General features: G+C 71.5%; 45 protein-coding genes and 1 riboswitch (2 of these 46 cut by a window edge). Of the genes, 26 read left to right on the top strand and 19 right to left on the bottom strand.

What is annotated here, in order from left to right:
- Window positions 1–1345, top strand: the 3' portion of a protein-coding gene (locus tag M2283_RS23880) for a serine/threonine-protein kinase (RefSeq protein ID WP_280878393.1). Its footprint begins 293 nt before the window's first position; 1345 of the gene's 1638 nt are visible here — the last part of the coding sequence; its start codon lies off the left edge, out of view; its stop codon occupies window positions 1343–1345.
- Window positions 1346–1369: 24 nt separating this feature from the next.
- Here M2283_RS23880 and M2283_RS23875 read toward each other — a convergent pair whose 3' ends face one another.
- The gene (locus M2283_RS23875; protein ID WP_280878726.1) at window positions 1370–2311 is read right to left on the bottom strand and encodes an AraC family transcriptional regulator; all 942 of its coding nucleotides are present in this window, start codon (window positions 2309–2311) and stop codon (window positions 1370–1372) included.
- A 104-nt stretch (window positions 2312–2415) separates the two neighbouring features.
- On the opposite strand from M2283_RS23875, the gene M2283_RS23870 reads away from it, so the two are divergent.
- From M2283_RS23870 to M2283_RS23850, 5 genes are all read left to right on the top strand, one after another.
- Entirely contained in the window at window positions 2416–3357 is a 942-nt protein-coding gene (locus M2283_RS23870) for an MBL fold metallo-hydrolase (protein ID WP_280878392.1), read from the top strand.
- 58 nt (window positions 3358–3415) lie between these two features.
- The gene (locus M2283_RS23865) at window positions 3416–5317 is read left to right on the top strand and encodes a serine/threonine-protein kinase (RefSeq protein ID WP_280878391.1); all 1902 of its coding nucleotides are present in this window, start codon (window positions 3416–3418) and stop codon (window positions 5315–5317) included.
- 136 nt (window positions 5318–5453) lie between these two features.
- Window positions 5454–7082, top strand: coding sequence for a succinic semialdehyde dehydrogenase (locus tag M2283_RS23860; protein ID WP_280878390.1), 1629 nt, complete (start codon window positions 5454–5456; stop codon window positions 7080–7082).
- A gap of 40 nt (window positions 7083–7122) precedes the next feature.
- Complete coding sequence (locus tag M2283_RS23855; RefSeq protein WP_280878389.1) at window positions 7123–8901, top strand: GMC family oxidoreductase; 1779 nt, start codon at window positions 7123–7125, stop codon at window positions 8899–8901.
- Window positions 8902–9119: 218 nt separating this feature from the next.
- A complete protein-coding gene (locus M2283_RS23850) occupies window positions 9120–10253 on the top strand; it encodes a hypothetical protein (RefSeq protein WP_280878388.1) in 1134 nt (377 codons plus the stop codon).
- A gap of 574 nt (window positions 10254–10827) precedes the next feature.
- Here the strand turns inward: M2283_RS23850 and M2283_RS23845 are convergent.
- Window positions 10828–11115 (bottom strand): chorismate mutase, encoded by a 288-nt coding sequence (locus tag M2283_RS23845; RefSeq protein ID WP_280878387.1) that lies wholly within the window; start codon window positions 11113–11115, stop codon window positions 10828–10830.
- A 278-nt stretch (window positions 11116–11393) separates the two neighbouring features.
- Between M2283_RS23845 and guaA the strand changes: the two genes are divergently transcribed.
- The gene (guaA, locus tag M2283_RS23840; protein WP_280878386.1) at window positions 11394–12974 is read left to right on the top strand and encodes a glutamine-hydrolyzing GMP synthase; all 1581 of its coding nucleotides are present in this window, start codon (window positions 11394–11396) and stop codon (window positions 12972–12974) included.
- Window positions 12975–12993: 19 nt separating this feature from the next.
- Here guaA and M2283_RS23835 read toward each other — a convergent pair whose 3' ends face one another.
- Window positions 12994–13467, bottom strand: coding sequence for a pyridoxamine 5'-phosphate oxidase family protein (locus M2283_RS23835; protein ID WP_280878385.1), 474 nt, complete (start codon window positions 13465–13467; stop codon window positions 12994–12996).
- A 139-nt stretch (window positions 13468–13606) separates the two neighbouring features.
- Here M2283_RS23835 and M2283_RS23830 point away from each other — a divergent pair, with 139 nt between their 5' ends.
- Window positions 13607–14401, top strand: coding sequence for a class II aldolase/adducin family protein (locus M2283_RS23830; protein WP_280878384.1), 795 nt, complete (start codon window positions 13607–13609; stop codon window positions 14399–14401).
- Window positions 14402–14423: 22 nt separating this feature from the next.
- Here the strand turns inward: M2283_RS23830 and M2283_RS23825 are convergent, their stop codons facing one another.
- Complete coding sequence (locus M2283_RS23825) at window positions 14424–15314, bottom strand: DUF4429 domain-containing protein (RefSeq protein ID WP_280878383.1); 891 nt, start codon at window positions 15312–15314, stop codon at window positions 14424–14426.
- A gap of 186 nt (window positions 15315–15500) precedes the next feature.
- Here M2283_RS23825 and M2283_RS23820 point away from each other — a divergent pair, with 186 nt between their 5' ends.
- Both M2283_RS23820 and M2283_RS23815 read left to right on the top strand, forming a co-directional pair.
- A complete protein-coding gene (locus tag M2283_RS23820; protein ID WP_432423115.1) occupies window positions 15501–16826 on the top strand; it encodes a hypothetical protein in 1326 nt (441 codons plus the stop codon).
- Between the two features lie 125 nt (window positions 16827–16951).
- Window positions 16952–17482, top strand: coding sequence for a DoxX family protein (locus M2283_RS23815; RefSeq protein ID WP_280878382.1), 531 nt, complete (start codon window positions 16952–16954; stop codon window positions 17480–17482).
- Window positions 17483–17692: 210 nt separating this feature from the next.
- Here the strand turns inward: M2283_RS23815 and M2283_RS23810 are convergent, their stop codons facing one another.
- A complete protein-coding gene (locus M2283_RS23810; RefSeq protein ID WP_280878381.1) occupies window positions 17693–17929 on the bottom strand; it encodes a hypothetical protein in 237 nt (78 codons plus the stop codon).
- Window positions 17916–19400, bottom strand: coding sequence for a PspC domain-containing protein (locus tag M2283_RS23805; RefSeq protein ID WP_280878380.1), 1485 nt, complete (start codon window positions 19398–19400; stop codon window positions 17916–17918). The genes M2283_RS23810 and M2283_RS23805 overlap by 14 nt, the downstream gene beginning before the upstream one ends.
- Window positions 19401–19599: 199 nt before the next feature.
- On the opposite strand from M2283_RS23805, the gene M2283_RS23800 reads away from it, so the two are divergent.
- On the top strand, window positions 19600–20892 hold the full coding sequence (locus M2283_RS23800) for an ATP-binding protein (protein WP_280878379.1): 1293 nt from the start codon (window positions 19600–19602) through the stop codon (window positions 20890–20892).
- Window positions 20889–21611, top strand: coding sequence for a response regulator transcription factor (locus M2283_RS23795; protein WP_280878378.1), 723 nt, complete (start codon window positions 20889–20891; stop codon window positions 21609–21611). The genes M2283_RS23800 and M2283_RS23795 overlap by 4 nt, the downstream gene beginning before the upstream one ends.
- Before the next feature lie 30 nt (window positions 21612–21641).
- On the opposite strand, the gene M2283_RS23790 is transcribed toward M2283_RS23795, so the two are convergent.
- Window positions 21642–22715: a C40 family peptidase gene (locus tag M2283_RS23790; protein WP_280878377.1), complete on the bottom strand. Its 1074-nt coding sequence runs from the start codon at window positions 22713–22715 to the stop codon at window positions 21642–21644.
- Between the two features lie 425 nt (window positions 22716–23140).
- Here M2283_RS23790 and M2283_RS23785 point away from each other — a divergent pair, with 425 nt between their 5' ends.
- Window positions 23141–23494 carry a hypothetical protein gene (locus M2283_RS23785; protein ID WP_280878376.1) on the top strand — a complete coding sequence of 118 codons (354 nt, stop codon included), beginning with the start codon at window positions 23141–23143 and terminating at the stop codon, window positions 23492–23494.
- On the opposite strand, the gene M2283_RS23780 is transcribed toward M2283_RS23785, so the two are convergent.
- Together M2283_RS23780 and M2283_RS23775 are read right to left on the bottom strand one after the other, a co-directional pair.
- A complete protein-coding gene (locus M2283_RS23780) occupies window positions 23472–24455 on the bottom strand; it encodes a tellurite resistance/C4-dicarboxylate transporter family protein (RefSeq protein WP_280878375.1) in 984 nt (327 codons plus the stop codon). The genes M2283_RS23785 and M2283_RS23780 overlap by 23 nt on opposite strands.
- A gap of 184 nt (window positions 24456–24639) precedes the next feature.
- The gene (locus M2283_RS23775; RefSeq protein ID WP_280878374.1) at window positions 24640–25800 is read right to left on the bottom strand and encodes an NlpC/P60 family protein; all 1161 of its coding nucleotides are present in this window, start codon (window positions 25798–25800) and stop codon (window positions 24640–24642) included.
- Between the two features lie 7 nt (window positions 25801–25807).
- A riboswitch (cyclic di-AMP (ydaO/yuaA leader) is annotated at window positions 25808–25968 on the bottom strand.
- Window positions 25969–26245: 277 nt separating this feature from the next.
- Here M2283_RS23775 and pcrA point away from each other — a divergent pair.
- Window positions 26246–28738, top strand: a complete 2493-nt coding sequence (gene pcrA, locus M2283_RS23770; RefSeq protein WP_280878373.1) for a DNA helicase PcrA — start codon at window positions 26246–26248, stop codon at window positions 28736–28738.
- A 55-nt stretch (window positions 28739–28793) separates the two neighbouring features.
- On the opposite strand, the gene M2283_RS23765 is transcribed toward pcrA, so the two are convergent.
- Together M2283_RS23765 and M2283_RS23760 are read right to left on the bottom strand one after the other, a co-directional pair.
- Window positions 28794–30290, bottom strand: a complete 1497-nt coding sequence (locus M2283_RS23765) for a M23 family metallopeptidase (protein ID WP_280878724.1) — start codon at window positions 30288–30290, stop codon at window positions 28794–28796.
- A gap of 299 nt (window positions 30291–30589) precedes the next feature.
- Window positions 30590–31456 (bottom strand): lipase family alpha/beta hydrolase, encoded by an 867-nt coding sequence (locus tag M2283_RS23760; protein WP_280878372.1) that lies wholly within the window; start codon window positions 31454–31456, stop codon window positions 30590–30592.
- Between the two features lie 378 nt (window positions 31457–31834).
- Here M2283_RS23760 and M2283_RS23755 point away from each other — a divergent pair, with 378 nt between their 5' ends.
- On the top strand, window positions 31835–32251 hold the full coding sequence (locus M2283_RS23755) for a cobalamin B12-binding domain-containing protein (protein WP_280878371.1): 417 nt from the start codon (window positions 31835–31837) through the stop codon (window positions 32249–32251).
- A 99-nt stretch (window positions 32252–32350) separates the two neighbouring features.
- On the opposite strand, the gene M2283_RS23750 is transcribed toward M2283_RS23755, so the two are convergent.
- Both M2283_RS23750 and M2283_RS23745 read right to left on the bottom strand, forming a co-directional pair.
- Window positions 32351–34087 (bottom strand): DUF5691 domain-containing protein, encoded by a 1737-nt coding sequence (locus tag M2283_RS23750; protein WP_280878370.1) that lies wholly within the window; start codon window positions 34085–34087, stop codon window positions 32351–32353.
- 94 nt (window positions 34088–34181) lie between these two features.
- Entirely contained in the window at window positions 34182–35540 is a 1359-nt protein-coding gene (locus M2283_RS23745) for an SWIM zinc finger family protein (RefSeq protein ID WP_280878368.1), read from the bottom strand.
- Window positions 35541–35673: 133 nt separating this feature from the next.
- Between M2283_RS23745 and M2283_RS23740 the strand changes: the two genes are divergently transcribed.
- From M2283_RS23740 to sucD, 6 genes are all read left to right on the top strand, one after another.
- The gene (locus tag M2283_RS23740) at window positions 35674–36891 is read left to right on the top strand and encodes an ATP-binding protein (RefSeq protein ID WP_280878367.1); all 1218 of its coding nucleotides are present in this window, start codon (window positions 35674–35676) and stop codon (window positions 36889–36891) included.
- A 355-nt stretch (window positions 36892–37246) separates the two neighbouring features.
- The gene (locus M2283_RS23735) at window positions 37247–40102 is read left to right on the top strand and encodes a DUF5682 family protein (RefSeq protein WP_280878366.1); all 2856 of its coding nucleotides are present in this window, start codon (window positions 37247–37249) and stop codon (window positions 40100–40102) included.
- Window positions 40103–40283: 181 nt separating this feature from the next.
- Complete coding sequence (locus tag M2283_RS23730) at window positions 40284–41516, top strand: VWA domain-containing protein (RefSeq protein WP_280878365.1); 1233 nt, start codon at window positions 40284–40286, stop codon at window positions 41514–41516.
- Window positions 41517–41831: 315 nt separating this feature from the next.
- Entirely contained in the window at window positions 41832–42923 is a 1092-nt protein-coding gene (locus M2283_RS23725) for a hypothetical protein (RefSeq protein ID WP_280878364.1), read from the top strand.
- Between the two features lie 562 nt (window positions 42924–43485).
- Window positions 43486–44664, top strand: coding sequence for an ADP-forming succinate--CoA ligase subunit beta (sucC, locus tag M2283_RS23720; protein ID WP_280878363.1), 1179 nt, complete (start codon window positions 43486–43488; stop codon window positions 44662–44664).
- Window positions 44665–44684: 20 nt separating this feature from the next.
- Complete coding sequence (sucD, locus tag M2283_RS23715; RefSeq protein WP_280878362.1) at window positions 44685–45569, top strand: succinate--CoA ligase subunit alpha; 885 nt, start codon at window positions 44685–44687, stop codon at window positions 45567–45569.
- Window positions 45570–45761: 192 nt separating this feature from the next.
- Here sucD and M2283_RS23710 read toward each other — a convergent pair whose 3' ends face one another.
- Window positions 45762–46928 carry a helix-turn-helix domain-containing protein gene (locus tag M2283_RS23710; protein ID WP_280878361.1) on the bottom strand — a complete coding sequence of 389 codons (1167 nt, stop codon included), beginning with the start codon at window positions 46926–46928 and terminating at the stop codon, window positions 45762–45764.
- A 96-nt stretch (window positions 46929–47024) separates the two neighbouring features.
- Between M2283_RS23710 and M2283_RS23705 the strand changes: the two genes are divergently transcribed.
- Window positions 47025–48761 (top strand): cell division protein PerM, encoded by a 1737-nt coding sequence (locus M2283_RS23705; RefSeq protein WP_280878360.1) that lies wholly within the window; start codon window positions 47025–47027, stop codon window positions 48759–48761.
- 344 nt (window positions 48762–49105) lie between these two features.
- On the opposite strand, the gene M2283_RS23700 is transcribed toward M2283_RS23705, so the two are convergent.
- Window positions 49106–49903 carry a hypothetical protein gene (locus M2283_RS23700; protein WP_280878359.1) on the bottom strand — a complete coding sequence of 266 codons (798 nt, stop codon included), beginning with the start codon at window positions 49901–49903 and terminating at the stop codon, window positions 49106–49108.
- 310 nt (window positions 49904–50213) lie between these two features.
- Here M2283_RS23700 and purN point away from each other — a divergent pair, with 310 nt between their 5' ends.
- The 3 genes from purN to M2283_RS23685 all read left to right on the top strand — a co-directional run bounded on the left by purN (window position 50214) and on the right by M2283_RS23685 (window position 53247).
- Window positions 50214–50852, top strand: a complete 639-nt coding sequence (gene purN / locus M2283_RS23695; RefSeq protein ID WP_280878358.1) for a phosphoribosylglycinamide formyltransferase — start codon at window positions 50214–50216, stop codon at window positions 50850–50852.
- The gene (gene purH, locus M2283_RS23690) at window positions 50849–52423 is read left to right on the top strand and encodes a bifunctional phosphoribosylaminoimidazolecarboxamide formyltransferase/IMP cyclohydrolase (protein WP_280878357.1); all 1575 of its coding nucleotides are present in this window, start codon (window positions 50849–50851) and stop codon (window positions 52421–52423) included. The genes purN and purH overlap by 4 nt, the downstream gene beginning before the upstream one ends.
- 83 nt (window positions 52424–52506) lie before the next feature.
- A complete protein-coding gene (locus M2283_RS23685; RefSeq protein WP_280878356.1) occupies window positions 52507–53247 on the top strand; it encodes an AAA family ATPase in 741 nt (246 codons plus the stop codon).
- Window positions 53248–53339: 92 nt separating this feature from the next.
- Here the strand turns inward: M2283_RS23685 and M2283_RS23680 are convergent, their stop codons facing one another.
- The 4 genes from M2283_RS23680 to M2283_RS23665 all read right to left on the bottom strand — a co-directional run bounded on the left by M2283_RS23680 (window position 53340) and on the right by M2283_RS23665 (window position 56957).
- Window positions 53340–53741, bottom strand: a complete 402-nt coding sequence (locus M2283_RS23680; protein ID WP_280878355.1) for a hypothetical protein — start codon at window positions 53739–53741, stop codon at window positions 53340–53342.
- 92 nt (window positions 53742–53833) lie between these two features.
- The gene (locus M2283_RS23675) at window positions 53834–55393 is read right to left on the bottom strand and encodes a protein kinase domain-containing protein (protein ID WP_280878354.1); all 1560 of its coding nucleotides are present in this window, start codon (window positions 55391–55393) and stop codon (window positions 53834–53836) included.
- Window positions 55390–56139 carry an FHA domain-containing protein gene (locus M2283_RS23670; RefSeq protein WP_280878353.1) on the bottom strand — a complete coding sequence of 250 codons (750 nt, stop codon included), beginning with the start codon at window positions 56137–56139 and terminating at the stop codon, window positions 55390–55392. Before M2283_RS23670 ends, M2283_RS23675 begins: the two co-directional genes overlap by 4 nt.
- Window positions 56140–56267: 128 nt before the next feature.
- Window positions 56268–56957: an RDD family protein gene (locus tag M2283_RS23665; protein ID WP_280878352.1), complete on the bottom strand. Its 690-nt coding sequence runs from the start codon at window positions 56955–56957 to the stop codon at window positions 56268–56270.
- Between the two features lie 254 nt (window positions 56958–57211).
- Between M2283_RS23665 and M2283_RS23660 the strand changes: the two genes are divergently transcribed.
- Window positions 57212–57671 carry the 5' portion of a bifunctional methylenetetrahydrofolate dehydrogenase/methenyltetrahydrofolate cyclohydrolase gene (locus M2283_RS23660; protein ID WP_280878351.1) on the top strand. 398 nt of this gene lie beyond the right edge of the window, so the window shows 460 of its 858 coding nt (coding positions 1–460); it begins with the start codon at window positions 57212–57214; its stop codon lies off the right edge, out of view.

Raw genomic sequence — 57671 nt, 5'->3', positions numbered from 1 at the left:
ACGCGAACGCGCCAACGCCTTCGAGCGGATGCGCCGCGAGGCCCGCGCCGCGGCACGCCTCGACCATCCGGCTGTCGTGAACGTCCATGACGTGGCCGTAGTGGACGGTCAGCCGTGGATCGTCATGGAGCTGGTGCACGGCCGTTCGCTCGGCGACGCCCTGCAGGAGGGCACGCTGGACGCGCGCGAAGCAGCCAGGGTCGGCCTGGAGGTGCTCGGCGCGCTGGAGGCCGCGCACGCGGCGGGCATCCTGCACCGCGACGTGAAACCGGACAACGTGTTGCTGGGCCGGCACGGCAGGGTCGTCCTCACCGACTTCGGCATCGCCCAGATCGAGGGCGAGACGAACCTGACGGACACCGGCGGCTTCGTCGGCTCGCCCGAATACATCGCCCCCGAGCGGGTGTTGGGCCAGCGCCCCGGCCCCTCCTCCGACCTCTGGTCCCTCGGTGTCGTCCTCTACGCGGCCACGGAGGGCGTCTCGCCGTTCCGTCGCAGCAACACCCCGGCCACGCTCCAGTCGGTCCTCAACGGCACGCCCGCACCGCCGACTTCGGCGTCGGGGCCACTGGCCAGCGTGATCACCGGCCTGCTCCACAAGGACCCGGCGCACAGACCGAACGCGGCCCAGGTCAGGGCGCTGCTGGAGGAGACGGCGAACCCGCCGACGCCGGTGCCCACGCAGGCGGTTCAGGTCGTTGCGCCGGGTGGCGGGGGCGGTCGTAGGACGTGGCTGGCGTTCGGCGCGGGGGTCGTCGTGGCCGCGGTGTTGGCGGGGGCGTCGGCGTTCGTGGTGGTCGCGGATCCGTTCGGGGGGTCGGGAGGCTTGCCGGACGGGTGGAAGACGCACCACGTGCGGGATGTCGCCGCGACACTGGCCACGCCGGCCAGCTACCGCCCGGAGGTGCCCGACCGGAAGAGCGACGAGACCCACTGGGTCAGGTACAGCGACCCGAGCGGCGCGATCCGGATCACCCTGGGCCTGGAGAAGAAGTCCGAGGACACCTCCGGCGACATCAAGGGCTCCTCGGCCGCGCAAATGTACGCCGACAACGACAAGTTCAGGGAGAGCGGCGAGTACGACCTCAACATGCCCGCCAACCCGAAGACGGACCCGAAGCCGACGACGTACAAGGGCAAGCAGGCCGGCGAGAACACGGTGGTCTACCAGACCGACGACAGCCAGGACCCGCTCCCTCGCGAGGTGCGGGTCTTCTACTACAAGACCTCGGCCGGCGACCTGTACCGGCTCACCGTCAGCTACCCGGGCAAGGGCGACTTCACCGACCGCGGCCGCGAGGTGGCGCAGGCCGCGATCACGAACCTGGACGTCGACAAGCTCTGACGCGCCCTCACCCGCCTCGCACCCTCACCCGCCCCGCACCCCCGCCCGATACCTCCCCGGCGTCACCCCGAACTCCCGGCTGAACGCGTGCGAGAGGGCGTACGGCGTGCTGTACCCGGTCTCGCGGGCGACGGACGCCAACGGGACGTCGGTGTCCCGCAGCAGCGCCGCCGTGCGGGTCAGTCGCCACCACGTCAGGTACGCCATCGGCGGCCGTCCCACCAGCGCCGTGAACCGCCGGGCCAGCGTCGCCCGGGAGACGCCCGCCTCGGCGGCAAGGCGGTCGTTGGTCCAGGGCGCCGCCGGGTCGGAGTGCAGGGCGCGCAGCGCGACCGTGGTCACCGGGTCGCTCAGAACCGCCGGCCACACACCCGTCGCCCCGCCCGCCTCCACCCCCGTCGCCGCGTCCGACATCCACGCCCGGACCATGTAGATCAGCAGCAGGTCGAGCAGGCTCGGCAGGGCCAGACAGGAACCCGGCCGGCGCTCGTCGAGTTCGCGGGCCAACAGGTCGACGGCGGCGCGGAGTTCGGGGTGGGCGCCGACCCGGTTGGGCAGGTGGACGACCTCCGGCAGCTCGGCCATCAGCGGATGCACCCGGCTGCGGTCCAGGCGGTACTTCCCGCACAGCAGCTCCACTCCACGCCCGCCCCCGACCTCACTCCCGACCCCACCTCCGGCAGGCCGCCGCATCTCCTCGAACGGCACCGCCCGCGCCGTATCCCCGGGAGCGTCCGCCAGCACATGCCCCGTCCCGTGCGGCAGCAGTACGACATCCCCGGCGCCCAGCGTCACCGCCGCACCGCCCCCGTCCGGCACCAGCCAGCAACCGCCCGCGAGCACGACATGGAACCCCGCACCCCCGTACGGCGCGAGCCGCGTGCTCCAACTGCCCTCCACCTGGAGCCGATTGGAGGAGGGCTGCCCGATACGCACGGCGGAGATCGCGTCGCTCACCACGTCCATGGTCCCCAGGTTACGCGGCAGCGGATCGCTCTTGAGGCGTTGGCGTATTCGGACGAGCAGTTCAGGCATTGGGATGCTCATTCATTCCCCGTAGCGTCGACGGCATGGCTGATGACAACGCAGAAAGCAACGTGCAGAGCAATGCACAGAGCAACGCACAGGGTTTCCTGATCGGAGACGTAGAGCTCACCCGGGTCGTCGAGTGGCAGGCGCCCTACGCCGGGACCCGGGATTTCCTGCCCGACGCGAGCCCCGAGATGTGGCAGGCCCACCGGGAGGTGCTCGTTCCGGACCACTGGGAGCCCGAGAGCGACCGGGCCGTGGTCGCGATCCAGACGTGGGTGCTGCGCAGCGGCGGGCGGACCGTGGTCGTGGACACCGGGGTGGGCAACGGGCGGGAACGCCCCGGCAATCCGCTGTTCCACCAGCGACAGGGCGGCGACCTTCCGGGACTGCTGGCGCGGGCCGGCGTGCGGCCCGAGGATGTCGACCTCGTCGTGAACACTCACATCCACGGGGATCACGTCGGCTGGAACACCCATGACCAGGAAGGGAATTGGGTGCCCACCTTCCCCGACGCGACCTATCTTCTCCCCGCCGCCGACGACCACCACTTCGGTCCCGACGGCGGATACGGCGGCGGCCTGCGCCCCGACGACCGTCTGATCTACGAGGACAGCGTCGCGCCCGTGCACAAGTCCGGGCAGGCCGTGCTGTGGGACGGCGAGTACTGCATCGACGACCAGCTCACCCTGGAGTCGGCTTCCGGCCACACCCCGGGCTCGGCGGTCCTGCGCGTCGCCTCGCGCGGCCAACGGGCGGTTCTCGTGGGCGACTTGCTGCACAGCCCGGTCCAGATCCCGCACCCCGAGTGCAACAGCCGCTTCGATCTGGACCTCGCGCGGGCGGCCACGAGTCGCCGACGGGTGCTGGAACGGGCTGCTGACCAGGGCGAGTTGGTGATCCCCGCGCACCTCGGCGGCTCGGGCGTGGCGGAGGTGCGGCGACGGGCCGGCGCGCTCACGTTCGCCCGCTGGACGCCGTAGTGGTCGTCACGTCCGGCCCGCGTCGACAACCGGGCGCCCCGCAGGGTACTGATGGGGCATGAGTGCAGGCGGCGAACGGACGCGCGAGGGACGGCTGCTGGGTGGGCGCTACCGGCTGACCGAGCGCATCGGCTCCGGCGGGATGGGCACTGTCTGGCGTGCGTACGACGAACTCGTGGGCCGGGACGTCGCCGTCAAGCAGCCCCGGCTGCCCGGTGATCCGGAGGACGAGCACCGGCAACGGGCCGCGCACCGCCTCTACCGCGAAGCACGCGCCGCCGCCCGGGTCGAGCATCCGGCCGCCGTCTCCATCCATGACGTCGTCGTGGAGGAGGACGGACTCCCCTGGATCGTCATGGAGTTGATCCGCGGCGAGTCCCTCCACGAACTCCTCCAGCGCGGCCCGGTCGAGGCCCCCGAAGCCGCCCGTATCGGCCGCGCCGTCCTCGGCGCCCTGCACGCCGCGCACGCCGTCGGCATCGTCCACCGGGACGTCAAGCCCGCCAACGTGCTCCTCGGCACGCACGGCCGCGTCGTCCTCACCGACTTCGGCATCGCCCATGTCCAGGGCGAGGAATCCCTCACCATGAGCGGGGAGTTCATCGGTTCGCTGGAGTTCGTCGCGCCCGAGCGGATGTCGGGCCGCGGCGCGGGTCCGTCCTCCGACCTGTGGGCCCTGGGCGTCCTGCTGTTCGCGGCCGTCGAGGGCTGGTCCCCGTTCCGGCGTACGACGGTGGAGTCCACCCTCGCCGCGGTCATCGCCTCCGACCCGCCCGAGCCGAAACAGGCCGGCCCGCTCGGCGCGCTGATCACCCGCCTGCTCGCGAAGGACCCCGAACAGCGGCCCGGCGCGGAGGAGGCGGGCGCGATCCTGGAGGCGGTGGCCGAGGGCTGGCCGGTGCCGGTCGGCTCCGCCGGGGAGATGACGGCCATTCAGGACCCGTCGCTGCTGCGGGAGTTCACGGACGACGCGGGGACGGTACGGCTGGGGGTGGGGCCGGCGTCACGAGCGCCGTCGAGGCCGGCGGCGGTGACCGACGAGACGGCCGCGCCCGGACATGGACGGACACCCGAGGAGGACGTACCGGACGCGATCACCGAGTCGCCCTCGGACTCCGGACCGCCCTCGGACTCCGAGGCACCCCCGACAGCCGGGCCGACCTCCGATCCCCGACCGGCAACCTCCGATCCCCGGTCGGCCGCCCCCGAATCCCGACCGGCAGGTCACGATCCCCGGCCGACCCCGGGCGCCTCCTCCGAACCGGCGACCCAGACCGTCCCGACCCCGGACGCACGCCCCCACCCCAAGCGCCGGCTCCTCCTCCGCCCCGCCCTCCTCGCCACCGCCGGCGTCCTCGTCCTGGGCGGCGCCGTGCTCACCGTGCCCCACTTCACGGCGTCCGACGACGGATCCGACCTCGAGTCCTCCGTCGCCCACAGCTCGGCCCCCGCTGCCTCCGGGAGCGCCGCCCCCGCGCCCGCCGCCAGCCCCACCCTCCCCGGCACCTCCTGGACCGCCCACCGCGAGCAGGACATGGACGCCGTTCTCTCCCTCCCCGCCGAGTACAAGGAGGCCGCCCGCGAGGGCAGTGCCGCCGACCAACCCCGGCTCGTCGTCTACGACATCGGGCTCGTCCAGGTCCGCCTCACCCTGTGGGACACGGCGCCCGGCACCGTACTGGACCGCGCGCAGAAGGTGTACAACATCTGGAACGGCTACGCGCACGACGCGAGCGGCGGGGGGACCCGTACCGTCTATCAGGGCTTGGACGCGGTTCTCTCCGACATCACCTACAACAAGGACGAGTCCCCGACCCGGGTGATCCAGCTGATCATCGCGACCGCAGACGACCGCATGTACGAGCTGCGGGTGGACATGCCCAAGGGCACGCCCAGCGAGAAGAAGGGCACCGCGGTGTTCGAGGGCGCCAAGGACCGTCTCGTGATCGCGAAGGGCTGAACAGGACCGGCCGCCCTCGAACAACAGCCTGATCAGTGGGTTCGCTGCCAGTGATCACTGGCGGTGTGTGTGCGGTCGGTGAAGCCGCGTTACCGACGGGTACCCAAAGCCTCCGCTCCGGCATACGCTGCCCGTCATGACGGACTCGCAGGCCCCGGAGAAGACCGGCACCACCGTTGCCGGCACCAACCCCCTCGCCCCCGCCCCCGAGGGCGCCCGCACCGCCGCGGACGTGGTCACCCCCGAGCTGGTCGCCCAGCTCACCAAGGGCGTGACCGGTTCCGGGCGCACCGCCAACCACAGCCCCTTCACCGGCGAGAAGCTGGCCGACCTGCCTCAGTCGACACCCGAGGACGTGGCGGAGGCCTTCGCGGCGGCCCGCGTGGCGCAGGCGCTGTGGGCGCAGACGCCGGTCCGGGAGCGCGCGGCCGTCCTGCTCCGCTTCCACGACCTGGTGCTGGCCCGCCAGGCCGAGGTCCTGGACCTCGTCCAGCTGGAGACCGGCAAGGCGCGGCTGCACGCGCACGAGGAGGTCCAGGCCGTCGCCGTCGCGGCCCGCCACTACGGCCGAAAGGCCCCCGCCTACCTCAAGCCGAAGCGGCACACCGGCGCCGTCCCGACCCTCACCAAGGTCACCGAACTGCGCCACCCCCGCGGGGTGGTCGGCCAGATCGCCCCCTGGAACTACCCGCTCGAACTCTCCGTCGGCGACGCCCTGCCCGCCTTCGTCGCGGGCAACGCGGTCGTCATGAAGCCCGACACCGAGACCTGCCTGACCGCCCTCTGGGCGCGCGACCTCCTCATCGAGGCCGGCCTGCCCGCCGACGTCTTCCAGGTCGTCATCGGCGACGGCCCGGTCATCGGCCCCGAGATCGTCAAGCACGCCGACTACGTCTCCTTCACCGGCTCCACCCGCACCGGCCGCGAGGTCGCGCAGGGCGCGGCGGCCCGTCTGGTCGGCGTCTCCCTCGAACTCGGCGGCAAGAACGCCATGGTGGTCCTGGAGGACGCGGACGTCGAGAAGGCGGCGGCGGGCGCGGTCCGCGCCTGCTTCTCCTCCGCGGGCCAACTGTGCGTCTCCATCGAGCGGTTGTACGTCCACGAGTCGATCGCCGACGCCTTCCTCGACCGCTTCGCCGCCCGCACCAAGGCCATGCGTCTGGGCACGTCCCTCTCCTACGGCGCCGACATGGGCTCGCTGGCCGGCGAACGCCAACTGGAGGCCGTCACCCGCCACGTCGAGGAGGCCGTCGCCAAGGGCGCCAGGCTCGTGGCCGGTGGACACGCCCGTCCGGACATCGGCCCGTACTTCTTCGAGCCGACCATCCTCGACGGTGTCGAGGCCCCCATGGCCGTCTGCGCCGAGGAGACCTTCGGCCCGGTCGTCTCCCTCTACCGCTTCAAGACGGACGACGAGGCCGTCGAGGCCGCCAACTCCACGCCGTACGGCCTCAATTCCTCGGTCTGGACGAAGAGCGCCGCCCGCGGCCGCACCGTCGCCGCCCGCCTGCGCACCGGCACGGTCAACGTCAACGAGGGCTACGCCTCCGCCTACGGCAGCGTCCAGTCCCCGATGGGCGGCATGAAGGACTCCGGCCTCGGCCGCCGCCACGGCTCCGAGGGCATCCTCAAGTACACCGAGGCCCAGACGATCGCCCAACAGCGACTCCTGCCGATGGCCCCGTCCCTGGGAATGAACGACGAGCAGTACGCCCAGTTCATGAGCCGCAGCCTCCGCGTGATGAAGGCACTCCGCCTCAGGTGATCAAAGACGGCCCGCAGCGAATCTCAATGAGGAGAACACGTTGTCGCAAGATCCCTATGACTACGACGTCCTAGTCGTCGGCTCCGGCTTCGGCGGTTCAGTGACCGCCCTGCGCCTGACCGAAAAGGGCTACCGCGTCGGCGTATTGGAAGCAGGCCGCCGCTTCACCAGAGAGTCCCTCCCCAAGAACTCCTGGGACCTCAAGAACTACCTCTGGGCCCCCAAGCTCAACATGTACGGAATCCAGCGCATCCACCTCCTGGGCAACGTCATGGTCCTCGCCGGCGCAGGCGTCGGCGGCGGCTCCCTCAACTACGCCAACACCCTCTACGTCCCGCCGAAGCCGTTCTTCGACGACCCCCAGTGGCGTGACATCACGGACTGGCAGGAGGAGTTGAAGCCGTACTACGACCAGGCACAGCGCATGCTCGGCGTACGCCTCAACCCGACGATGACCCCGTCCGACGTCCATCTGAAGGCAGCCGCCGACCGCATGGGCGTAGGAGACACCTTCCACATGGCCCCGGTCGGCGTCTTCTTCGGCGACGGCAAGGACGCCGAGGGGAAGTCGAAGGCGGCCCCCGGCGACCCGGTCACAGACCCCTACTTCGGCGGTGCGGGGCCCGACCGCAAGGCCTGTACCGAGTGCGGCGAGTGCATGACCGGCTGCCGGCACGGCGCGAAGAACACCCTCAACGAGAACTACCTCTACCTCGCCGAAAAAGCGGGCGCGGTCGTGCACCCGATGACGACCGTCGTGTCGGTCACCGACGACTCGCAGGGCGGCTACGCGGTCGCCACGCTCCCCACCGACGACCGCCGAAAATCCGGCGGCCGCACCTTCAAGGCCCGCCAGGTCGTCCTCGCCGCCGGCACCTACGGCACCCAGACCCTGCTGCACAGGATGAAGGCGGGCGGCCAACTGCCGTACGTCTCCGAGAAGTTGGGCGAGCTGACCCGCACCAACTCCGAGGCCCTGGTCGGCGCCCAGACCAACAACCGCCGCTACCGCAAAGCGACGGGCGAGGCGAAGGTCGACTTCACGCGCGGAGTCGCCATCACGTCCTCGGTCCACCCGGACGAGAACACCCACATCGAGCCGGTCCGCTACGGCCGGGGCTCCAACTCGATGGGCGGCCTGTCGATCCTCCAGGTCCCGTACGCCGAGGGCTCGTCGAGGGCGCTGGCCTGGCTGCGCAACGCCACCCGCCATCCCCTTCTCGTGCTGCGCTCCCTCTCCAACCGCCGCTGGTCGGAGCGGACCATCATCGGCCTGGTGATGCAGTCGCTGGACAACTCGCTGACGACGTACCTGAAACCGGACGGCGTCGGCAAGGGCCTGCTCACCGCCCGGCAGGGCCACGGCGCCCCCAACCCCAAGCAGATCAGGGCCGCTTCGGAGGGTGCGTCCGCGATCGCCGCCGAGATCAACGGCTTCGCCGGCTCGAACGTCGGCGAGCTGATGGGCACCCCGCTCACCGCCCACTTCCTCGGCGGCTGCCCGATCGGTTCCTCGCGCGAGAGCGGTGTCATCGACCCGTACCACCGCCTCTACGGCCACCCCGGCGTCTCCGTCGTCGACGGTTCCGCGGTCTCGGCCAACCTGGGTGTGAACCCTTCGCTGACGATCACCGCGCAGGCCGAGCGCGCGATGTCGTTCTGGCCGAACAAAGGCGAGGCGGATCCCCGTCCGGCGCAGGGAGCGGCGTACGAGCGACTGAAGCCGGTCGAGCCGCAGGCCCCGGCCGTCCCCACGGAGGCGTTCGGCGGGCTGCGACTGCCGTTCCTGGGGATGCCGACGGTGCCCCCGAAGAAGTAGGAGCCCAAGCCCGAACGGGAACCGAAGCAGACGAAGTGAAGGACCTGCACCCCCCTCCGAGCGCAGGTCCTTCACTTCGTCTGTGGCCTTTGGTTCTGGTGGTGTGACCGACGAGGTGCGGGAATGGTTGCCTCCGTATGCGCGGAAACTTTCCGGGATGAGTAATCGGCATGCGCATGGCTATCCTCGGCCAGTCGACCCACCCAAGAGAGAGCCCGATGTCTGACAGACGGTCCGAGGATCCAGCGGGGGACGAGCCGTCCTCCTCCATACCCGACGAGGTGTGGGAGCAGTTCATCCGTGACAGTGAGCGGGACATCCGCGGCTCCGCTCCCAAGGAGCCCTCCGCCCGGGCCCGCATGGTCAGCGAGCGGCTGAAGCGCGAGGGGGCGCCGTCCGAGGGCTGGCGCACCGGCCCGACCGGTACGGCGAAGAAGGGCCGCCGCCGCAAGATGTGGGCGATCATCGGCGTACCCGTCGCGATCGCCGTGGCCGTCGTCGCGATGAAGCCGTCGCTGCTTCCCGGCGACCCCTTCGGCGGGCAGGCGGACGTGGACGAGGCCGCCTCCCCGCTGGCCGCCGAGACCGCGCCGCCCACCGCGGCGCCCGGCGCGGCCGACCCCGCGACCCCCACGCTCGACGAGCCGTTCGCCGGTTCCCCGGCGCTGAACTGGGCCGACGGCGGGGCCGGCATCGTGCTCCCGAAGGCCACGGTCGTCGGCGCGGTCTCCAAGGACAAGGTCGAACTGGCCCTCCAGCAGACCAGGAAGCTGCTGATCGACGCGAACCTGAACCCGAAGGTGGTGGCCGGCGCCCGGCCCGTGGCCGCGCTCTCGGTGCTCGACCCGAAGCAGCCGGGCCTGATCGACGACCTGAACACCGCCCTGCGCGCGCCGAGCGAGGCTCACGACCCGCTGTCGATGTTCAGCCGCTTCGACCCGGACGAGGTGCGGCTGGTCGGTGACGTGATCAAGACGCGCGGCCGGATCACCTTCAAGAAGGGCAGGTTCGACGCGGTCACGGTGCACGCCGACTTCACCTTCGTCTACCCGGTCGTCCGCACCGACGGCTCGACCGAGGTCACCCGCACCATCGTGCGCCGGGTCATCGACACCGAACTCCCCGACCCCGCGCACTACAAGGTCACGTCCGGCCGGTTGATGGTCGTCAAGTACGACGAGGACGCCGGTAACTCCGCCTGCGACGTCAACGACGGCTATCTGCACCCCCGGTTCCCGTCCCAGGCCCCCTCCGCGAGTGCCACTCCGACCGGGCCGTCGGTCGACCCGTACGACCGCAGCCGGGACATCGGCGAGGAGAGCGGGGACTGCGGCACGGTGAGCCGCACCTGACGGACTCCGTACACGTGCGAAGGGCCCCGCGGGACGTGCGTCCGCGGGGCCCTTCTCCGTCAGCACCGACGTCAGGGCAGCGCCGGTGCCTGGGAGCGGCGCCGGGGGGTTGCGCCGCTTGTCTGTGCGCCCTGGTCGCCGCCCCGGCGCGAACCGGGCGCACGGATGGTCTCGACCTCTGGCAGTACGGAAGTACAGGGCAGTGCGAGGAGCTGGTACAGGGCAATGCCTTGAGTTGTGACGGGACTTGGGGCTTTCTACGCATCGTGCTGGATGCTCGCGGCCTCCGCAACCGTTTGACCCAGGATCGTGCATATTTGCAATTTCCGTCGGACGGCTCCGGGCGTCCCCGGAGCCGACCGTTCTCTTGGGTGACCGGGCTGCTGTCCCCTGCCGTCCGGTCACGACCCTGGAGCGAGGTCCCACGACGCACGGCACGATCCCGTACGTCTCATCGCCCCAGCGGAGCCACGCGTGGTTCTTTCGGGCCCGCCCCTGGCTGGCACGGACATCGGGACCAACGAAGCGTCTTGCGTACCGGTCACGCGCCGTACGGGTGAGAACGGGCCCGAACTCAGATGCGACCGCGGCACAGTTCGAGCAGCGTCATCGCGAGCGAGGTGCCGGGCTTGCCCAGCGCGTCCCGGTAGTGGCCGAGGATCTCCATCTCGCGCGAGAGGTTCACGCGCCGGCCGCCGGACTCGATCCGGGCGTCCTGGATGACGGCGGAGACCGCCATCCGTTCCTGGATCAGGCCGATGATCCGGTCGTCGAGCGCGTCGATGCGCTCCCGGGCGCCGGTGATCACCCCGACTGCCTCGGGGGTGTGCGCGCCGGTCTGCTCCGCTGCGGTGGCGGTCATGTCTGGGCCCCTCGTCGGATGCGGTGCGGAGCCCCGGAGCGGCAAGGTCCGGGAAAACCACAGGCGCCCCGGGCCTTGTCGGCCCGGGGCGCCTGGGAAGTCGCTTGTCAGTTGCTCAAGCAGCACGACCATGGCAGCCGGTGGGCCGGTTGCCATAGGTAAAGAGGAAGGTCGCGTGGGTGAGCATGGGTGCCAGTATGCCACGGGACGGCCTGGGGGCGGGCCTCGGTAGAATCGGCGTACACACCAGACCCCCGCCCCACCGCCGGAAGGCTCCCGTGTCACCAGCGACCCCTACTGCCGCCGCCCCCGACACCGTCCTGGTCGTCGACTTCGGCGCGCAGTACGCCCAGCTCATCGCCCGTCGCGTCCGTGAGGCACGGGTCTACAGCGAGATCGTGCCGAGCACCATGCCGGTCGCGGAGATGCTCGCCAAGGACCCGGCGGCGATCATCCTCTCCGGCGGCCCCTCTTCGGTGTACGCGGAGGGCGCCCCGCGTCTGGACTGCGCGCTCTTCGAGGCCGGCGTCCCCGTCTTCGGCATGTGCTACGGCTTCCAGCTGATGGCGACGACGCTCGGCGGCACGGTCGACAACACCGGGGCCCGCGAGTACGGCCGTACCCCGCTGCACGTCTCCAGGTCGTCCTCCACCCTCTTCGAGGGCACCCCGGACGAGCAGTCGGTGTGGATGTCGCACGGCGACGCCTGCTCCGCCGCCCCCGAGGGCTTCTCGGTCACGGCCTCCACGGACGTCGTCCCGGTCGCCGCCTTCGAGAACGACGAGAAGAAGCTCTACGGCGTCCAGTACCACCCCGAGGTCATGCACTCCACGCACGGCCAGCAGGTCCTGGAGCACTTCCTGTACCGGGGCGCGGGCCTCACGCCGAACTGGACCACCGGCAACGTGATCGACGAGCAGGTCGCCGCGATCCGCGAGCAGGTCGGCGACAAGCGCGCCATCTGCGGCCTGTCCGGCGGCGTCGACTCCGCCGTAGCCGCAGCCCTCGTCCAGAAGGCCATCGGCTCCCAGCTGACCTGCGTGTACGTCGACCACGGTCTGATGCGCAAGGGTGAGACCGAGCAGGTCGAGAAGGACTTCGTGGCCGCGACCGGCGTTCAGCTGAAGGTCGTGGACGCGGAGGAGCGGTTCCTCACCGCGCTCGCCGGGGTCTCCGACCCGGAGCAGAAGCGGAAGATCATCGGGCGTGAGTTCATCCGCGTCTTCGAGCAGGCGCAGGCCGAGATCATCGCGGACGAGGGTCCCGAGGTCGCCTTCCTGGTGCAGGGCACGCTCTACCCGGACGTCGTCGAGTCCGGCGGCGGCACCGGCACGGCCAACATCAAGTCCCACCACAACGTGGGCGGGCTGCCCGAAGACCTGGAATTCCAGCTCATCGAGCCGCTGCGCAAGCTGTTCAAGGACGAGGTCAGGATGGTCGGCCAGGAGCTGGGCCTGCCGGACGAGATCGTCCAGCGCCAGCCCTTCCCGGGCCCCGGCCTCGGCATCCGGATCGTCGGCGAGGTCACCAAGGACCGCCTCGACCTGCTCCGCGAGGCCGACGCCATCGCCCGCGAGGAGCTGACCGCGGCCGGCCTGGACCGTGAGATCTGGCAGTGCCCGGTGGTCCTGCTCGCGGACGTCCGCAGCGTCGGCGTCCAGGGCGACGGCCGCACCTACGGCCACCCGATCGTCCTGCGCCCGGTGTCGAGCGAGGACGCCATGACAGCCGACTGGTCGCGCCTGCCGTACGACGTCCTCGCGAAGATCTCGACCCGCATCACGAACGAGGTCGCCGACGTCAACCGGGTCGTCCTCGACGTCACGAGCAAGCCGCCGGGGACCATCGAGTGGGAGTAGATCCCCTGTTCGCAGGGGTTCAGGTCCGCTTGAGCGTGCGTATCGGCTCTCCGGGCTGCCAGATCTCGACGACGAGGTACTTCTCGTCCTCGACGTAGGTCCGTACGACCTCCGTCAACTCGGTGCGGAAGAGGTGGAACGGCTCCGGCGGTTCCACCTCTTGCGTGTAGGCCCGCTTCACCGACCCGTCCTCGACCTCCAGCGCTCGCCCGCCGACGCGGATGTCCCCGCCGGCCATGCCGGTGCCCTCGCCTGGATTGGTCTGGAGCGCGAAGCGGGGGTCCCGGCGCAGGTCGAGGGCCTTGAGCGAGCCCGTCATCATCCCGAACCACAGCTCACCGTCCAGGAAACGGACCTCCAGGCCGCTGGTGCGCGGGGAGCCGTCCGCGCGCAGGGTGGCCAGGACGTGGTGGGTGTGGCCGGCGAAGCGTTCCTCGGCGGTCCGCGCCAGCTCGGGTGCGGCGCGGCGGAAGGCGGCCCAGTTCGATGTCATACGTTGATCGTCGCCCGTAAACCCGACATCTTCTGTCGTGATTCGGTCGCGTGCGTCATCTTTACATCACAGGCCTGTTCTCCTGCGCTGACCGACGGTAACTTCCGCCCCGTACAGCAACCCAGTGCCGGAGGACCACATGCACGGGCCGACCCCACCGATGCCGCTCCCCACGGACCGGCTGCGTTTCGCCATGCCGCCCATGCACGAGTCGCTCGACGACGAGCGCCGGCACCGCAAGGAGCGGCTCGCGGGCGCTCTGCGGATCTTCGGACGGCTCGGTTTCGAGGACGGTGTGTCGGGCCACATAACCGCTCGTGACCCCGAGTACAGCGACTGTTTCTGGGTCAACCCGTTCGGGATGCCGTTCAAGCACGTCACCGTGAGCGACCTCGTCCTCGCCAACTCCGAGGGCCAGGTCATCGAGGGCCGCTACCACGTCAACCAGGCCGCCTTCACCGTGCACGCCCAGGTCCACGCGGCCCGCCCCGACGTCGTGGCCGTCGCCCACTGCCACTCCGTGCACGGCCGCGCCCTGTCCGCGCTCGGCGACCTCCTCGACCCCATCACCCAGGAGAGCTGCGCCTTCTACGAGGACCACGCGCTGTACGACGCCTACACCGGCGTCGCCGTCGACGCCGACGAGGGCCGCCGTATCGCCTCCGCGTTGGGCTCCCGCAAGGCGCTCGTGCTGCGCAACCACGGGCTGCTGACGGTCGGCGACTCGGTGGACGCGGCGGCCTGGTGGTTCCTGTCGATGGAACGGTCCAGCCAGGTGCAGCTCACCGCCAAGGCGGCCGGCCGCCCGCTCCTCATCGACCACAAACTCGCCGTCGCCACCCGCGAACAGCTCGGCGGCGACCTGGTGGCCTGGATCAACTACCAGCCCGTCTGGCAGGACATCAGCCGCAGCGAACCCGATCTGCTGAGTTGAGTTGCCACCCCGGCCGACGGCCTCAGAAGCCGCGCAGCACCGCCGCCTTCGTCATCGCGAACTCCTCGTCCGTCAGCACCCCGTCCCGGTACAGCTCGCCCAACTCCCGCAGCCTGCGCAGCAGTACGTCGTGATGGTCCGACTGCGCCGGTACGGCCGCCGTCAGCTGCGGCCGGTCCTGGTCCGCGAGATCGTCGGCGGCGCGGGTGGACGGATGGGGGAGACGGGCGGTGACGGCGGTGGCGATCAGTGCCGTGAGCAGGTCGCGGCGGGTGCTGCCCCACAGGTCGAGGGCGTACGGGTCCTTCTCCGGCGGCAGTTTGGAGAACACCGTCTCCCGCGTCACGAAGCGCAGAAAGCCGTCCTCGTAGCCGGAGTTGGGCAGCCACTCGACCTGCACGAGGTCGCCGAGGGCGATGATCCGCGGGCCGGTCGCCCGCTTGACCCGGTCGGAGGTGTCGGCCCAGTCGAGCCGCACCTGGGTCCCGTCGAAGGAGACGGTGCCGTCGGAGGAGCGCACCGAGACCGGAACCGGCGGCCCCGGCAGCAGATACGCCTTCGTCGGATCCTTCGGGATCCGGTCCAGCATCAGGGCCTGGCGGATCTCCTCGGCGACGTACTCGGCGACCCCGGACCGGTCCACGTCCACCAGCAGCCGGTAGGGGTCGGCCGCTTCCGGCAGCCGCCCGCCGGTGGCCTGCAGCAGGGGGTCGGCGCCCTCGCGCAGCCGCAACCGCAGCCGCCCGCGCTTGCGTTCGGGCTCCAGGACCACGCCCGCGACGGCTTCGAGGGGCACCGCGACCTCTCCGTACGTCTGCCGGAACAGTGGCACGGAGCGGTGGAGACCCGGCGTGATCCTGACCGTGGTGCCGTCGAAGGCCCAGGTCCCGTCCCGCTGGATGATCTCGGCCATGGGGAAATTCTCGCAGCCGGGTCAACACTGCGGCCAAGGCTTCACCCGCCTCGACCAGACCTGCCGGACACAGGCGGGGTGGCGTAGGGCACAATGCGCTGTCATCACGCGGGACTTGCAAGGCGGCGGCCGACGGTCGGTCGGGGCCGCCGGTCGATGGGGTTGTGGGGAAGGCGGGCTTCGGGCGTGGCGGTGCAGGAGGCGAGAGGGGGCGCGGACGCGAGCGCCGGCCGGACGGGATACGGGGGAGCGCCGGGCGGCGCTCCCGGTGGCGCGCACGGGGGTGGCTGCACCTGCGGGGGCTGCCCGCACGGGGCGCGCGAGGGGCATCGGCGCGCGGTCGCCGAATTCCTGCTGCTGCGCGAGGAGTTCGCGGCCGGACAGGGGCTGCCCGCCGCGGTGGCGCATTCGGCCCAGGCCTCCCGGCAGTGGGTCTCCGAGGAACTGACCCAGTCGGCGGGGCTCGTCGCCGAACGCGGCCGGGCCGAGGGCGAGGCCTGGCTGGCCCGCCTGTGGCGCCGGGCCGTGGCCACGGTGTGGGCACTCGTACTGATCCTCCTGCTGGTGCAGGCCCTCACGGCGATCGGCGCCGGCTGGACCGCCGCACGCACCGCCGGACTGCTCGCCGCGCTGCTCGTGGCCGGCGCCCTGACCGCCGCGTCCTGGTTCCACCGGGCACGCGGCGGCGTACTGGCACCGATCATCGGCGAGGACAACCGGCTCTCCACCTCCCGCACGGTCGCCGCGGTCTGGGTGCTGTTCGTCGTCTACGCCGTGCTGGTGCTGGTCGGCCGCCTGGCCGCCGCGTCCGACCACGCGGAGCGCGACACCCTGATCTCCGGGCTCGAACTCGCCCGCGGCGCCGGTGTCGTGACCGTCCTCGCCGTGGTCTGCGCGATCGCCGTACTGGTCCGGCGGGTCGTCGGCCTGCGGGTGTTCGGGCAGCGACTGCAGAAGGTACGGGCGGACCGCCCGCGCGCGGCCGACCTGCTGACCGACGACTCCGGCCGCGGCACCTTCGCCGACATCCAGTACGCCGTGCTCAGCGCCGTCGCCGTGGTCTTCGCGGCCGTCCGGCTGGCCCGCCGCCCGGACCAACTGCCCGACCTCCCCTGGGGCCTCGCGGTGGTCGTCCTCGTCTCCGCCGCCACCTACGTGGCCGGCAAGTACGCCGAGGGCGGGCGCCCGGTGATCCTCTCCGTCGTCCGCTCCCGCGAGGCCGGCGACCTCGACGCACCCATCCGCACCGGCGACGACATCGAGATCCGCGGCGCCGGCTTCGTACCGCCGGGCGCGCAGGGCGCCGACCGGCTCTCCCGGATGGTCGTACGGATCGGCGCGGTCCATGTCCATGTACCGCTCGTCCCGGTCGCCGGCGGCTTCCGCAACCCGACGGACGCGGTACTGACCGTGCCGGTCCCGGCCGACGTCGAGCCCGGGCGGGTGGAGGTACAGGTGGTCACCGCGGCCGGCGTGGAGACCAACCGATACGCGATCGATGTCACGGACTGACAGGGACTGACGCCGGTGTGTGCGCCCCGGCGCGAAAAACGGCACAAACGGATTGAGCACTCCGTCCCTTACGTACGTATGGTCTTTGAAGGGGTCTTTGGCATGGCGGGCGAGAGGCGGCGGCTATGACTTACGGCACGCGTACGGATACGCAACCCCCCTATCTCGACGAGGGCCGGAACTGGCGGGACACCGCGACCCGGTACGCCCTCCTCCCTCTCCGTGTGTTCCTCGGCGTCACGTTCATCTACGCCGGGTTGGACAAACTCACCGACAGCGCGTTCCTCAAGGACTCCGGCTCCGGCTCCGTCGGCGAGATGATGCGCGCCGTACGGGACTCCGCGGCCATCCCGGCCATGGTCGACATGGCCCTCAAGAGCCCGGTCGGCTTCGGCTACGCCATCGCCCTCGGCGAACTCGCCGTCGGCATCGGCACCCTGATCGGCCTCCTCGCCCGACTGGCCGCCCTCGGCGGCGCCCTGATCTCCCTCAGCCTGTGGCTGACGGTCAGCTGGGCCTCGGACCCGTACTACTACGGCAACGACCTGATCTACCTGATGGCCTGGCTCCCGCTGATCCTCGCGGGCGCGTCCGTGTTCTCGCTGGACGCGGCACTTCGAGCGAGGCGGAGGCAACGGGCGGGTGGGTATCGGTAGGCCGTAGGTCCTGGTCGGCGGGGGCTCCGGGCGGGCAGATGCCGGTAGCCCCTGGTCGGCGGGACATTGACTGACGCGTCTGCGGGGCAGGTCGATGAGGTTCTCGGCCTGCCCCGTCGGCGTCCGACGAGGCGGTGGCTTCCCGGGCGGGCCGTCCTGGGCGGGCCGTTCCGACAGCCGGCCTCGGTGACATGCCGGGCGGCTCGGAGGTCAGGCGGGTATGTCCTGGCGGGGCTCGGTGACTGTTCGTGGGGACCGTCGGCGACGCACCGCTCGGGTCAGGACGCTGGTCGCGCCGGCCAGGAACAGGCCCACTGTGACGAGCGGGATGATCGCGAACCACGGGGTGTCCCAGAGGCCGCCCGCGTCACCGGCGTAGACGACGCCCGCGAGGGTCAGGGCGAGGCCCGCGATCAGTTTTCCGGGCTGGAACTCATGACGCAGCACGGCTCACCTCCGCCTGGCCGAGACCGACCTGGATGTCGATGTCGAGCGTGCCCGTGTTCTTGCCGCCCGTGACCGGTGTCAGGGTCACTTCCTTGTGCTTGTCCGGCGCCACGTCCACGTCCTTCTGCTCGTCACCCGGCAACTGGATGTCGCCCACCCCCACGTCGATGCGCAGCTTCACGGTCGCGTCCTTCGGCACGATCACCTTCAGCCGGCCCGCGCCGACCTCCGCCTCCGTCTCCGCCGTCCGGCCCTTGGCCACGTGCACGCGGCTCAGGTCCAGGGTGCCGACGCCGGAGCCCAGGTTGTACTTCGCCCGGACGTCGGCCACCGCGGCGGGCTGCCAGGTCGTGCGTATCCAGTGCGTGTCGATGTCCTTCGGGAGCGCGACCGAGCCGGCGAGCAGCGCCGCCGTGATGATCGCGAGGAAGATCGAGCCCGCGCCCGTGCGCCCCAGGAACGCGCTTACCGCGATGCCCAGACCGAAGACGATCAGCGCACAGGCCAGGCCGGTCTGCAGGCTGGTGCCCAGCGCGTGGTCCTCCCAGGTCCCGGCCGTGCCCAGGCCGCCCGCGAGAACGGCCAGCACGAACACCCAGCCGCCGATCCAGCGCGGCCCGCGCTGCCGCGGCGCCGGGGGCTGCGGGGCGTGTATGTCCGCGCGGCTGCGCCAGGGGGTGCCCAGGCTGATGTTGACCGCCGCCGCGATGTCCCGGTCGCGGGAGTCCTGGGGGCCCCAGAGATAGCCGGTGCCCCCCACGTGTGTGCCGTCCTTGACGATCGGGTCGCGCCACCAGGAGGGGTAGGCGGCGGGGACCGGCGGTGCCTTGGCCTCCGGCGGGGCGTCGGCTGCGGCCTGGGCGGCGAGCGGGTCGGGGTCGGGGGTGCCGCGCTGCCGCGACCAGTACCCCGCGCCCGCGAGGAGCAGGGAGAGGACGACGGCGAAGGTCATCACCCCGCCGTTCGCCACCATCGTCAGGAACACTCCGCAGCCGACCAGCGCGAACAGCACCGCCGTCAGCGCCTGGCCGTCGACCCGGCCGGTGAGGAGTTTGCGGACCTCGTTCTCCTCGTCGTCCTGGTACGGGACGAGGAGCCACGCGAAGCCGTAGAAGATCAGGCCGATGCCGCCGGTCGCGGAGAGCACCGCGAGCGTGATCCGGAAGATCACCGGGTCCATGTCGCACTGCCGCCCGAGCCCCGCGCACACGCCCGCGAGCATTTTGTAGTCGCGGTCGCGCCGGAACTTGCGGAGAGTGTCGGCGGCCTCGGCGGTCACGGCGGCGTCGGTGGATCCGGCCTCGCCGCCCGCAGCAGGCCGCCCGGGCCCTTGCCCCGGCTCAGGTCCCGCCCCCGGTCCCGCCCCCGCCGTGGGTGGCGCGGGCGCGGCGTCCTGCGGCCCGGCGCCCGGAGTGGGGCGCGGGCCGGAGCCGGGTCCCGGACCCGTCGCGGCGCGCTCGTGATCTGTCATGGGTCCATGGTGACGGGCGCGGCGCGACGGCGGCAGTCGGTACGACCCTGGCCGGACCCTGATTTCGCCCCTGAGCCGGCGTCGGGGAAGCGTTCGACAGGCCCGGATTCCGCGAATCGGGCCCGGACGCCGAAGATCAGGGGAGTCTCCGGGGTCGACCCTGATGCCCTGCCACCGCGGCCGTGTGACCATCGATGCCATGCCGGAAGCCGCAGCAGCGCCCCTCGTCGAACCGCGGCCGCCGCGCAAGCTCTACCGCAGCAGTGACGGACGCTGGCTCGGTGGTGTGGCGCGGGGGCTCGCCGGGCATCTCGGGCTGCCCGTGATCTGGGTGCGGCTCGTCTTCGTCGGCCTGTTCATGGCGGACGGCCTCGGCGCGCTGCTCTACGCCGCGTTCTGGTTCTTCGTGCCGCTCGGCGTCGGCGGGGTGGCCGGCCAGCGGCCGCCGTCGCTGGTCTCGACCGAGACCTCGCCGGACGGACGGCGCAGGCTGGTCGCCCGCAGGCCCGACAAGGGTCAGATCGTCGCGCTGCTCCTCATGGTCGTCGTGGCCATGGTCTTCGTGGGCAGTGTGAATCTGGGCAACGGCGCGAAGGCGTACCTGTGGCCCGTCGTCCTCGTCGGCGCGGGCGTCGCGCTGGTCTGGCGCCAGGCGGACAACGCGCGGCGGGCCCGCTGGGCCGAGGTCGGCCGCCGCAAGCGCACCCTCAGACTGCTGCGTGCCGCAGGCGGTGTCCTCCTCGTCACTGCGGGCGTCACCGGCATCTTCGTCCTGCAGGGTTCCGCCGCCCACCTCGGTTCCGTCCTGCAGGCGGCGCTCGCGGTGCTGGTGGGGATAACGCTCCTGGCCGGCCCCTACCTCGTCCGCATGACCCAGGACCTCTCCGAGGAGCGCCTGATGCGCATCCGTGCCCAGGAGCGCGCCGAGGTCGCCGCCCACGTCCACGACTCGGTCCTGCACACCCTCACCCTGATCCAGCGCAACGCGGAGAACGCGAACGAGGTGCGCCGCCTCGCCCGCGCCCAGGAGCGCGACCTGCGCACCTGGCTCTACAAGCCCGAGGGCACCGGCAAGGACGAGGCCGACGAACCCACCACCCTGGCCGACGCGGTGCGGCGCAACGCGGCCGAGGTGGAGGACAAACACGGCGTCCCCATAGAGGTCGTGGTCGTCGGCGACTGCCGGCTCGACGACCGGACGGGACCACAGATGCAGGCCGCGCGCGAAGCAATGGTGAACGCGGCCAAGTACGGTGGCGAGGGCGGCGCGGTCCAGGTCTACGCCGAAGTCGAGGGAAAGACGGTCTTCGTGTCCGTCCGGGACCGTGGCCCGGGCTTCGACCCGGACTCGATACCCGCCGACCGGATGGGTGTCAGAGAATCGATCATCGGCCGCATGGAACGCCACGGCGGAACAGCCAGGCTGCGCGCGGTGCCTGGCGGCGGCACAGAGGTCGAGCTGGAGATGGAGAGGGCGGAGATGACGTCATGAGCGACCCGACCGAGGCGAACCCGGAGCGCACGGAACAGGCGGCCGGCGGCGCGGGGGAGCGCCACGTACGCGTGGTCCTCGTCGACGACCACCGCATGTTCCGTACCGGAGTGCAGGCCGAGATCGGCCAGACGGCACAGACCGGAGTCGAGGTCGTCGGCGAGGCCGCGGACGTCGACCAGGCGGTCACGGTCATCACCGCGACCCGCCCCGAGGTCGTCCTCCTGGACGTCCACCTCCCGGGCGGCGGCGGCGTCGAAGTCCTGCGCCGCTGCTCCCCGTTGATGGCCGACGCCGAACAGCCCGTGCGCTTCCTGGCGCTGTCCGTGTCGGACGCGGCGGAGGACGTCATCGGCGTGATCCGCGGCGGCGCGCGCGGATACGTGACGAAGACGATCACGGGCACGGACCTGGTCAACTCCATCTTCCGGGTCCAGGAGGGCGACGCCGTCTTCTCCCCGCGACTGGCCGGGTTCGTCCTCGACGCCTTCGCCTCCACGGACGCCCCGCCGGTCGACGAGGACCTCGACCGCCTCACCCAGCGCGAGCGGGAGGTGCTGCGGCTCATCGCCCGGGGCTACGCCTACAAGGAGATCGCCAAGCAGCTGTTCATCTCGGTGAAGACGGTCGAGTCCCATGTCTCGGCGGTGCTGCGGAAGCTTCAGCTGTCGAACCGGCACGAGTTGACCCGGTGGGCCACGGCACGACGCCTGGTGTGACGAACTGGGCGTGACGGACCGGCGGGCCGGTCACACCACCCGCGTCGCCCCCGCGAACGGCATCTCGTCGATGGGGGCGATCCGCACCGGGGCCGAGGGGTTCGGGGCGTGGATCATCTGGCCGTTGCCGATGTAGAGGCCGACGTGGCTGATGCCGGAGTAGAAGAACACCAGGTCGCCCGGGAGCAGTTCGGAGCGGGTGACACGTCGGCCGGCGCCGATCTGGGCGTAGGTCGTGCGGGGCACGGAGACGCCCGCGGAGCGGTACGCGGCCTGGATCAGGCCCGAGCAGTCGAAGGCGTTCGGGCCGGTCGCGCCCCAGACGTAGGGGCTGCCGAGCTTGGCGTAGGCGTACGAGACGGCCGCCGAGGCACGGGAGTTGGGGGCCGCGGCGGTGGCGGAGACTGGGGTCTCCAGGGCGGTTCGGGCGCCCGAGGCGGACCGGGACGCGCGCGCCGAGCCGTCCCCGGCGCCCCCCTCGAACTGGGCGCGCTCAGCGGGCGACAGCTCGGACAGCAGCCGCTTGGCCGCGTCCAGCTTTCCGGTGATCGTCTTCTTGTGGCGGCCCAGTTCGGCCTGGTGCGACCGCAGCCCTGCCAGCTCGACGCGTGCGGCACCGCGCAGTTGCTCGATCTCCCGCAGCTCCTCGCGGACGCCCGCGACGGCCGCCGCCTGCCGGGTGCCGGCCCGGTCGACGAACTCGGCGCCGTCCAGGTACCGGTCCGGGTCGTCGGACATCGCGAGCTGCAGCGCCGGGTCGAGGCCGCCGTCGCGGTACTGCGCCGCGGCCATCGAACCCAGCGAGTCCCGCGCCGAGTTGAGCTTGTCCGTCTTGCGGGCGGCCTCGTCCCGCAGGGTGCCCAGCCGGTGCTCGGCGGAGTCCGCCTTCTCCTTCGCCCCGTTGTACTTCTCGGTGGCCGTCTCCGCCTCCTGGTACAGCTGGTCCACCTTGGTCTTGACCTGCGGCGGCGTCAGTTTCGGCTCCGCGTGTCCGGTCCCCTCGAAGGCCGTCGCGGTCGCCGCGCCCGCCAGGGCGATGGTGAAGGCGGTGCGGGCCGTACTGCCGCCGGCCGAACGCCGGCCGGGCTTTCGGTGCGCTGCCAAGTGGACTGCACGTCCTTTCGTACGACCGCTTTCACGCGTCCGGCGGCGGCCCGCACAGGGGGAGCGGGCCGCCGCCGGACCTTCTCGGCGGTGGTGGCCGACTGCCGCCCCTGGCCCGGGCGGCGGTGGGGAGCCGGTCACCTGGGGAAGGACGTTAAACCCGACGGTGACGGCTTGGTAACGCGATGTGCGGAACTGCCGCCGGCGGACCGCCCGGTGACCGGAAACGATCGTGATCCCGGCCCGGGTCCGTCGACTTCACACAGTGCGCTGACCGATGTGACGATTCCCGGACACGTATGGGCGACGCGGTGCTATGGCCCGCATTTATGCAAGATCGGCTGTGCGTCGACTGTGCGGGATCGGCGCGTGAGGGGCGGCCCGGTGTCGGGCGGCACCCGAGCCCCTGATTAGGCTCCGGCCTCATGGACGTACTCATCCATCTCTTCGTCGGCCTGCACATCATCGGCATCGCCTCGCTGCTCGGCGGCTTCCTCACCCAGATGAAGGCGATGGGCCGCGGCGAGGCCCGGTTCGTCCCGGCGATGCTGCACGGCGCGCTGACGATGCTGGTCACCGGCGCGATCCTGGTCGGCCTCAACCAGGCCGACGACCAGCACGTGAACAACATCAAGATCGGGCTCAAGCTGGCCCTGCTGATCGTGATCCTCGGTCTGGTCTACGTGAAGCGCGACGACGAGAAGGTGGACAAGAGCCTGTTCGGGCTGGTGGGTCTGCTCACCACGGCGAACATCTTCATCGCGGTGCTGTGGACGTGACCTGCGCCCCGGCCGCCGTGTAGGTGCGCAGCGCCCCCGCGGCGACGGCCAGCCAGGCCGCCACCGACACCCACAGCAGCACCTCCCCGGGGTCCTTGAGCCACGGGACGTCCACCGCGGCGGACACCGCCAGGGCGGCCGCGGCCGTCATCCCCATCGGGAACACGGTCGACCAGCGGCGCACGTCGTAGCCGAGCCGCGGCCGGACCACCTCCGCGACGAGCAGTACGGCGTACCAGGCCAGGTCGAGCACGAGCAGCGCGACCGTGACCGCGCGCAGGACGCCCCGGTCGTCGTCGTTCCACAGGTACCGCCGCGCGCTGTCGGCGGCCAGGAGCTTCGACCCCGCGAGCGCCGAGATGGCGAGCGCGCCACCCGCGATCCAGTGGTCGCCCGCCCCCGTGACCACCTGGCGCAGGTCGAAGCGGGGCAGCGCGACGGCGTAGAGGACGAGGCCGAGCCAGAACAGCACGAGGGCCGCGTGCGCGAGCCATGCCGTGGTCTCGGCGCCGGCGAGGGAGGCAGCGACCACGGCGAGGCCCTGCGTGGCCACACACCCCAGGAACACACCCCTGGGCATACGGCGCTTCCAATGCCGTACGACATCGACGAGCAGCACCGGCCACAGCGCGGTCGCCAGCGCGAGCAGCGCCTCGGCGAGGGTCTGCCGACCGAGAGCGACGAACCGGGTGCCGAGCACGGTCGTCGCCGCCACGGCGGTCAGCGCGGCCGGCGTCCGCGCCTCCGCCTGCCATCTCGCCCGGTGCCGCAGCAGCCGTACGGCGAAGTCCGCGGCCAGTGCCAGCCAGGCGACGCAGGCGATCACCAGGGCGATCCGCGACAGGACCTCGTATCCCGTCAGATGCCACCCGACGGACACGATGCCGGTCGCCATGACGACGGCTCCGGCCGCCGGCGGACGCTGCGCCCACCAGGTGCGAAAAGGGGAGAGACCGGACATGCGGCCGATGCTAAGGAGCGCGGCGTGGGTTGCGGGTGGGGCACGCGCGCGGGGGTGGGGAAATACGCGCGGGCGCGGGGCAGACAGGTGGCGCCGGGGGTACGAACTCCTCCCGGCGCCGAAAACGGTCGGCACGCGCGCGTACGAAACCGGCCGCTACGCGCGCGTGGCTCCGGTCGGTCGGTCAGGCCGGGCGCACCACGCTGTGGATCGCCGACTCGCCGTCGTAGTAGATCGACTCCTCGCGGACGTACGCGCCGGGCTTGGGGGCGTGGATCATCATGCCGTTGCCGATGTAGAGGCCGACGTGGCTGATGTCGTCGTAGAAGAAGACCAGGTCGCCGGGTCGGGCGTCGGCGAGGGAGACGGTGGTGCCGGCGTTCACCTGGTCGTAGGTGACGCGGGGGAGGGTGACGCCGGCGGCCTTCCAGGCGGCCTGGGTGAGGCCGGAGCAGTCGTAGGAGCCGGGGCCGGTGGCGCCCCACACGTACGGCCTGCCGACCTGCGCGCGGGCGAAGGCGAGCGCCTTGGCGGCCTTGGTGGCGTACGCGGAGTCGGAGCCGCTCGTGCCCGAGGACGAGGAGCCCGAGGGGGACGAGCCGCCCTGGGACGCGGCCTCCTGTGCCGCCTTCTCCTCGGCGGCCTGCTGCTCCGCCAGCTCCGCCGCCTTGCGTGCGGCCTCCCGCTGCTTCTTCTTCTCGATCGCGGCGAGCCGCGCCTTCTCCTGGGCGGTCAGCTGCGACAGCAGGTCGCGCGCGTCGGCGAGCTTCTTCTGGACGGTCGACTTGGCCGTGCGCAGGCCGCTCTGCGCGTCGCTGAGCGTCTCCAGCCCCTGGGAGGCCTCCTGGCGCTTCTTCATCGTCGCGGACTGCTCGGTGACGTAGTCGTCGACCGCGTCCTTCTGGCGGCCGGTCAGCCGGTCCATCAGCTGGGTCCGGTCGAAGTAGTCCTGCGGGGAGTCGGCGAGCAGGAAGGTCGACGTATCAGGCGCGGAGGCACCGGTGCGGTACTGGGCGGCGGCGAAGGAACCGAGCTCCTCCCGCGCCTCGTTGAGCTTCTGGGTGCGCTGGGCCACGTTGTCGAGAAGGGTGTCGACGCGCTTGCGCTGCTTGGCGGTCTTCTCTTTGGCCGCGTTGTACTTCTCGGTCGCCGACTCCGCCTGGCGGTACAGGTCGTCGACCTTCTTCTCGACCTCTTCGAGGCTCGGGTTCCCGTCCGTCGACGGGGCGGCGTCGGCCGTCTGGGAGAGCAGGGCCACGGAGGTGAGGGCGGCCGTGGCGAGCGCCGGGGTGCGTATGCCTGCTACGCGCGTTCCCGAAGGGCGCGACTTGCGGTGCGACGCCAAAGGAGGCGACTCCTTCCAATGCTCCGCCTACCGGGTTAGCTGTCGGGTTCGGGCGGACTGCTTGGAAGGGTTGCCCTACGGCCTGCTCCACGAACGGAGTTGGGCCGATTCACCCCGAAGGTTCGGTGTGGGTCCCCGGCTCCGGGTGCGCGGCGGCGCTCCGGACTCGGCGGAGGCCGCGCGGTCCGGCGACGTTCGCCGGTGGGGGTCGTGCGGCCTGCCTGAGACGGTAGCCAACTGGTGTGGCCTGTGTGAAGGTTGATGTTCGATATGCCCGATACGTTTTCGTGACCTTCGGTCAGAGAGCGTCCGGCGCGGCCGCGGTGATCGCGGAAGGTGACGGTCCGGTTCCGGAGGGTGGAAGACGGGCTCGCGGTCACCGAATCCGGGGATGTTCTCGGGGCGGCGGCGGGTTGTCAGTGGGGCGCTCTAGACTCGGAGAGCGATGAGCAGCCTCTTTGACGACAGCTTCCTGGCGGACCTCCAGGCCCCTCGTGGGCCCGCGGAGGAGCCCCCGCCGCCACCCGAGGACGAGCACGTTCCGGAGCCCGTTCCGGACGATCTGTTCGGCGGGAAGTTCGACGCGCCGCCGGACAGAGACGCGTACTACCGCGACGGCGCCCCGCGCCCGGCGCTGGACGCGGCGGCGCTCCTGGAGGGGCTGAACGAGAACCAGCGCGCGGCCGTCGTGCACGCCGGCACGCCCCTGCTCATCGTGGCCGGCGCCGGCTCCGGCAAGACCCGCGTGCTCACCCACCGCATCGCCTACCTCCTCGGCGAGCGCAACGTGCACCCCGGGCAGATCCTCGCGATCACCTTCACCAACAAGGCCGCGGGCGAGATGAAGGAGCGCGTCGAGCAGCTCGTCGGCCCGCGCGCGAACGCGATGTGGGTGATGACCTTCCACAGCGCGTGCGTGCGCATCCTGCGCCGGGAGAGCAAGAAGCTCGGCTTCACGTCGTCGTTCTCGATCTACGACGCCGCCGACTCCAAGCGCCTGATGGCCCTGGTCTGCCGCGACCTGGACCTCGACCCCAAGCGCTACCCGCCGAAGTCCTTCAGCGCCAAGATCTCCAACCTGAAGAACGAGCTGATCGACGAGGAGGACTTCGCCGCCCAGGCCACCGACGGCTTCGAGAAGACCCTCGCCCAGGCCTACGCCATGTACCAGTCGCGGCTGCGCGAGGCCAACGCCCTCGACTTCGACGACCTGATCATGACGACGGTCAACCTGCTGCGCGCCTTCCCGGACGTCGCCGAGCACTACCGGCGCCGCTTCCGCCACGTCCTGGTCGACGAGTACCAGGACACCAACCACGCGCAGTACGCGCTCGTGCGCGCGCTCGTCGGCACCGGCGAGCACCCCGTCGACGTGCCGCCGGCCGAGCACGACCTGCCGCCCGCCGAGCTGTGCGTGGTGGGTGACGCGGACCAGTCGATCTACGCCTTCCGCGGCGCGACCATCCGCAACATCCTCCAGTTCGAGGAGGACTACCCGGACGCGACGACGATCCTCCTGGAGCAGAACTACCGCTCCACGCAGACGATCCTCTCCGCGGCCAACGCGGTCATCGAGCGCAACGAGTCCCGCCGCCCCAAGAACCTGTGGACCAACGCGGGCGCGGGTGCGCGCATCACCGGCTACGTGGCGGACACCGAGCACGACGAGGCCCAGTTCGTGGCCGAGGAGATAGACCGTCTCACCGACGCGGGCGACGCGAAGGCCGGCGATGTCGCCGTCTTCTACCGCACCAACGCGCAGTCCCGTGTCTTCGAAGAGATCTTCATCCGCGTCGGCCTGCCCTACAAGGTCGTCGGCGGTGTCCGCTTCTACGAGCGCAAGGAGGTCCGGGACGTCCTGGCCTACCTGCGGGTGCTGGCCAACCCGGAGGACTCCGTCCCGCTGCGCCGCATCCTGAACGTGCCCAAGCGCGGCATCGGCGACCGCGCCGAGGCGATGATCGACGCGCTCTCGCAGCGCGAGAAGATCAGCTTCCCGCAGGCGCTGCGCCGCGTCGACGAGGCGTACGGCATGGCCTCTCGGTCGACGAACGCGGTCAAGAAGTTCAACACGCTGATGGAGGACCTCCGTACGATCGTCGAGTCCGGCGCGGGCCCGGCGACCGTCCTTGAGGCGATCCTCGAACGGACCGGCTACCTCGCCGAGTTGCAGGCCTCCACCGACCCGCAGGACGAGACCCGCATCGAGAACCTCCAGGAACTCGCCGCCGTGGCCCTGGAGTTCGAGCAGGAGAACAGCGACGGCGAGAGCGAGACGCCCGTCGGGCTCGCCGCCTTCCTGGAGCGGGTGGCCCTGGTCGCCGACTCCGACCAGATCCCGGACGAGGAGGAGGACGGCTCCGGCGTCATCACCCTGATGACCCTGCACACCGCCAAGGGCCTCGAGTTCCCGGTCGTCTTCCTCACCGGCATGGAGGACGGCGTCTTCCCGCACATGCGCGCCCTCGGCCAGCCCAAGGAGCTGGAGGAGGAACGCCGCCTCGCGTACGTCGGCATCACACGCGCGCGTGAGCGCCTGTACCTCACCCGCTCCTCCCTGCGCAGCGCCTGGGGGCAGCCGTCGTACAACCCGCCCTCCCGCTTCCTGGAGGAGATCCCGACGCACCACGTCGACTGGAAGCGGACCGGCGCCGTCGCACAGGCCCCCGCCGGGCCGGCGTCGGGCGTGGCGGCCTCCCTGTCCTCGTCCCGCTCCCGTTCCTCCGCCTCGGGCGCGTCCGGCTTCGCCACGCGCCGGAGTTCAGAGAAGCCGGTGGTGTCGCTGGCCGTCGGCGACCGGGTGACGCACGACCAGTTCGGACTCGGCACGGTCGTGGCGGTCAAGGGCACGGGTGCGAACGCGGAGGCGACGGTCGACTTCGGCGAGGAGAAGCCGAAGCGGCTGCTGCTGCGGTACGCGCCGGTGGAGAAGCTGTAGCCGAATGAGTTGAGCCCCCGCTGCAAGGCGGGGGCTCAGAAGGAAGTCGAGGGGATCACGTCGGGTTGATGCCGTGGCTGCGCAGCCACGGGAGCGGGTCGATGGCCGAGCCGCCGCCGGGCCGGACCTCGAAGTGCAGGTGCGGGCCGGTCGAGTTGCCCGAGTTCCCGGAGTACGCGATCGGGTCGCCGGCCTTCACGGTCGTGCCGGAGGCGACCTGGTAGGTGGAGAGGTGGCAGTACCACGTCTCCGTACCGTCCTTCGCGGTCACGATCATCATGTTGCCGTAGGCGCTGTTCCACTGCGTCCGTACGGTGCCGTCGGTCGCGGCCATCACCTTCGTGCCGTACGAGACCGGGAAGTCGATACCGGTGTGCACGGACATCCAGTTGATGCCGGCCTGGCCGAAGTAGGCGCTGAGGCCGTGCTGCGCGACCGGGAGGGCGTACTTGGGGCGCAGCCGCTCCTTGCGGGCCGCCTCCGCGGCGGCCTTCTTCTTCTCGGCCAGCTGCTCGGCCTTGAGGTCGATACGTTCCTGCGTACGGCTGGCCCGGTCGGCGAAGTCGTCGGCGCCGGCGGAGAGGCTCTTGAGCTGGGCGTCCAGCTTGTTGTTGGCGGCGGCCGGTTTCACCGCGGTGGTGTCCGAGGCCGTGGTCGACGTGTCCTGCTCGCTGGAGAACGTGCCGACGGAGGCGGCGGCGACGCCGGCCACGCCCATCACACACGCCGACGGCACGGCGATGGTCAGCAGCGCGGAGCGCTTGGGGGGCGGACGGCGGCGGGAGCGGTTCGCGTTCCTGGTGGCCGCGCGGCCCTGCGGCGGTACGACCTCTTCCTGGTCGTCCAACAGGGGGGCCACAGCGGGCAGTTCACCGGTGGAGGCCAACTCGCCCTCGGCCGGGGCGTGTTCGCCGTACCCGGCGGTGTCGTACTCGGAGTAGTCCTCGAACTGCTCGTGCCGCTCGCCCTCTTCGCCCGCTGCGACCTGCTCGAAGACGGCGGTCGCGGGCGCGTCGGTGCCGCCGCTCTGACCGTCCGAGTTCCACTGCGTGGCGTCGTAGGCGCCGGTGTCGAAGGCCTGCGTGCCCCACTGCCAGTGCTGGGTCTGGTCGGCGGCGGCGGTGGTCTGGTCGGGCTGGAGCCAGGCGCTCGCGTCCCACTGGCCGGAGGTGTCGTTTCCGTTGGCCTGCGGCGGGATGGCGGAGAGCTGCTGGTACTCGGCCGACCAGGCGGTCGTCTCGTACGCGCCGGTGTCGTAGGCGGCCTGGTGCTGGGCCGCGTACGCGTCGTAGTTCAGGTTCTGCTGGCCGCCGGTGGACCAGGTCGAGCTGTCGTACGTGCCGGTGCCTGCGGCGCCGGTGCCGTCGTCAGGGAGGCAGCCGAAGAGGGGGTCGGCGGCGAAGGTCGCTGTGGCGTGGGCGCCGGCACCGGTCGCGAAACCGTTGGCGTCGTAGTCGCCGTACGTGGTGAAGTCGCCGTACTGGCCTTCCTGGGTGCCATAGGACGCGTAATGCGTCGCGGCGGCCTCGGAAGCCGGAGCCGGGGTGGTCATGATCCCCGACGGGTGACGGTCGTTCACCAACTTCTCTTTCGCCTCGACAACAGGGGCTGGCAGAGCAGTGCGGCGACTGTACCCGGCAGTACGCGGGCGCGACAATCTTCAACAGGTTTTGTGCTCGCAGGAAACGGGCATTCGGCTGTGTTTCGGGGGAGGCCGGGCGAGGGTTTGGCCCTGTGTTCGAAGAGCGTTCGATGCGCGGGAGCTGTTTGAGGGGCGTCCGGGGGGTGTGGGACGGCTGTGCGGAGGCGTTGCTCAGCTCTGCGGAGGCGTCACTGAGGGGTGCGCCGTCGTCACGCGACCGTCAGACCGTCGGCGCGCGCGGCTGCCTCGGATCCTGTCTCCGGGGTGTCGAGCGCCTGCCGTATCCCGGTCGCGACCGCGGGGTGCACGGGCAAAGCGAGATGTCCGATTCCGCTCACCCGCACGTTCTGCGCGATCAGGTCGGGGTGGTCGACGCAGGCGGTCTCCAGCGGGTCCATCAGGTGGTCGAGGTCGCTCCAGAAACTGACGAAGTGCGTACGGCAGCCCGGCGCGGGCCGGGTCAGCTCCTCCAGGACGTCCGAGCCGGGGCGCATCTGGCGCACGATCGGGTGCGCGTTGGCCAGCGGCACCACGCGGGTGCCGGAGTGCGGGGTGCCGAGCGTCACCAGCGTGCGGACGCGTAGGTCGCCGCCGAGGCGCTGCACGTAGTACCGCGCGATCAGTCCGCCGAGGCTGTGCCCGACGATGTCGACCTGCCCGCTGCCCGTGCGCTCGCAGATCTCCTCTATGTGCCGGCCCAGCAACTCGGCCGCGGTGCGGATGTCGCAGGTCAGCGGCGAGTAGTTCAGCGACTCGACCTGCTGCCTGCCGTGCTGGGCGAGGCTGCGGCGCAGCAGGACGAAGACCGAGCGGTTGTCTATGAAGCCGTGCAGGAGAACGACCGGGGGCTTGCTCTCGGTGGGCAACCGCGCGGCACCGTCCGGTGTGGGAAGCGGGTCGGCGGGGCCTCGGCGCTCCTGGGTGATGCCCGAGGGGTAGAGGAGGAGGTGTCCCGCGAGGATCGCGAACTCCAGCGCGGTCGCTTTCAGCAGGGTCAGGGAGAGTCCCGCCAGCCGGCTCGGCAGCAGCTTCTGGCAGAGGGGAAGAAAGGGCGACACTGCCCCGGTGACCTTCATGGCCGACCTCCTGTCGGCACACGTGAGACGGCTCTGTCCCCCGTGTGCCCTCGTGGGAGGTCGCGACGAAGGCGGTCGACGGTGTGGCGGGCGGGCAGTCCCGCCTGCCCGTCCCGCCTGCGTCGACCCGCCGCACCACCACGCCGCGCGGCCTGCGGCGCGGTGGTGCGGCGACCTCGTTGCGGCTCCCGTCGCGCGAAAATATGCGCTACGAACGTGTCCCTCTGTGTGATTTCCCCCTCGGTCTTCACCGCGAAACTGCCGGTTGCGGGATGCTGGAGATAACGTTCGTTCACTTCGCTCTGCGGTGAGCACCGTGGTGTGCAGGCCGGTACACATGTCGGTACGGATGGATGTAGTCGCTTCATGGAGGCAGTGATGGGTGTGGCAGCCGGTCCGATCCGCGTAGTGGTGGCCAAGCCCGGGCTCGACGGGCATGACCGGGGAGCCAAGGTGATCGCGCGGGCGCTGCGCGATGCCGGTATGGAGGTCATCTACACCGGGCTCCACCAGACTCCCGAGCAGATCGTCGCCACCGCGATCCAGGAGGACGCCGACGCGATCGGGCTGTCCATCCTTTCCGGCGCCCACAACACGCTCTTCGCCGCGGTGATCGACCTGCTCAAGGAGCGGGACGCGACGGACATCCTCGTGTTCGGCGGCGGGATCATTCCGGAGGCGGACATCGCGCCGTTGAAGGAGAAGGGCGTGGCGGAGATCTTTACGCCGGGGGCTACGACGCAGGCGATCGTGGACTGGGTACGGGTTGCCGTGCGGCAGCCGACCGGGGCCTAGGACGGTTTTATTGGTGCGGGTTGGTGGTGGGTGACGGTTCCTGGGGCTGCGCCCCCGGACCCCCGCTTCGGCCGCTTCGGCCCTGAAGGGGCCTTGTCCTCAAACGCCGGACGGGCTGAGGGGCGTCCCCAACTCCTCCGTCATTTTCGCCCGCAACCGCAATGTCGTGACCAGGCGTTGGAACGCCTCCGCCCAGTAGCCGCCCGCTCCCGGTGACGCGTCCTCCGCCTCCTCCGGTATGGAGGTCAGGCCTTCGAGGCGGTTTGCCTGTTCGGGGTCGAGGCAGCGTTCGGCGAGGCCCATGACTCCGCTGAAGCTCCATGGGTAACTCCCCGCGTCCCGTGCGATGTCGAGCGCGTCGACCACCGCCCGCCCGAGCGGCCCGGACCACGGCACAGTGCACACCCCGAGCAACTGGAACGCCTCCGACAGACCGTGCGTCGCGATGAACCCGGCGACCCAGGCGGAGCGTTCGGCGGCGCTCAACGTGCCGAGCAGCTTGGCCCGTTCGGCCAGGGACACCGCCCCCGGTCCGCCGGCCTCGGGTGCGGACGGCGTGCCCAGCAGTGCCCGCGCCCACTCGGCGTTCCGCTGTCGTACCGCGGCCCGGCACCACGCCGCGTGCAGGTCGCCCTGCCAGTCGTCGGCCACCGGCAGCGCGACCAGCTCCTGGGGCGTACGTCCGCCGAGCCGCGCCGGCCACGTCGCGAGCGGGGCCGCCTCCGCCAACTGTCCGAACCACCAGGACCGTTCACCCCGTCCCGCCGGGGCCTTGGCGACCACGCCGTCGCGCTCCATGCTCGCGTCGCACTCGTGCGGGGCCTCGACGACGACCGTCGGCGTCTCCCGCATGGGGTCGACGGCCACGCACGCCCCGGCTCTGACCGCCATCCGTCCGGCGAGCGCCGAGTCCGGCAGCGCGGAGAGCAACTCCGCCGCCGTCGCCCGTACGTTGCGGCTGCGGTCGGCCAACGCCTCTTCCAGGAACGGCTCGTCCTGCGGGCCCAGTCCCGACCGCAACGAGTCGAGGAACATCAGGCGATCCTCGGCCCGCTCCGTCGGCCAGGTCGTCGTGAGCAACTCGCGTGCGGCGGCCGGTTCGCGGGCTCGCAGGGCGGACAGCAACGCGACCCGTTCGGCGAACAGGCCCTCCTGCCAGAGCCGTCGAGTGCCCTCCACGTCGTCCGGACGGGGCAGCGCCGCGCCCCCACCCGGTGTCGCGCGCAGGGCGAACCGCCAGTCCTGGTTCAGCCGGGCGAGCCACACCGCCCGCGACCCCGCGAACGTCAGCGCCGCCGGCCGCAGATCCGTCCGCCCACGCGCCGCGTCCAGCAGAGCGGGCAGCACCTGCGGCGGCGCCCCGAAACCCCGCGCGTTCGCCGCCGCGAGCCACTGCGGCAACAGCTCCATGAGGTCCGGCGCCGTGCCCCTACGGCCCCCACCGCCCGTACCGGGGCGGTCGGCGAGCAGCAACGCCAGCCTGCGGGCGGCCGCGGCGGGCAACGCCGGGCGCGGGTCCTGCGGGGCGGGCTCGGGGCGGGAGGCCGCCTGCGCCGGTCGCAGCCCGGCCCGACGCCGTACGGTCTCGACGGCCGCCGCGTCCAGCAACACGACCGGTGCCTGATGTCTGTGCCCGGGTGCGTGCCCGTGCCCGGGGCCGTGGACGGGCGGTGTACGCCGGTCTGTCCCGAGCAGCGCGGCCGTGACGAGCTCTTCCCAGAGGTTCGGCGCGGACGGGTTCGCGGGGCCCGACTCGGCCGCAGGGACGGACTCAGCCACGGAGGTGGGCACGGTCACCGGGACGGGTTCAGCCGCGGGGCCGGACGTGCTGCTCATGCGATTCCTCTCAGTGGAGGGCGAGTGGAGGGTGAGGACGAAGGTGAGGACGAGGGGGTGGGCGTGGGCCGTACCGGAATCGCGCGCCGGCGGGTCAGCACAGCGTCACCGCCTCTTCTGTGCCCTCCGCCCAGGCCGTCAGGGGGGTGAAGCCTCGGTGGCCGCACTCGCCGAAGACCTTGACGGGGGTGCCGCCCGAGAGGGCGATCAGGCGCCAGAGGCCGGGGCGGGTTCGGGCTGTGGGGGTGAGAGGGAGCGCGGTGTCCGTGTCGGCGTCCACGAGTTGCCAGCCGTCGCTCGCCGGGGTTGGTACGACCCGGTCCAGGGTGATCGGGACCGAGTCCAGCCAAGGGTCGTCGCGCAGTGCCTCGCCGTACCGGGCGGCGGCCTGGGTCGTCGTCACTCCTGGTGGACGTATCGAGGCGGGTGCCGGCGGCGTGAACTGCTCGCCCAGCGCCACCCGTGGCTGTCCCGTGCCCGGGTACGCGGCGACCTCCGCGTCCAGGGTCAGTCCCACCGGCAGTGCCAGTTCGGGGGCGCGGCCGGCGGCGCCGTAGGAGAGGAGCAGGGCCGTGCGGTCCGTGTCGGCGCCGTAGAGCCAGATGCGGCGGGTCGTCAGGCGGGCGTCCGCCGTGTCGTACTGGGCGAGGATCAGCCAGCGGTCACGCACCGGCGGGCCGTCGGCGGAGCTGGGGAGGCCGATGCGGGAGCGGACCGTTGCCGCCAGGGATTCCGGCAACCTTTCACCGCGTAGCCAGGCCTGGTCGAGGAGGTGGAGCAGCGCGCACTCCTCCAGCAGGCGTACCGGCCAGCCGGGGCCGGACGACGGGATCACCCCCAACTCCCGCACGCGCGAGGCCAGTCCCGGGGCCTGGGCGTCGATCATGCGGGCCGCCGTCTCCTCCCACAGCGCGTAACCCGTCTGCTCCGAGCCGGCCAGGCCGCCGCGCAGCAGGTCCGCCAGGCGCTGCTCCAACTCGGTCGCGCCCGCGGTGATTCGCTCGGCCCGGCGCTCCGCCCGCCGCCGCGCCGCCTCCGGGTCGGCGGAGCCGGATGGGGAGTCGGCGCTGCCTGCAGTCCGCTTCTCCTCGCTGCGCTGTCTCCTCCCCTCTGTCCACTGCTCCGCCCAGTCCGGCGGCGGAGAACCCGGCGCCACCGCGCTGTCCTCGCCCGCCCAGAGCAGCAGCAGCCCGAGTGCGTGTTTGCACGGGAACTTCCGGCTCGGACAAGTGCACTTGTACGCGGGCCCCGAGGCGTCCGCGATGTCGACGACCGTCTGATACGGCTTGCTGCCACTGCCCTTGCACAGCCCCCACACCGTCCCCTCGTCGGAACTCCCCGCCTCGGACCACGGCCCGGCCGCCCCGAGTTTGCTGCCCGCTTTGCGTGATGCGGCGTCAGGCGCCAGTGCCAGCACCTGATCCGCGCTCCAGCGCACCCCCTGCTGAGTCATGACATCGAAGGTAGAACCTGCCACTGACAATCGGTCCGGCGAGCGCGTTTTCGCAGGTCGGAACGCATTGTCAGTGGCGTGGTGCAGGGTGGACACCAGATCCGAACCGGCAGAGCTGGAGGGGGCCTCAGCCATGACTGTGTCCGTAGAACCGACGCCCGTGGAACCGAGCGGGAACGGGTCCGCGCCCGCGAATCCGAGCGCGCACACCCCTGGTTCCGCGAGCGCGGGTGCGAGCGTGGGCGCGGGTGCGCACACCTCCACGCACGGAGAAGAAGTGCTGCGGCCGCACGCCGAGAACGCCTTCGCCGATGAACTCGCCGCATTGGCCGCGCAGGACGACCGCCCGCGCCCGACCCGCTGGAAGCTGTCGCCGTGGGCCGTGGCGACGTATCTGCTCGGCGGCACCCTGCCGGACGGCACGGTGATCACGCCGAAGTACGTGGGCCCGCGCCGCCTCGTCGAGGTCGCCGTCACCACCCTCGCCACCGACCGCGCCCTGCTCCTGCTCGGCGTGCCCGGCACGGCCAAGACCTGGGTGTCCGAGCACCTGGCCGCCGCCGTCAGCGGTGACTCGACGCTGCTCGTGCAGGGCACGGCGGGCACACCGGAGGAGGCGATCCGGTACGGGTGGAACTACGCGCAGTTGCTCGCCCACGGCCCCAGCCGCGATGCCCTCGTGCCCAGCCCGGTCATGCGGGCCATGGCGGAGGGGATGACGGCGCGCGTGGAGGAGCTGACCCGTATCCCCGCCGACGTGCAGGACACGCTCATCACGATCCTGTCCGAGAAGACGCTGCCGATACCGGAGTTGGGGCAGGAGGTGCAGGCGGTCCGCGGCTTCAACCTGATCGCGACGGCCAACGACCGCGACCGCGGGGTCAACGACCTCTCCAGCGCCCTGCGCCGCCGTTTCAACACGGTGGTGCTGCCGCTGCCGGAGAGCGTCGAGGCCGAGGTCGACATCGTCTCGCGCCGCGTCGACCAGCTCGGCCGCTCCCTGGACCTGTCGGCCGCACCCGACGGCATCGACGAGATCCGCCGAGTCGTCACGGTCTTCCGTGAGCTGCGCGACGGGGTGACGTCCGACGGCCGTACGAAAGTGAAGTCGCCGAGCGGCACGCTGTCGACGGCGGAGGCGATCTCCGTCGTCACCAACGGCCTCGCGCTGGCCGCCCACTTCGGCGACGGCGTGCTGCGGGCCGGCGACGTCGCCGCGGGCCTCCTCGGCGCGGTCGTCCGCGACCCGGCGGCCGACCGCGTGATCTGGCAGGAGTACCTGGAGGCGGTCGTGCGGGAGCGCGACGGCTGGACGGACTTCTACCGGGCCTGCCGAGAGGTGAGCGTGTGACGAACGATCTGGGGTGGGGCCGCTCCGGCGGGGGCCAGGGATCGGGCGGATCGGGGTCGGGGAGCGGTTCGGGGGCTTCAGATGGCTCGGGGGCCTCGGGTAGTTCGGGCGGGAGCCAAGGCGCGAGCGGCTCGGGAGCCTCGGGCGGCTCGGTGTGCATGGCCTGCGCGGTTGCCGGGGGCGGAAGGGGCGGCGCGGGCGGAGGCCGGGGACGGCGGGGACGGGAACGGTCGGGGCGGGGGAGGCGGGGTCTATGGGGGCGGCGGTGGCTTCGACGGCGGGACGGCGGTCGGGGGCGGTTTCGGGAGGGCCGGCGGCGGGTGAGGTCGGTGGGTGCGGTGAGGAGGGGGACGTTGTGACGGGTCTTGACCCTGAGCGGGGTGGGAGTGGGGCGATCGGCGGGCGTCCGCTGCTGTTGGGCGTACGGCACCACGGGCCGGGGTCGGCGCGGGCGGTGCGGGCGGCACTGGACACGGCCCGGCCGCAGGTCGTGCTGATCGAGGGCCCGCCCGAGGCCGACTTCCTGATCCCGTTGGCCGCCGACGAGGACATGCGACCGCCGGTCGCCCTGCTCGCCCATGCCGTGGACGAGCCAGGCCGCTCGGCGTTCTGGCCGCTGGCCGAGTTCTCGCCGGAGTGGGTGGCCATCCGCTGGGCCCTGGAGCACGAAGTCCCGGCCCGTTTCATCGACTTGCCGGCGACGCACACGCTGGCATGGGAGAACGGGCCGGCGGACGGGCCGGACGAGGGGGAGGGAAAGTCGGACGGCGCGGACGAGACGCCGGGAGGGGAGTCCGACGAGGCTGGCGCCCGACCGGCCCTCGACGCCTCCGTCCGGATCGATCCCCTCGCCGTGCTCGCCGAAGCCGCCGGTTACGACGATCCCGAGCGGTGGTGGGAGGACGTCGTCGAGCACCGGGGGGTGGGGGAGGGGGACGCGTTCGCGCCGTTCGCCGCGCTGGAAGAGGCCATGGGGGCGCTGCGGGAGACCTACGGCGGCGGGGGACACGACCGGGACCTCGTGCGGGAGGCGTACATGCGGCTCCAAGTGCGCGCCGCTCAGCGTGAGTTCGGGGACGACGTGGCCGTGGTGTGCGGGGCCTGGCACGTGCCGGCGCTGCGGCAGCGGACGGTTGTCGCCGCCGACCGGGCGCTGGTGAAGGGGTTGCCCAAGGTCAAGGCGGACATGACGTGGGTGCCGTGGACGCATCGGAGGCTGGCGCGGGTCAGCGGCTACGGGGCGGGGATCGACTCGCCGGGCTGGTACGGGCACTTGTTCAGCGCGCCGGACCGGCCGGTCGAGCGGTGGCTGACCAAGGTGGCCGGGCTGCTGCGGGACCAGGACCGGCTGGTGTCCTCGGCGCATGTCATCGAGGCGGTGCGGCTGGCCGAGACACTGGCCGCGATGCGCGGGCGTCCGCTGCCGGGGCTCGGCGAGACGACCGACGCAGTGCGGGCGGTGATGTGCGAGGGCTCGGACGTGCCGCTGGCGTTGGTGCACGACCGGTTGGTCGTGGGGGACGTGCTGGGGGAGGTGCCGCGGTCGGCTCCGGCGGTGCCGTTGCAGCGGGACCTCGACCGGATCCAGCGTCGGCTGCGGCTCAAACCGGAGGCGTTGGAGCGGGAGTTGGAGCTCGATCTGCGCAAGGAGACCGATGCCGGGCGCAGCAGGTTGCTGCACCGGCTGCGGTTGCTGGGCATCGGGTGGGGTGAGCCGACGGCCTCGCGGGGGAGTACGGGTACGTTCCGGGAGACGTGGCGACTGCGGTGGGAGCCGGAGTTGTCCGTGCGGGTGGCCGAGGCCGGGGTGTGGGGCACGACCGTGCTCGGCGCCGCGACGGCCAAGGCCGAGGCGGACGCGGTGAGTGCGCGGGGCCTCGCCGACGTCACCGGGCTCGCGGAGCGCTGCCTGCTGGCCGAACTGCCCGACGCGCTGCCCGTGGTGATGCGGGTCCTCGCCGACCGTGCCGCCCTCGACACGGACGTCGGCCATCTCGCCCAGGCCCTGCCTGCCCTGGTTCGTTCGCTGCGATACGGCGACGTGCGCGGCACGGACACGGGGGCCCTGGCCGGGGTCGCCGCGGGCCTCGCCGAACGCATCTTCGTCGGCCTCCCTCCGGCCTGCGCCGCCCTGGACCCCGACGCGGCCGAGGAGATGCGCCGCCATCTGGACGCGGTGCATGGGGCGGTGGGGTTGCTGGCCGACGCGCCTGTTCGGGTGGGCGGGACGGCGGAGGGGGCGGGCGGTGCTGCAACGCCTGGGGTGGCGGAGGCCGGGGAGACGGTCGACGCACCGGTGCGGGGCGATGGGGTGGCTGGGGCGCCGGGCGATGGGTCTGGGCCGGGCCTCGGGGGGACGGCGGGCGACGCAGAGGCGCAGGGTGATCTAGCGGCGCCGACGACACCGGATGGTTCCGGGGCCGGGGTGGGGGCCGAGGCGCCGAGCGACGGAGTCTCGCCAGGCTCCGAGGGAGCGGGGGAGGCGGTCGCCGTACCGGCGCAGGCGGACGGGTCGGCTCCGGCGTCGAGTGGCGGGTCTGAGCCGGGTTCTGACGGCGCGGGGGTAGTGGGTGACGCGCCTGCGCAGGGTGGGCCGGTGGCGGGGGTGGCGCCGGGTGATCCCGTAGCCGGGAATCAGGCTGTTGGGGCCGCCCTGCGGGGGCGGTGGCAGCGGGTGTTGCGGGTGTTGGGGGTACGGGACAGCGTCGCCGGGGTGGTGCGGGGGCGGGCCGTGCGGTTGCTGCTGGATGAAGGGGAGTTGGGGCAGGACGAGGCGGCTCGGCTGATGGGGCTCGTGCTGTCGCCGGGGACGGCGCCGGGGGACGCGGCCGCGTGGATCGAGGGGTTCGTGGGCGGCGGGTCCGGGGGCGGGATGCTACTCGTGCACGACGAGCGGCTGCTCGCGCTGGTCGACGCCTGGTTGACGGGGGTGCCGCCGGGGGCGTTCACCGACGTACTGCCGTTGTTGCGGCGGACGTTCTCGGCGTACGAGCCGGGGGTGCGGCGGACCCTCGGTGAGCTGGTCCGGCGTGGGCCCGGACGGTCGGGGCATACGGCGGTGACCGGTTCCGGGATTCCCGGCTTCGCGGCCGAGCTCGATGCCGGGCGCGCGGACGCCGTACTGCCTGTGGTGCGGCTGCTGTTGGGACTGGACGGCGTGGACGGAATGGCAGAGGACGCGGACAACAACCTTGTGGGGGTGGCTCGATGAGGACCGACGGGCGGGCACAGGTGGCCGAGAAGGGCGAAGCGGTGGACGGCGGCGGGAGCGAGTGCGGGCACGGGCACGGGCATGCGCCCAGGCGGGGGCAGGGGGCGCGGGACTGCCGTCGGCCGGCGACGACCGTGACGGTGGTTCCGTTGTGGGACCGGTGCCGTGCGGAGGTGCGGGGATGACCACCGGGACTACGGGCACGCGCACGGGCACGGGCACGCGCACGGATAGAGATACGGATTCGGATACGGGCACGCCCACGGATGCGACACAGGAGCGGCTTCGGCGGTGGCGGCTTGTGCTCGGTGGCGACTCGGCCGACGGCACCGGGTGTGCGTTGTCGGGGCAGGACGCCGCGATGGACGGGGCGTTGGGCGCGCTGTACGGGAGGGGTGAGGGGCAGGCGAAGGCGGGGCGGGACCGTTCGGCTGGGCTCGGGGCGTCGGCTCCGTCGGTGGCGCGTTGGCTCGGGGACATCCGGACGTACTTCCCCTCCTCCGTCGTGCAGGTGATGCAGCGGGACGCCATCGACCGGCTCGGGCTGTCCGCGCTGCTTCTCGAACCGGAGATGCTGGAGGCGGTGGAGGCCGATGTGCACCTGGTCGGCACCTTGCTCTCGCTGAACAAGGCGATGCCGGAGACGACGAAGGAGACGGCACGGGCGGTCGTGCGCAAGGTGGTCCAGGACCTGGAGAAACGGCTCGCCACCCGCACCCGGGCCACCCTCGCCGGCGCGCTCGACCGCAGCGCCCGTATCAACCGGCCGCGCCACCACGACATCGACTGGAACCGCACGATCGCGGCCAACCTCAAGCACTACCTGCCGGAGTACCGGACGATCGTGCCCGAGCGGCTCATCGGGTACGGGCGTGCCTCCCAGTCGGTGAAGAAGGAGGTCGTCCTCTGCATCGACCAGTCGGGGTCGATGGCGGCCTCCGTCGTCTACGCGTCGGTGTTCGGGGCGGTATTGGCCTCCATGCGGTCGATCAACACACGGCTGGTCGTCTTCGACACGGCAGTCGTCGACCTCACCGACCAGCTCGACGACCCGGTCGACGTGCTGTTCGGCACGCAACTCGGCGGCGGCACGGACATCAACCGGGCGCTGGCCTACTGCCAGTCCCAGATAACCCGGCCCGCGGAGACGGTGGTTGTGCTCATCAGCGACCTCTACGAAGGGGGGATACGCGACGAGATGCTGAAGCGGGTCGCGGCGATGAAGGCGTCGGGGGTGCAGTTCGTGGCGCTGCTGGCGCTCTCGGACGAAGGGGCGCCGGCGTACGACAGGGAGCATGCCGCGGCGTTGGCAGCGCTGGGGGCACCGGCGTTCGCGTGCACGCCCGACCTGTTCCCGGAGGTGATGGCGGCGGCGATCGAGAAGCGGCCGATACCGGTGCCGGACACGGCGTGACGTGACGACGGTTCAGGGTTCGGGGGCCCAGGGTTCGGGGCCCGGGATTCGTCGGCTCGGGGCCGGTCGGCTCACCACTGAGCGGCTCTGCAACTCGCCTGCACAGCAAGCGACTTGTCGACCCGTTGACACCAACTCGGCCAGCAAAACGGACATGAGTGCCCATCGGTATCGGAGGGCTTGCGCAACCTCGGGAGGGGCGTGCAAGGATCGACGCCCGTCAGCGGTGCGCCGAGTGTCGCCCGCCCGCACGGGAGGACCCGCCCCCACTTGAACTGGCCTGCAGCAGCACTGCCTGGTGCCGCCCTGCGCGTGATGCGCACGGCGGTCGGGCGGCGTGCGCTGCAAGTGGCGTTGTTGGTGGGTGGGTTGTTCGTGGCCGGCTTCCTCTGCGGGGAGCAGGCGCATGCGGCGGACGGGGTGACTGCGGTTTCGTCGGCGCGGTCGGTGTCGGTGTCGTCGATCTTGGCGGGGCCGAGGGCTCCGGCGGGGTCGGTGGATCCGGCGGACGGTGTGCGGTCGTTGGCGGCGAGTACGGTCGGGCGGTTGCTCGACGCCCCGGCCGATGTGGCCAAGCGGCATCAGACGGTGGCCCGGCCCAAGCCGAAGCCGCAGACGCCGGCCGGCCCGAAGCCGACGAGGCCGGTCGAGCAGGTCAAGCCGGATCAGCCTGCCAGGCCGACGAAGCCGATTGGGTCGACGGCACCTGCCGACCCCGTATCTCACCTGCCCCACCCGGGCACGGTCCTGCCCCACTCAGGCACGGCTGCCGATGACGTCCTTCGTCCGGTGACCGATCACATCGTCGAGTCCGTGAACGACGGGGTTCTGGCGCCGGTCGGCGCAGTTGTGCAGACGGTGACCGATGGGTTGGCCACGGTGACCGCGCAGATACCGCCGCTGTCGTCGTTGCCGACCATTCCTTGCTTGCCGACGCTCCCGACTCTGCCCGGTCTTCCTGACCTGCCCACCCTGCCCACCCTGCCGACGCCTCCGGGGCAGACGTTGCCCGCGCCCGTCGCGCGGGCGCCGCAGTCCGGCGGTGCCGGGCACTCGGTGGACGGGGCCTCGGGTGAGGGACGTATCGCGGCCGAGGTCGGTGCGGCGTCGTACGGCCCGGTGTTTGTCGTCGATGCCGGTGCCGTCGGGCACGCCTCGACGCGGAGGGTCGAGCAGAGGGTTGCCGGTGTCGGGTATGCCCCCGCGCACCAGGCGCCGAACGGCGACCCGAGCGATGCTGCGGGCAGCCGTTCACCTGTCGACGGCGGCTCCTCGCGGCACGGTGACGCGCATGCCGTCGCTTTGAGTCACCGGGCGCCGTTGCGGTTCGTGGCCGGTGCCGCCGTGCGGTCCGACGTGGCCGAGATCCGGGACAGGCACCGCGACATTCCGGTTTCCCCCGCTTAGAGCCGGCCCTTCCCCCGCCGTAGCCCTGCCGTGCGGGGCGGAACAGGCGCGCCCGCCCGCGGAAGCCGCCGATTCCCCTCTCCCTCTCTGCTCCCCTCCACCTACCCTTTTCCGCCGCTTCTGCCTCCCTCACCTCACATCGACTCCGCGGGTCCGCAGCACGGACGGCTGAAAACCGTCGGTCCGTCCGGCCGACATCCCGCGGTTGGAGGCGGGTGATTCCCATTGGGGTGGGCGTCGCCCGTTCCGCGCCCCTCGGGGCGGTACAAGGGGCCTCACCGGGTCAACCCCAGCCCGGTGAGGCCCTTCGCCCCACCGGCACGGCGGCTCACTCGCGGCACGCCGTGCCAGTGAGCGCGGCATCATGTGACAGGTATCACCGCTCAGGTGTGACCCTCGATTTAGGGGCCCTCCGCAAGCAGAGATAACCTGCGAGGCGGACATGCCGCGTGCTCGGACACCGTGTGCGCTTCCCCTGTGACCCAAGCGGACGTCACGTTGCCCATCGCGGCACGCCCACGCATCCAACGAACCGCGAGATCACTGATAGGGACGGAAGCGCGTGGACCTGTTCGAGTACCAGGCGAGGGACCTCTTCGCCAAGCACGATGTACCGGTGCTGGCCGGTGAAGTCATCGACACGCCTGAGGCGGCCCGCGCAGCCACCGAGCGCCTCGGTGGCAAGTCCGTCGTCAAGGCTCAGGTGAAGGTCGGCGGCCGTGGCAAGGCCGGTGGCGTGAAGCTCGCCGCCACCCCGGACGAGGCCGTCGCCCGTGCGACGGACATCCTCGGCATGGACATCAAGGGCCACACGGTCCACAAGGTGATGATCGCCGAGACCGCGCCCGAGATCGTCGAGGAGTACTACGTCTCGTACCTCCTCGACCGCACCAACCGCACCTTCCTCGCCATGGCGTCCGTCCAGGGCGGCGTGGAGATCGAGGTCGTCGCGGAGGAGAACCCCGAGGCCCTCGCGAAGGTCCCGGTCGACGCCAATGAGGGTGTCTCGATCGAGAAGGCCCGCGAGATCGTCGCGCAGGCGAAGTTCCCGGCCGACGTCGCCGAGCAGGTCGCCGAGATCCTGGTGACGCTGTGGGACACTTTCATCAAGGAGGACGCCCTCCTCGTCGAGGTGAACCCGCTCGCCAAGGTCGCCTCCGGCAAGGTCATCGCCCTTGACGGCAAGGTCTCCCTCGACGAGAACGCCGAGTTCCGCCAGCCGGACCACGCCGCGCTCGAGGACAAGGACTCGGCCAACCCGCTCGAGGCGGCCGCCAAGGCCAAGAACCTCAACTACGTCAAGCTCGACGGTGAGGTCGGCATCATCGGCAACGGCGCGGGTCTCGTCATGAGCACCCTCGACGTCGTCGCGTACGCCGGTGAGAACCACGGTGGCGTGAAGCCGGCCAACTTCCTCGACATCGGCGGCGGCGCGTCCGCGGCCGTGATGGCGAACGGCCTGGAGATCATCCTCGGCGACCCGGACGTCAAGTCCGTCTTCGTCAACGTCTTCGGCGGCATCACCGCCTGCGACGAGGTCGCCAACGGCATCGTCCAGGCGCTGCAGCTGCTCGCGGACAAGGGCGAGGAAGTCACCAAGCCGCTGGTCGTCCGCCTCGACGGCAACAACGCCGAGCTGGGTCGCAAGATCCTCTCCGACGCCAACCACCCGCTGGTCCAGCGCGTGGACACCATGGACGGCGCGGCCGACAAGGCCGCCGAGCTCGCGGCTGCGAAGTAAGGGACGAGGGACTAACAGCCATGGCTATCTTCCTCAACAAGGACAGCAAGGTCATCGTCCAGGGCATGACCGGTGCCACGGGCATGAAGCACACCAAGCTCATGCTGGCCGACGGCACGAACATCGTCGGTGGCGTGAACCCGCGTAAGGCCGGCACGTCCGTCGACTTCGACGGCACCGAGATCCCGGTCTTCGGCACCGTCGCCGAGGCGATCGAGAAGACGGGCGCGAACGTATCCGTCCTCTTCGTACCGCCGGCCTTCTCCAAGGCCGCCGTGGTCGAGGCGATCGACGCCGAGATCCCCCTCGCGGTCGTTATCACCGAGGGCATCGCCGTCCACGACTCCGCCGCCTTCTGGGCGTACGCGAAGTCGAAGGGCAACAAGACCCGCATCATCGGCCCGAACTGCCCCGGTCTCATCACCCCGGGTCAGTCGAACGCCGGCATCATCCCGGGCGACATCACCAAGCCGGGCCGTATCGGCCTGGTCTCGAAGTCCGGCACGCTGACGTACCAGATGATGTACGAGCTGCGTGACATCGGCTTCTCGTCCGCCGTCGGCATCGGTGGTGACCCGGTCATCGGTACGACGCACATCGACGCGCTCGCCGCGTTCGAGGCCGACCCCGACACCGACCTGATCGTGATGATCGGTGAGATCGGTGGCGACGCCGAGGAGCGGGCCGCGGACTTCATCGCGAAGAACGTGACCAAGCCGGTCGTCGGTTACGTCGCGGGCTTCACCGCGCCCGAGGGCAAGACCATGGGCCACGCCGGCGCCATCGTCTCCGGCTCCTCCGGCACGGCCGCCGCGAAGAAGGAGGCCCTTGAGGCCGCCGGCGTCAAGGTCGGCAAGACGCCGACCGAGACGGCGAAGCTCGCGCGGGAGATCCTCGCCGGCTGAGGTACCCAGCTGAAACGTTGGTGGGCTCGCTCTGTGGGTTGGGGCGGGCCCATCGATGCGTTGTCGGGTGGGTGCGGGTTGTCTGTGGCTGGTCGCGCAGTTCCCCGCGCCCCTAAAAGATGGGCTCGCCCAAGCCGGCCCGCTTTTAAGGGGCGCGGGGAACTACGCGACCAGCCCCCACCGGGCCCGCGGCTAACGACCCAGCGGAAGCAGTCTTTCCGGGCCGTTCGTCGTCTCGTCCCGTAGCTTCTCCCGCAGCTCGACCTCCTCGTCCGACAAAGATCCCGGCGCCACCCGCGGTGGCACCCCCTGCACCTCCGCCCCCGGGGCGATCGGCGGCTCGTAGTGCGTGGGAGCCGACCGCACCGTGAGTGCCGTCGTGCCGATCAGCGCCACCGTGAACGCGATCGCAGCCCGCGTCCAGAAACGGGCCCGGCGCTCGCTCCCGATCCGCACCGTCGGCGGCCGCGCCGCGCGCAACCGCTCCGTGGAGGCAAGTTCGGCCAGCCGCTGGTGCAGCGCGGTGGGGTCCGACAGTTCCGGCAGCCGCGCGGCGATCGCCTCGCGCGCGTGCAGCAGCCGGTTGGCCGTCGCCGGCGTGCTCGCCTCCGTCTCCGCCGCCGTCTCCGGCAGGTCGAGGCCGACACCGTCGTAGAGCATGAGCGTGCGGCGGTGTGGGGTCGGGAGCTTGAGGAGCGCGGTCAGCAGGGCGCGGTCGGCGGCGTCCGGGGGTGGCGGCTCGGGGTGGCGGTAGCGCGGGCGGAAGCGGTGCCAGGGGGAGAGCGCGTATTCGTACGCCGTCGCCCGTACCCAGCCCGCCGGGTCGCGGTCGACCGCCACCTCGGGCCAGCGCTGCCAGGCGAGTTGGAAGGCCCGCTCGACCGACTCGCGCGCGAGTTCGCGGCGGCCGGTGAGGAGGTAGGCCTGGCGGACGAGGGCGGGGGCGCAGAACGCGTAGAGCGCGTCGAAGGCCTGAGTGGGGGTCAGGGGGGTCGTGGCCGGGGGTTCTTCGTCGAGAACGGCGGTGGGAGTGGCGGCGGCGGTCACGGTCGCGGTGGCGCCGACGGTCGCGGTCACGGCGACGAGAGTCGGCCTCGGGGACTTCTTCAGAGATACCGTCACCGCCGGGTGCTTCGACGGTTCCTGACGGGACGTCGGGCAGTCGAGTGAGGCCAGCAGTTTCGCGTACGCCTCCCGTTTGTGGCCGCGTGGAGTCGTGCGGCCCGTCTCCCAGGAGCGCACCGTCTCCCGCGAGACACCGACCCGTTCGGCGACCTGAGCCTGCGTCAGCGAGCCGGACTCGCGCAGGCGTCGGCGTTCCTTGGGTGAGGGGAGGGGGGTTGCAGGGCTCTGCGTCACAGGACGCCCCTTCGTACGAAAAAGTACATAAATATATATTGGGCGACACTTCGGAGGTTCGCCTGTTACGACGAGAAAGCGCGTGTCGTTGGGAGCATGACGGGCGTGATCCAGATGACCGCTCGTCGATCGCCGTTGTCGTCCCTGCTCACCCGGATGCTCGACCGATCGCCCGGACTGGCTGCGAGCCTCCTGGGTGGCGTGCTCGCGGCCGGGCTCGGGCTCGGGTCGTTCGCCGTGCTTGTGATGGTGCTGTGGATCAGTTCGCCGTATCCCGACAGTGGGCCGGGAGGCGCGCTGCATGTCGCGGCGGCGCTGTGGCTGCTCGCGCACGGCGCCGAACTGGTCCGTACCGACACGCTCTCCGGCGTTCCCGCGCCGGTCGGTGTCACGCCGTTGTTGCTGCTCGCGGTGCCTGTGTGGCTGGTGCATCGGGCTGCGCGGGACGCGGTGGACGGGGGCGGGGGAGAGGGCGACGGTGACGATGCGGACGATGGTCCGCCGCTTGTGGCCGGGCGTACGGCGTGGGCCGGGGTCGTCCTCGGGTATCTCGGCGTCGGTGTGGCTGCCGCGTTGTACGCGTCCGGCGGGGAGTTGCGGCCGGCTTGGGCGTGGACCGTGGTGTGTCTGCCGACGGTGGTCGTGGTGGCGGCGGGGGTGGGGGTGTGGACGGCGTACGGGCGTCCGCGGGATGTTGCCGACGGGGTGCTGATTCTGCTGCCGGCGTCGGTGCGGCGGCTGGTGCTCGGGGTGGAGGCGCGGGAACGGCTCGGGGTCGCCGTGCGGGCGGGGCTGGCTGGGGTGGCGGTGCTTGTGGGGGGTGGGGCGTTGTCGCTTGCGGCCTCGCTGGTGTGGCACGGCGGGGCGGCTCGGGGGTCGTTTCTGCAGTTGACGGAGGGGTGGTCGGGGCGGTTCGCGGTGTTGTTGCTGTGTCTGGCGCTCGTGCCCAACGCGGTGGTGTGGGCGGTGGGGTACGGGCTGGGGCCCGGGTTTGTGCTGGGGGCCGGGCATGTGGTGGGGCCGTTGTCGTCCGATCCTGCGCCGTTGTTGCCGCCGTTTCCGTTGTTGGCTGCGGTGCCGGATGCGGGGGTTGGGGGGCCTTTGGAGTGGGCCGTGGGGGTGGTGCCGGTGGTGGCCGGGGTGATGGTGGGGTGGTTTGTGGGGCGCGGGGCTGTGGTTCGGGGGGAGGCAGGGGCGGGTGTTGTGGTCGGTGCCGGTGCCGGTGCCGGTGCCGGCGCCCGTGCTGGGAGCGGGGCAGGGGGCGGGGTCGTGGTCGGGGCAAAGGCAGGGGCCGGGGGTCGAGGGTGGTCGCGGGGGCGGACTGCTGGGGTTGGTGCGGTGGCGGCTGTTTTGGGTGGGGGGATCGTCGCTGTTCTTGCGGGGCTTGCGGGTGGGCGGCTCGGGGTGGGGGCGTTGGCTCGGTTTGGGCCGGTGTGGTGGCAGGTCGGTGGGGTGGCGGTTGTGTGGATGGCGGGGGTGGGGGTGCCGGTGGCGTTGGGGGTTCGGGCTTGGCGGGGGCGTGAGGTTGGGGCGGGGTTGGGGTTGGGGTGGGGGCTCGGGCTGGCTTCGGTGGTGGGGTGGTTGGGGATTCGGAAGAAGGGTGGGGAGGAGCGAGGGGAGGGGGCTCCGGAGGGAGAGGGTGTTGTGGCGGAGGCGGTGCCGGTTCAGGGGGCGGTGTTCGGGTTGCTGCGGGATCAGCGGGGTGACGATGCGCTTGAGGCGTATGACCTGTTGCCGGCCGAGCCGGTGGAGGGGGGCTGGCACGATGACGCTGCGCGGGAGGCTCGGTGGGCGGCGCTTCGGGAGGCGGCGGATGGTTCTGACGAAGCTTGATCGCCCCCGCCGCCCCTACCCGTCCCATCCCCAGGGGCGCTGCCCCTTCGACCCCGCCAAGGGGCTGCGCCCCCCGGACCCCCGACGGCCCTGAACGGGCCTTGTCCTCAAACGCCGGACGGGCTGAAAGATGCGGACCGGCGTTGAGAAGTGCGCGTCAGCGCCGAGACAGGCGCGTCGGCGCTGAGAGATGCGCATGCGACACCGCGAGGGCATACCCCGCAGGCGCCCGCCCCGCCCACGGGCGGGTGCGTGTGCGGGCGAGGGATCAGGTCGACCCCGTCCCGTCAGCTCGTCAGCTCGTCAATCCGTCAGCCCGTCATCGGCACCGACTCCCGACCCCGTCAGCTGTTCGTCCCCAGTACCCCCCGCAGCTCCTTCGGCAGGAGCTGCTCGCAGGCCTGTTTGGCCTGGTTGGTGAGGGCGTCCGTTGTGCAGGTGTAGTAGTCGCTGTAGACCTGCTGCGCGGTGAAGGTCGCGGCGACCAGGGCGATGGCCAGGATGGAGGTGACCAGGCCGCTGATGGCTGCCGTGGTCTGGGGGCGGGGGGCGGACGTGTCGGTGGTGTCCTGGGCGGCGCGGGACCTGGCGCGCAGGGCGCTGATGCCCCAGTAGAGGGAGAGGGCGCCCAGGAGCAGGGCCACGTACGGCCAGCTGAAGAGGGCGAAGAAGAAGGCCCACATGCCGGAGAGCAGGGAGTAGCGGGCGCGGCGTTGGATGGGGTCCGTGGGGTCCCAGCGCATACCGGTGTTCGGGCCGCTGCCGTTGGGGTTCTCGGGGCCAGAGGGGGTCGGGCCGGGGCGGTCTCCGGGGTGGTCTCCGAAGCCGCCCTGGGAGCGGCCGGGCTGGCGGTCGCTCCACTGGCTGCCCCAGGGGGACTGCGCGTTGTCGTCGCCCTGTGCGTCGTCGCCCTCCGTGGGGCGGCGCGGCTGCCAGGGGCGGTCGGGCGTGCCCTCCGGCGGCGGCGCGAACGGGTTGTCGTCCTGGCTCGCACCGCTCTGCTCGTCGCCGTCGCCGGTCTTCCTGCCCGAGGGCGCGTCCGGGGGCGAGGCGGGGCGCTCTCGCAGCAGGACGGCGCCACGCCCCCCTCCCCGCGCCGGGAGCGGAGAGAGCGTGAAGAGTCGCAGGCTGCGGTCCGACATCAAGTGAGCGTCTTCCCCTTGGTCCGAATTCCGATACGGGTGCGGTCGTGCGGTCGTGCTGTGCGGGTGGTCAGGTACAGCGCTGACACGGTCACTTCGTGAACGCATCGCACCACCACCGCGTTCCCGAGCCCGTCCCTCGCAGACGCTACCTTCCGGCCACGCCCCCGTCCCACGGGGGCCGTCCGGTGTGCCGGTATCGTTGCTGACGGCCGACCGCTTCGTAGACTTCCCCGTATCCCGGGGCGCGAAGCATTCGTACGACTGTACAACCGGCCGTACAGATGCTCCCCCGAGAAAGGGCCCCACCGTGGCCGCCACTCCCGCCGGCCGAGCGGTCAAGCGCCTCGTCGTGCTGGTCTCCGGATCCGGCACCAACCTGCAGGCGCTCCTCGACGAGATCCACCGGACCGGCGTGACCGCCTACGGCGCCGAGATCGTGGCCGTCGGCGCCGACCGCGACGGCATCGAGGGGCTCGCGCGGGCCGAGCTGGCCGGACTGCCCACCTTCGTGTGCAGGGTGAAGGACTTCGGGAGTCGGGGGGAGTGGGACACGGCGCTTGCGGAAGCGGTGAGCGCCTTCCAGCCCGATCTTGTTGTCTCCGCCGGGTTCATGAAGATCGTGGGGAAGGAGTTCCTCGCGCGCTTCGGGGGGCGGTTCGTCAACACGCACCCCGCCCTGCTGCCCAGTTTCCCGGGGGCCCACGGTGTGCGGGACGCGCTCGCGTACGGCGCCAAGGTGACCGGCTGCACCGTCCACTTCGTCGACGACGGCGTCGACACCGGACCGATCATCGCCCAGGGCGTGGTCGAGGTCCGGGACGAGGACGACGAGAGCGCTCTGCACGAGCGCATCAAGGAAGTCGAGCGAAGGCTGCTCGTCGAGGTCGTGGGGCGGCTCGCCCGCAACGGCCATCGCATTGAGGGACGAAAGGTAGTTATCCAGTGACCGCCGAGACCATCGAGAACGGCAAGCGGGCGATTCGCCGCGCGCTCGTCAGCGTCTACGACAAGACCGGTCTTGAAGAGCTGGCGCGCGGGCTGCACGAGGCCGGGGTCGAGCTCGTCTCCACCGGTTCCACCGCCGCCCGGATCGCCGCCGCCGGCGTCCCCGTCACCAAGGTCGAGGAGCTCACCGGCTTCCCCGAGTGCCTGGACGGCCGGGTCAAGACCCTGCACCCCAAGGTGCACGCGGGCATCCTGGCCGACCTGCGCCTGGAGAGCCACCGGCAGCAGCTCACCGAGCTGGGTGTCGAGCCCTTCGACCTCGTCGTCGTCAACCTCTACCCGTTCCGCGAGACCGTCGCCTCGGGCGCCTCGCCCGACGAGTGCGTCGAGCAGATCGACATCGGCGGTCCGTCGATGGTGCGCGCCGCCGCCAAGAACCACCCGTCCGTGTCCGTGGTCACCAGCCCCGAGCGGTACGCCGATGTCCTCGCCGCGGTCGCCTCCGGCGGGTTCGACCTCTCCACCCGCAAGCGGCTCGCCGCCGAGGCCTTCCAGCACACGGCGTCGTACGACCTCGCGGTCGCCGGCTGGTTCGCGAGCGCCTACGCGCCCGTGGACGACTCGATGTTCCCCGACTTCCTGGGTGCCACCCTGGAGCGCAAGAGCACGCTCCGGTACGGCGAGAACCCGCACCAGCCCGCCGCCCTCTACGTCGACGGCACCGGTGTCGGTCTCGCCGAGGCCGAGCAGCTGCACGGCAAGGAGATGTCGTACAACAACTACACGGACACGGATGCCGCCCGCCGTGCCGCGTACGACCACGACGAGCCCTGTGTCGCGATCATCAAGCACGCCAACCCCTGTGGGATCGCGATCGCCTCGGACGTCGCCGAGGCGCACCGCAAAGCGCACGCGTGCGACCCGCTGTCGGCGTTCGGTGGCGTGATCGCCGTCAACCGGCCGGTCAGCAAGGAGATGGCGGAGCAGGTCGCCGAGATCTTCACCGAGGTCATCGTCGCGCCCGACTACGAGGACGGCGCCCTGGAGGCCCTCGCCAAGAAGAAGAACATCCGGGTGCTGAAGGCGCCGGCCGCGCCCTCCCACCCCGCCGAGGTCAAGCCCATCGACGGAGGTGCCCTCCTCCAGGTCACCGACCGCCTCCAGGCCGACGGCGACGACCCGGCCAACTGGACGCTGGCGACCGGCGAGGCCCTCACCGCCGACGAGCTGGCCGAGCTGTCCTTCGCCTGGAAGGCCTGCCGGGCCGTGAAGTCCAACGCCATCCTGCTCGCCAAGGGCGGCGCCTCCGTCGGTGTCGGCATGGGCCAGGTCAACCGCGTCGACTCCGCCAAGCTGGCCGTCGAGCGGGCCGGCGAGGAACGCGCGCGTGGCGCGTACGCCGCCTCCGACGCGTTCTTCCCCTTCCCCGACGGCCTGGAGATCCTCACCGCGGCCGGCGTCAAGGCCGTGGTCCAGCCCGGCGGTTCGGTCCGCGACGAGCTGGTCGTGGAGGCCGCGAAGAAGGCCGGCGTCACCATGTACTTCACGGGGACGCGGCACTTCTTCCACTGACGGCACCGCACTCACCCGGCACCACTCCACTCACCCACCACTGACAGCCGGCGTTGTCAGTGGTGGGTGAGAGTCTTGAGGGCATGATCGTCGAACGCGCTTACGCGCATGTCGCCGAGGCCGACCGGGGCGACGGGAGTCAGTGGCCGTGGTCGGTGCCGTGCGTGCGGCAACTGCTCGACGACGGGCTCAGATTCACCGCCCCGGTCACGTTCCTGGTGGGGGAGAACGGGTCGGGGAAGTCGACCCTCGTCGAGGCGCTGGCCGAGGGCTTCGGGCTGGACTCCTGGGGCGGGTCGGCCGGGTACCGGTACGCGGGTCCGCGTGAGCCGTCGCCGCTGGGCGGGCGGGTGCGGTTCGAGGCGTCGAAGGCCGGGCGCCGGATGCTCCAGGGGCCGCGGACCCGCCGTAGAGGTTTCTTCCTGCGGGCCGAGACCGCGCTCGACGCGCTCGGCCGGGAGCGGGGCACCGGGCGGATATCCGGGTCCCCGGAGGAGATGAGCCACGGCGAGGGTTTCCTGATGGCCTTCCGCGAGCGCTTCAACGAGCCGGGGCTGTACGTCCTGGACGAGCCCGAGGCCGCGCTGTCCTTCGCGTCCTGCCTGGAGCTGGTGGGGCTGCTGGACGACCTCGGGCGCTCCGGTGCCCAGGTCGTCTGCGCCACGCACTCGCCGCTGCTGACCGCGCTGCCCGGCGCCGCGATCGTCGAGGTGGGCGAGCACGGGATGCGGCCGGCACAGTGGCAGGACCTGGAGATCGTCGACCACTGGCGCCGGTATCTGGACGACCCGTGGCTCTATCTCCGGCACATCGTGGGGAGTTGAGCGGGTACGGCCAGGGAGAGTTCAGCGGGTACGACGGAAGCGGAGCTCCGGCCCTCCCCCGAGGAAGCCGGAACCCCGCCGTGGGCCGGGCGTCAGCAGATGGCGAGACCCGGGATGGGCTCGTAGTTGTTGCCGCCCGAGACCTTGTTCGCCGGGAACCAGCCCCAGCCGTCCTCGGAGTAGGCGTCGTCACCCTGGGTGTAGAGCCACCAGTTGTTGCGGGCGTCGCCGACCGGCGTGTTCTCGCCGTACTGGATCTGGCAGACGAACCAGTTGTCCCCGGCGTACAGATAGCCGGTGTCCGTCTCGAAGAAGCCGACGGCGTCGCCCAGGTAGTTGTGGCAGTAGCGGGCGGTGTACGTCTTGGTGCCGAACGACTTCTGGCCGGCGTCTCCCCAGCAGCCGTCCGCCGCCGACGCGCTCGCCGGGGTGAGTGCGACGGCGCTCATCGCCAGCACCGCCGTCGCGCCGAGCGAGGCGAGGATGCGCTTCATGGTGTGTGTCCTTCCGGTCCTGCCACCCCCGTTGGTGGACATGACCACCCTCGTTCCCGCCGCCCGCGCGCGGAACCTCGGACCTCTCAGGGTCACTTTTTGACGGGCGGTGTGTACTCCTTGAGGTAATGGGCGACGCGCACGGTGTAGGCACGGGTCTGCGGGAGAACACCGCCCGCCGCGTTCACTTTCTTGTACGAGGTCCGGTAGGAGGCCGCGATCAGGATGCGGCGGTCGCCGGGCAGGGAGGTCTCCAGGCGCGGTTCCATGAAGCACAGGTAGCGGGCCATCGCCGGGATGGACTGGGCGGGCGTGAGCGGCGGTTGGGGGGTCTTCTTGGCCGGGATGCCGTCCGAGCGGATCCACCAGCGCAGCACGCTCGGGGTCCAGCGGGCGATGCCGTACTCGCCCTCGCCGCCCGCGGTCGGATCCGAGAGGCCGGGGTCGAAGTTGCTCTCCGTCTTGAGCATCGCCGCGATGAGGGCCGGCGAGACCTCGTGCTGGAGGCAGTCGTGGGCCGAGTCGACGATCAGCCGCCGGTACTGCACGGGGATGCCCTTGTCGGTACGGAGTTCGGAGGCGCCGTAGGTGGCCGACGTGCTCTTGCCGGACGTGCTCGCGCCGCCCGTCGTGCCCGAGTCGGCCCAGGTGCTGATGCCGTAGCCGAGGGCCGCCACGGCGACCGTCGCGGCCGCCGAGACCAGGGCCAGCACGGCCCGGCGCCGGCGGGGCAGCGGGGCCCGGGGCAGTTTGGGCGAGCGGCCCGTGCCGGCCGCCGCCTCGACCCGGCGCAGCAGGGCGTCGGTGCCGATGCGGTCGGCGTGCGTACGGGCCAGACAGTCCCGCACGATCTCCCGCCAGGCGTCCGGGAGTTGAGGTGCCAGCCGCAGCTCGTCGTGGCCGCGCGCGTAGGCGGCGGCAGCGTCCCGGCGGGCGCTGGGGGTGCCGCCGGGCAGTGGGAAGGAGCCGGTCAGCAGGAGGTGGGCCAGCACGCCGAAGGCCCAGACGTCCGCCGACGGGCGGATCCGGCGCCCGCGTTCGCCGATCTCCGCCCACAGCAGTTCGGGGGGCGTGTAGTCCGGGGTGGAGAACGCGGGCGTGTACGCGTGCGTGCCCTCCAGTTCGGCCGCCATGTTGAAGTCGGCGAGCCGCGCCGAACCATCCGGCATCAGCAGCACATTGGCCGGTTTCAGATCCCCGTGCACCCAGCCCGCGTGATGCAACTGGGCCAGCCCCTCGCAGATCTGCGCCAGCAGCGCGGGCCCGGCGGCCGGGCGGGGCGCGGCGGAGAGCAGATCGGCCAGGGAGCGCTGGGCCCGCTCCAGTACGAGGACGGTGGCGCCGTCCAGACGGGGGCGGGCCGGGTCGTCGACGACGAGGGTCTCGTACATCCGGATCAGTCGGGGGCGGGTCAGCCGGCGGTACAGGTCGATCTCGCGCTCGACGAGTTCGCGCAGATGGGCCAGTTGACGCGGGGTGTCCGTGCCGGTGGGCAGGAACTTGAGGGCGGCCACGCGGGGGAGGTCGCCGGCGCCGCCGGTGCGGCGGCCCTCGTAGACGCTGCCGAAGGCGCCCGTCGCGATGGGCGCGCGCACTTCCCAGGCGCCGACCCGGTAGCCGCTGGGCACCGGGACGGCGTACGGCTCGGTCACCGGGCCACCCGGCCGGTCGGTGCGGCGGTCAGCACGATCAGGTCGTCCTCGCGCACCAGGTCGAAGCGGAGCGCCAGGGAGACCAGGGACTCCTTCTTGCCGTTGAGGCGCGGGCCCGTGTCGGCCTCTTCCGGGCCGGGCTTCAGGCGCAGTTTCACGGCCAGGTAGTCGATGTTCCACTGCACGGAAGTGCGGGACGCGGCCGGCCAGTTGGGGCGCAGCCGGTCGACGACCTGGTCGACGGTGGGCAGCGGGGCGTGCGGCTCGCCGCGCAGCCGGGGCTCGCACAGGGCGGCCAGGACCGCGAAGTAGCGCTTGGTGCGGTCGACGGAGAAAGCGGGCGCGGTGGTGTCGCCGGCCAGGCCGCCCTCGGTGCGCAGATAGTCGTGGCGCGGCGCCCACACCTGGATCGGCAGCAGATCGCCCGCGGCCGGCAGCACGATCCGCGAGAACTCGAAGGGGACCGGGGCGTCCAGCCGGCCAGGACCGACCTTGATGTGCTCGCCCGCGCCCTCCGGGTTCTCCACGACGTACGTCTGTCCCCCGCTCAGGTTGCTCAGCGTCCAGAAGGCGCCCTGCGCGGTGATCGCGCCCGCGCGGCGGGACACGCCGTCGTGCGCGATCGCGAGGTCGTTGTCGCGCGCCAGCCGTCCGAAGGTGATCCGTTCGCCCGGCGCGAGCCGGAGCTGGGTGCGGTCGCGTTCGTCCTCCGTGGTCGTCGGAGGTACCACGATGATGCTGTACAAGGTGCGTCTCCCCGTGCCTGCCCGCTACGGAGGTCAGACTAGGCGGACGTGGCAGGGCCGTGCCCCCCTCGGACGGGTGAGACACGGCCCTTGCACAGGAATGGCGCGAACGTGATGCCTTGAACTGGTCAGTTCTGGATGACCATCGTGCTCGCGGCCTTGTCGTGCCAGCCCTGCTGGCGGCCCGACTTGTCCCAGAACGGGGAGAGGTAGACGAGCAGCGCGCCGATACCGCAGGCGAGGGAGCCGACCGTCGGGATGACCCAGCGGATGAACGCGGAGCCCAGGCCCGGCTTCTGGCCGGTGTCGACCTTCACCACGCGGATGCCGACGGCGAGCTTGCCGAGGGTGGCGCCGAACGCGGCGATCATCACCAGCTCGTAGAGCAGACCGATGATCCCGAGGACACCGATGACGGCGCCGAACTTGGCCGCGATGTCCGAACCCGCGTTGTTGATGCAGGTGTTGTAGTCGACGGCGTTCGGGTCGCAGTCGTTGGCCGAGGCGAAGGCGCCCGCGACACCCACGGCGGCGAGGGCCGTGTAGATGATGCCGAACACGACACTGTCGATCGCCCGGGCGCCGAAGCGGCGGCCCATCGAGGCGACGCGCGGACCGGGACCGCCACCGGGGTAACCGGGCTGCTGCGGATAGCCGTAACCCTGCTGCGGGGGGACACCAGGGGCCTGCGGATAGCCGTAGCCGGGCTGCTGCTGGCCCTGCTGGGGGTAGGGCTGACCCTGCTGGGGGTAGCCGTAGCCGGGCTGCTGCGGATTCTGCGGTTGCCCGTACGGGTTGTTCGGCGAGCCGAAACTCATGGCTGGTTTCCTCCGTTGCGCATGGGGACGGCGCGGGCCGCACGGAGGAACGACACGAAGTGAGCGGTTTGCCCCCCGAACACGAACCGCGGTACTGCGGCGCTCATCGTTCTTCACGGCGGTCTTACTTGTCCAGCGGCATTCCCTATGTGTTGTGCAAGTGCAACATCGACGATCATGGCCGGATATCGGGTACGGGAGTGGCGGGGCACCCGGATTGGAACCGGGGGCCGGTCATCCGCGAGGATGGGGTCATGACCGCCCAGATTCTCGATGGCAAGGCCACCGCAGCTGCGATCAAGTCCGATCTGACCGCCCGCGTGGCGGCGCTGAAGGAGAAGGGCGTCACGCCCGGCCTCGGCACGATCTTGGTCGGGGACGACCCCGGCAGCCAGAAGTACGTCGCCGGCAAGCACCGCGACTGCGCGCAGGTCGGTATCGCCTCCATCCAGCGCGAACTGCCCGCCACGGCGACGCAGGAGGAGATCGAGGCGCTCGTCCGCGAGCTGAACGAGGACCCGGAGTGCACCGGTTACATCGTCCAGCTGCCGCTGCCCAAGGGCATCGACGAGAACCGCATCCTGGAACTGATGGACCCGGACAAGGACGCGGACGGCCTGCACCCGATGAACCTCGGCCGCCTCGTGCTCAACGAGCCGGCCCCGCTGCCCTGCACGCCCAACGGCGTCCTGACCCTGCTGCGCCGCTACGGCG

Source organism: Streptomyces pseudovenezuelae (assembly GCF_029892565.1).
GTDB lineage: Bacteria > Actinomycetota > Actinomycetes > Streptomycetales > Streptomycetaceae > Streptomyces > Streptomyces pseudovenezuelae_A.
The sequence above is the reverse complement of the archived record's forward strand: the minus strand, read 5'-3'. Positions and strand labels throughout refer to the sequence as shown.

Coding starts and splice junctions, on each gene's coding strand:
- M2283_RS23750 (WP_280878370.1), bottom strand. CDS start 34,087: ATGAGCAGCACGTCCGGCCCCGCGGCTGAACCCGTCCCGGTGACCGTG.
- M2283_RS23795 (WP_280878378.1), top strand. CDS start 20,889: ATGAGCGACCCGACCGAGGCGAACCCGGAGCGCACGGAACAGGCGGCC.
- M2283_RS23785 (WP_280878376.1), top strand. CDS start 23,141: ATGGACGTACTCATCCATCTCTTCGTCGGCCTGCACATCATCGGCATC.
- M2283_RS23845 (WP_280878387.1), bottom strand. CDS start 11,115: ATGACCGCCACCGCAGCGGAGCAGACCGGCGCGCACACCCCCGAGGCA.
- M2283_RS23760 (WP_280878372.1), bottom strand. CDS start 31,456: ATGAAGGTCACCGGGGCAGTGTCGCCCTTTCTTCCCCTCTGCCAGAAG.
- M2283_RS23815 (WP_280878382.1), top strand. CDS start 16,952: ATGACTTACGGCACGCGTACGGATACGCAACCCCCCTATCTCGACGAG.
- M2283_RS23825 (WP_280878383.1), bottom strand. CDS start 15,314: ATGGCCGAGATCATCCAGCGGGACGGGACCTGGGCCTTCGACGGCACC.
- pcrA (WP_280878373.1), top strand. CDS start 26,246: ATGAGCAGCCTCTTTGACGACAGCTTCCTGGCGGACCTCCAGGCCCCT.
- M2283_RS23680 (WP_280878355.1), bottom strand. CDS start 53,741: ATGAAGCGCATCCTCGCCTCGCTCGGCGCGACGGCGGTGCTGGCGATG.
- M2283_RS23685 (WP_280878356.1), top strand. CDS start 52,507: ATGATCGTCGAACGCGCTTACGCGCATGTCGCCGAGGCCGACCGGGGC.
- M2283_RS23755 (WP_280878371.1), top strand. CDS start 31,835: ATGGGTGTGGCAGCCGGTCCGATCCGCGTAGTGGTGGCCAAGCCCGGG.
- M2283_RS23745 (WP_280878368.1), bottom strand. CDS start 35,540: ATGACTCAGCAGGGGGTGCGCTGGAGCGCGGATCAGGTGCTGGCACTG.
- M2283_RS23780 (WP_280878375.1), bottom strand. CDS start 24,455: ATGTCCGGTCTCTCCCCTTTTCGCACCTGGTGGGCGCAGCGTCCGCCG.
- M2283_RS23765 (WP_280878724.1), bottom strand. CDS start 30,290: ATGACCACCCCGGCTCCGGCTTCCGAGGCCGCCGCGACGCATTACGCG.
- M2283_RS23665 (WP_280878352.1), bottom strand. CDS start 56,957: ATGAGTTTCGGCTCGCCGAACAACCCGTACGGGCAACCGCAGAATCCG.
- M2283_RS23835 (WP_280878385.1), bottom strand. CDS start 13,467: ATGACATCGAACTGGGCCGCCTTCCGCCGCGCCGCACCCGAGCTGGCG.
- M2283_RS23870 (WP_280878392.1), top strand. CDS start 2,416: ATGGCTGATGACAACGCAGAAAGCAACGTGCAGAGCAATGCACAGAGC.
- M2283_RS23860 (WP_280878390.1), top strand. CDS start 5,454: ATGACGGACTCGCAGGCCCCGGAGAAGACCGGCACCACCGTTGCCGGC.
- M2283_RS23865 (WP_280878391.1), top strand. CDS start 3,416: ATGAGTGCAGGCGGCGAACGGACGCGCGAGGGACGGCTGCTGGGTGGG.
- M2283_RS23700 (WP_280878359.1), bottom strand. CDS start 49,903: ATGTCGGACCGCAGCCTGCGACTCTTCACGCTCTCTCCGCTCCCGGCG.
- M2283_RS23830 (WP_280878384.1), top strand. CDS start 13,607: ATGCACGGGCCGACCCCACCGATGCCGCTCCCCACGGACCGGCTGCGT.
- M2283_RS23725 (WP_280878364.1), top strand. CDS start 41,832: ATGCGCACGGCGGTCGGGCGGCGTGCGCTGCAAGTGGCGTTGTTGGTG.
- M2283_RS23875 (WP_280878726.1), bottom strand. CDS start 2,311: ATGGACGTGGTGAGCGACGCGATCTCCGCCGTGCGTATCGGGCAGCCC.
- sucD (WP_280878362.1), top strand. CDS start 44,685: ATGGCTATCTTCCTCAACAAGGACAGCAAGGTCATCGTCCAGGGCATG.
- M2283_RS23805 (WP_280878380.1), bottom strand. CDS start 19,400: ATGACAGATCACGAGCGCGCCGCGACGGGTCCGGGACCCGGCTCCGGC.
- M2283_RS23800 (WP_280878379.1), top strand. CDS start 19,600: ATGCCGGAAGCCGCAGCAGCGCCCCTCGTCGAACCGCGGCCGCCGCGC.
- M2283_RS23705 (WP_280878360.1), top strand. CDS start 47,025: ATGACGGGCGTGATCCAGATGACCGCTCGTCGATCGCCGTTGTCGTCC.
- M2283_RS23850 (WP_280878388.1), top strand. CDS start 9,120: ATGTCTGACAGACGGTCCGAGGATCCAGCGGGGGACGAGCCGTCCTCC.
- M2283_RS23730 (WP_280878365.1), top strand. CDS start 40,284: ATGACCACCGGGACTACGGGCACGCGCACGGGCACGGGCACGCGCACG.
- M2283_RS23740 (WP_280878367.1), top strand. CDS start 35,674: ATGACTGTGTCCGTAGAACCGACGCCCGTGGAACCGAGCGGGAACGGG.